The organism is Nitrosospira multiformis, from assembly GCF_900111585.1.
Lineage (GTDB): Bacteria > Pseudomonadota > Gammaproteobacteria > Burkholderiales > Nitrosomonadaceae > Nitrosospira > Nitrosospira multiformis_B.
In genome coordinates this window covers 57,672-115,342 of sequence record NZ_FOHI01000007.1, presented here as the reverse complement: position 1 = coordinate 115,342, position 57,671 = coordinate 57,672, and the positions used below count along the sequence as shown (strand labels likewise).

48 protein-coding genes and 1 pseudogene are annotated in these 57,671 nt (G+C 52.8%); 36 read left to right on the top strand and 13 right to left on the bottom strand.

Annotated elements, in window-relative coordinates; translation table 11 throughout:
• Positions 1-320: 320 nt before the first annotated feature.
• From ybaL to BMW46_RS11440, 6 genes are all read left to right on the top strand, one after another.
• A complete protein-coding gene (gene ybaL, locus BMW46_RS11465) occupies positions 321-2,081 on the top strand; it encodes a cation:proton antiporter domain-containing protein (RefSeq protein WP_074708672.1) in 1,761 nt (586 codons plus the stop codon).
• An 82-nt stretch (positions 2,082-2,163) separates the two neighbouring features.
• Positions 2,164-2,529 (top strand): arsenate reductase family protein, encoded by a 366-nt coding sequence (locus BMW46_RS11460; RefSeq protein WP_074708670.1) that lies wholly within the window; start codon positions 2,164-2,166, stop codon positions 2,527-2,529.
• 127 nt (positions 2,530-2,656) lie between these two features.
• On the top strand, positions 2,657-3,070 hold the full coding sequence (locus BMW46_RS11455) for a hypothetical protein (RefSeq protein ID WP_074708668.1): 414 nt from the start codon (positions 2,657-2,659) through the stop codon (positions 3,068-3,070).
• Positions 3,071-3,260: 190 nt separating this feature from the next.
• Positions 3,261-4,763 (top strand): sensor histidine kinase, encoded by a 1,503-nt coding sequence (locus BMW46_RS11450; protein WP_074708827.1) that lies wholly within the window; start codon positions 3,261-3,263, stop codon positions 4,761-4,763.
• A gap of 5 nt (positions 4,764-4,768) precedes the next feature.
• Positions 4,769-5,302 (top strand): dihydrolipoamide acyltransferase, encoded by a 534-nt coding sequence (locus tag BMW46_RS11445; protein ID WP_256377049.1) that lies wholly within the window; start codon positions 4,769-4,771, stop codon positions 5,300-5,302.
• 14 nt (positions 5,303-5,316) lie between these two features.
• The gene (locus BMW46_RS11440; protein ID WP_074708664.1) at positions 5,317-6,678 is read left to right on the top strand and encodes a sigma 54-interacting transcriptional regulator; all 1,362 of its coding nucleotides are present in this window, start codon (positions 5,317-5,319) and stop codon (positions 6,676-6,678) included.
• A gap of 69 nt (positions 6,679-6,747) precedes the next feature.
• Here the strand turns inward: BMW46_RS11440 and BMW46_RS11435 are convergent, their stop codons facing one another.
• Entirely contained in the window at positions 6,748-8,304 is a 1,557-nt protein-coding gene (locus tag BMW46_RS11435; protein WP_074708662.1) for a LodA/GoxA family CTQ-dependent oxidase, read from the bottom strand.
• 275 nt (positions 8,305-8,579) lie between these two features.
• On the opposite strand from BMW46_RS11435, the gene BMW46_RS11430 reads away from it, so the two are divergent.
• From BMW46_RS11430 to BMW46_RS11355, 15 genes are all read left to right on the top strand, one after another.
• Complete coding sequence (locus BMW46_RS11430) at positions 8,580-9,245, top strand: dienelactone hydrolase family protein (protein WP_074708660.1); 666 nt, start codon at positions 8,580-8,582, stop codon at positions 9,243-9,245.
• 15 nt (positions 9,246-9,260) lie between these two features.
• Positions 9,261-9,950 carry a phosphoribosyltransferase gene (locus tag BMW46_RS11425; protein ID WP_074708658.1) on the top strand — a complete coding sequence of 230 codons (690 nt, stop codon included), beginning with the start codon at positions 9,261-9,263 and terminating at the stop codon, positions 9,948-9,950.
• Between the two features lie 80 nt (positions 9,951-10,030).
• A complete protein-coding gene (locus tag BMW46_RS11420; RefSeq protein WP_074708656.1) occupies positions 10,031-11,404 on the top strand; it encodes an erythromycin esterase family protein in 1,374 nt (457 codons plus the stop codon).
• A gap of 95 nt (positions 11,405-11,499) precedes the next feature.
• A complete protein-coding gene (locus tag BMW46_RS11415) occupies positions 11,500-12,570 on the top strand; it encodes a hypothetical protein (protein WP_074708654.1) in 1,071 nt (356 codons plus the stop codon).
• 799 nt (positions 12,571-13,369) lie between these two features.
• Positions 13,370-15,199: a beta strand repeat-containing protein gene (locus tag BMW46_RS11410; protein ID WP_074708652.1), complete on the top strand. Its 1,830-nt coding sequence runs from the start codon at positions 13,370-13,372 to the stop codon at positions 15,197-15,199.
• Between the two features lie 116 nt (positions 15,200-15,315).
• Entirely contained in the window at positions 15,316-16,107 is a 792-nt protein-coding gene (locus BMW46_RS11405) for a Kazal-type serine protease inhibitor family protein (RefSeq protein WP_074708825.1), read from the top strand.
• A gap of 249 nt (positions 16,108-16,356) precedes the next feature.
• The gene (locus tag BMW46_RS11400) at positions 16,357-16,638 is read left to right on the top strand and encodes a hypothetical protein (protein ID WP_074708650.1); all 282 of its coding nucleotides are present in this window, start codon (positions 16,357-16,359) and stop codon (positions 16,636-16,638) included.
• Between the two features lie 146 nt (positions 16,639-16,784).
• Positions 16,785-17,234, top strand: coding sequence for an Hsp20/alpha crystallin family protein (locus BMW46_RS11395; protein ID WP_074708648.1), 450 nt, complete (start codon positions 16,785-16,787; stop codon positions 17,232-17,234).
• 63 nt (positions 17,235-17,297) lie between these two features.
• Positions 17,298-17,798: a BCAM0308 family protein gene (locus BMW46_RS11390; protein ID WP_074708646.1), complete on the top strand. Its 501-nt coding sequence runs from the start codon at positions 17,298-17,300 to the stop codon at positions 17,796-17,798.
• 106 nt (positions 17,799-17,904) lie between these two features.
• A complete protein-coding gene (locus tag BMW46_RS11385; RefSeq protein WP_074708823.1) occupies positions 17,905-18,354 on the top strand; it encodes a CBS domain-containing protein in 450 nt (149 codons plus the stop codon).
• A gap of 98 nt (positions 18,355-18,452) precedes the next feature.
• Positions 18,453-18,965 carry an Hsp20/alpha crystallin family protein gene (locus BMW46_RS11380; RefSeq protein WP_074708644.1) on the top strand — a complete coding sequence of 171 codons (513 nt, stop codon included), beginning with the start codon at positions 18,453-18,455 and terminating at the stop codon, positions 18,963-18,965.
• Positions 18,966-19,135: 170 nt separating this feature from the next.
• Positions 19,136-19,609 carry a YbhB/YbcL family Raf kinase inhibitor-like protein gene (locus BMW46_RS11375; RefSeq protein ID WP_074708821.1) on the top strand — a complete coding sequence of 158 codons (474 nt, stop codon included), beginning with the start codon at positions 19,136-19,138 and terminating at the stop codon, positions 19,607-19,609.
• 84 nt (positions 19,610-19,693) lie between these two features.
• Positions 19,694-19,879, top strand: a complete 186-nt coding sequence (locus BMW46_RS11370; RefSeq protein WP_074708642.1) for a hypothetical protein — start codon at positions 19,694-19,696, stop codon at positions 19,877-19,879.
• Positions 19,876-20,853 carry a rhamnan synthesis F family protein gene (locus BMW46_RS11365; RefSeq protein WP_074708639.1) on the top strand — a complete coding sequence of 326 codons (978 nt, stop codon included), beginning with the start codon at positions 19,876-19,878 and terminating at the stop codon, positions 20,851-20,853. The genes BMW46_RS11370 and BMW46_RS11365 overlap by 4 nt, the downstream gene beginning before the upstream one ends.
• A 265-nt stretch (positions 20,854-21,118) precedes the next feature.
• Positions 21,119-21,886, top strand: coding sequence for an FkbM family methyltransferase (locus BMW46_RS11355; RefSeq protein ID WP_074708634.1), 768 nt, complete (start codon positions 21,119-21,121; stop codon positions 21,884-21,886).
• 153 nt (positions 21,887-22,039) lie between these two features.
• Here the strand turns inward: BMW46_RS11355 and BMW46_RS11350 are convergent, their stop codons facing one another.
• Entirely contained in the window at positions 22,040-23,803 is a 1,764-nt protein-coding gene (locus BMW46_RS11350; protein WP_074708632.1) for an ABC transporter ATP-binding protein, read from the bottom strand.
• Positions 23,804-23,974: 171 nt separating this feature from the next.
• On the bottom strand, positions 23,975-24,202 hold the full coding sequence (locus tag BMW46_RS11345; RefSeq protein ID WP_074708629.1) for a hypothetical protein: 228 nt from the start codon (positions 24,200-24,202) through the stop codon (positions 23,975-23,977).
• 351 nt (positions 24,203-24,553) lie between these two features.
• Here BMW46_RS11345 and ku point away from each other — a divergent pair, with 351 nt between their 5' ends.
• Together ku and ligD are read left to right on the top strand one after the other, a co-directional pair.
• A complete protein-coding gene (ku, locus tag BMW46_RS11340) occupies positions 24,554-25,468 on the top strand; it encodes a non-homologous end joining protein Ku (RefSeq protein ID WP_074708627.1) in 915 nt (304 codons plus the stop codon).
• A 15-nt stretch (positions 25,469-25,483) separates the two neighbouring features.
• Positions 25,484-28,036, top strand: coding sequence for a DNA ligase D (ligD, locus tag BMW46_RS11335; protein WP_074708624.1), 2,553 nt, complete (start codon positions 25,484-25,486; stop codon positions 28,034-28,036).
• Positions 28,037-28,057: 21 nt separating this feature from the next.
• Here the strand turns inward: ligD and BMW46_RS11330 are convergent, their stop codons facing one another.
• The 5 genes from BMW46_RS11330 to BMW46_RS11310 all read right to left on the bottom strand — a co-directional run bounded on the left by BMW46_RS11330 (position 28,058) and on the right by BMW46_RS11310 (position 34,082).
• A complete protein-coding gene (locus tag BMW46_RS11330) occupies positions 28,058-29,092 on the bottom strand; it encodes a methyltransferase (RefSeq protein WP_074708621.1) in 1,035 nt (344 codons plus the stop codon).
• 68 nt (positions 29,093-29,160) lie between these two features.
• On the bottom strand, positions 29,161-29,655 hold the full coding sequence (locus BMW46_RS11325; RefSeq protein WP_074708619.1) for an SRPBCC family protein: 495 nt from the start codon (positions 29,653-29,655) through the stop codon (positions 29,161-29,163).
• Between the two features lie 111 nt (positions 29,656-29,766).
• Entirely contained in the window at positions 29,767-30,687 is a 921-nt protein-coding gene (locus BMW46_RS11320; RefSeq protein WP_256377048.1) for an SDR family oxidoreductase, read from the bottom strand.
• Positions 30,688-30,933: 246 nt separating this feature from the next.
• Positions 30,934-32,925 (bottom strand): AsmA family protein, encoded by a 1,992-nt coding sequence (locus BMW46_RS11315; protein ID WP_074708819.1) that lies wholly within the window; start codon positions 32,923-32,925, stop codon positions 30,934-30,936.
• 437 nt (positions 32,926-33,362) lie between these two features.
• Positions 33,363-34,082, bottom strand: coding sequence for a Crp/Fnr family transcriptional regulator (locus BMW46_RS11310; RefSeq protein ID WP_074708614.1), 720 nt, complete (start codon positions 34,080-34,082; stop codon positions 33,363-33,365).
• A 699-nt stretch (positions 34,083-34,781) separates the two neighbouring features.
• Between BMW46_RS11310 and BMW46_RS11305 the strand changes: the two genes are divergently transcribed.
• Positions 34,782-43,484 carry a glycoside hydrolase family 94 protein gene (locus BMW46_RS11305; RefSeq protein ID WP_074708611.1) on the top strand — a complete coding sequence of 2,901 codons (8,703 nt, stop codon included), beginning with the start codon at positions 34,782-34,784 and terminating at the stop codon, positions 43,482-43,484.
• Positions 43,485-43,638: 154 nt separating this feature from the next.
• On the opposite strand, the gene BMW46_RS11300 is transcribed toward BMW46_RS11305, so the two are convergent.
• Positions 43,639-44,151, bottom strand: coding sequence for a cyclic nucleotide-binding domain-containing protein (locus BMW46_RS11300; RefSeq protein ID WP_256377047.1), 513 nt, complete (start codon positions 44,149-44,151; stop codon positions 43,639-43,641).
• A gap of 283 nt (positions 44,152-44,434) precedes the next feature.
• Between BMW46_RS11300 and BMW46_RS11295 the strand changes: the two genes are divergently transcribed.
• From BMW46_RS11295 to BMW46_RS11275, 4 genes are all read left to right on the top strand, one after another.
• Positions 44,435-44,749, top strand: a complete 315-nt coding sequence (locus BMW46_RS11295) for an ElaB/YgaM/YqjD family protein (RefSeq protein ID WP_074708606.1) — start codon at positions 44,435-44,437, stop codon at positions 44,747-44,749.
• A 136-nt stretch (positions 44,750-44,885) separates the two neighbouring features.
• The gene (locus BMW46_RS11290; RefSeq protein ID WP_081355780.1) at positions 44,886-45,917 is read left to right on the top strand and encodes an SGNH/GDSL hydrolase family protein; all 1,032 of its coding nucleotides are present in this window, start codon (positions 44,886-44,888) and stop codon (positions 45,915-45,917) included.
• A gap of 51 nt (positions 45,918-45,968) precedes the next feature.
• On the top strand, positions 45,969-46,283 hold the full coding sequence (locus BMW46_RS11285; RefSeq protein WP_074708604.1) for a DUF1840 domain-containing protein: 315 nt from the start codon (positions 45,969-45,971) through the stop codon (positions 46,281-46,283).
• A gap of 308 nt (positions 46,284-46,591) precedes the next feature.
• Positions 46,592-46,798: a YqaE/Pmp3 family membrane protein gene (locus tag BMW46_RS11275; RefSeq protein WP_074708599.1), complete on the top strand. Its 207-nt coding sequence runs from the start codon at positions 46,592-46,594 to the stop codon at positions 46,796-46,798.
• A 226-nt stretch (positions 46,799-47,024) separates the two neighbouring features.
• On the opposite strand, the pseudogene BMW46_RS14900 reads toward BMW46_RS11275, so the two are convergent.
• The 3 genes and pseudogenes from BMW46_RS14900 to BMW46_RS11255 all read right to left on the bottom strand — a co-directional run bounded on the left by BMW46_RS14900 (position 47,025) and on the right by BMW46_RS11255 (position 51,123).
• Positions 47,025-47,768, bottom strand: a pseudogene (locus BMW46_RS14900) (IS5 family transposase).
• 194 nt (positions 47,769-47,962) lie between these two features.
• Entirely contained in the window at positions 47,963-48,661 is a 699-nt protein-coding gene (locus BMW46_RS11260; protein WP_256377046.1) for a PEP-CTERM sorting domain-containing protein, read from the bottom strand.
• 368 nt (positions 48,662-49,029) lie between these two features.
• A complete protein-coding gene (locus BMW46_RS11255; RefSeq protein ID WP_074708593.1) occupies positions 49,030-51,123 on the bottom strand; it encodes an ATP-binding response regulator in 2,094 nt (697 codons plus the stop codon).
• 250 nt (positions 51,124-51,373) lie between these two features.
• On the opposite strand from BMW46_RS11255, the gene BMW46_RS11250 reads away from it, so the two are divergent.
• The 8 genes from BMW46_RS11250 (at position 51,374) to BMW46_RS11220 (ending at position 56,006) form a co-directional block, all read left to right on the top strand.
• Positions 51,374-52,390 (top strand): sulfate ABC transporter substrate-binding protein, encoded by a 1,017-nt coding sequence (locus tag BMW46_RS11250; RefSeq protein WP_074708591.1) that lies wholly within the window; start codon positions 51,374-51,376, stop codon positions 52,388-52,390.
• Positions 52,391-52,866: 476 nt separating this feature from the next.
• Positions 52,867-53,466 carry a BON domain-containing protein gene (locus BMW46_RS11245; RefSeq protein ID WP_074708588.1) on the top strand — a complete coding sequence of 200 codons (600 nt, stop codon included), beginning with the start codon at positions 52,867-52,869 and terminating at the stop codon, positions 53,464-53,466.
• 77 nt (positions 53,467-53,543) lie between these two features.
• Positions 53,544-53,762, top strand: coding sequence for a CsbD family protein (locus BMW46_RS11240; protein ID WP_074708585.1), 219 nt, complete (start codon positions 53,544-53,546; stop codon positions 53,760-53,762).
• Positions 53,763-53,834: 72 nt separating this feature from the next.
• Positions 53,835-54,413: a BON domain-containing protein gene (locus BMW46_RS11235; RefSeq protein ID WP_074708583.1), complete on the top strand. Its 579-nt coding sequence runs from the start codon at positions 53,835-53,837 to the stop codon at positions 54,411-54,413.
• Positions 54,414-54,515: 102 nt separating this feature from the next.
• Positions 54,516-54,734: a CsbD family protein gene (locus BMW46_RS11230; protein ID WP_074708580.1), complete on the top strand. Its 219-nt coding sequence runs from the start codon at positions 54,516-54,518 to the stop codon at positions 54,732-54,734.
• 72 nt (positions 54,735-54,806) lie between these two features.
• Entirely contained in the window at positions 54,807-55,223 is a 417-nt protein-coding gene (locus BMW46_RS11225; RefSeq protein ID WP_074708815.1) for a hypothetical protein, read from the top strand.
• 167 nt (positions 55,224-55,390) lie between these two features.
• Positions 55,391-55,540 (top strand): lmo0937 family membrane protein, encoded by a 150-nt coding sequence (locus tag BMW46_RS15155; protein ID WP_107761494.1) that lies wholly within the window; start codon positions 55,391-55,393, stop codon positions 55,538-55,540.
• A 46-nt stretch (positions 55,541-55,586) separates the two neighbouring features.
• The gene (locus tag BMW46_RS11220) at positions 55,587-56,006 is read left to right on the top strand and encodes a CBS domain-containing protein (protein WP_074708578.1); all 420 of its coding nucleotides are present in this window, start codon (positions 55,587-55,589) and stop codon (positions 56,004-56,006) included.
• Positions 56,007-56,045: 39 nt separating this feature from the next.
• Here BMW46_RS11220 and guaA read toward each other — a convergent pair whose 3' ends face one another.
• Positions 56,046-57,608: a glutamine-hydrolyzing GMP synthase gene (gene guaA / locus BMW46_RS11215; protein WP_074708575.1), complete on the bottom strand. Its 1,563-nt coding sequence runs from the start codon at positions 57,606-57,608 to the stop codon at positions 56,046-56,048.
• Between the last annotated feature and the right edge of the window lie 63 nt (positions 57,609-57,671).

Genomic DNA, 57,671 nt, shown 5'->3' with positions numbered 1-57,671 from the left:
TGGGAAGGTTCTCCGATACCGGAGATGGAGATCTTGGCCATGATGCTTGCCGGGTTGGGACTCCTAGCCGGTCAAGCGCGGTCCGCCGCAGAGGCTAAGGTCAGCCGAGCCCCTGACAGACTTCACTACTCGGGGTCTGGCATTTTCACGCGCTCACAATAATAATAAAACAAAAAGTCGTTTTCCATGTCGGCGCACGCCGCATTCATACCACTGATCGCGTTCCTGTATCAGTTTTGGACCCTGTCCAGGCAAATTCCCGATAAACCCATCAGAAAAAGGGGTTTATCATGGTTTCCTTACTATCTCCGGCAAATCCAATGCCTCACAGTTTTACCCTGATTACTACCATTGCTGTCAGCTTCGGCCTTGCCCTGCTGATGGGAGTGATCGCCAACCGGCTGAAGTTGCCCGTCCTGGTGGGCTATCTGACCGCAGGCGTCATCATGAGCGCCAACACACCAGGGTTCGTCGCCGATATGGAGCTTTCAGGTCAACTGGCGGAAATCGGTGTCATTTTACTGATGTTCGGAGTGGGATTGCATTTCTCGCTCAAGGATCTGTTGGCAGTGCGTCGTATCGCTTTGCCTGGTGCTCTCGTTCAGATTAGTGTCGCTACGGCCTTCGGTGCCGCTGTTGCTCTTTCTTGGGGCTGGAATCCGGCCATCAGTATCGTATATGGTGTGTCGCTTTCGACCGCGAGCACTGTTGTATTGCTGAGAGCGCTGGAGCAGCGGGGTTTGCTCAAATCAGTCAATGGTTCGATTGCAGTGGGATGGCTGATCGTTGAAGATGTGGCGATGGTTCTTGTTCTTGTATTGCTGCCCCCGCTTGCGGACTGGTTGCACAGCGACGGGAGTGGTGCCACGACGGACGTATCGAGCCTGAGCTTGCTGATCTCGGTGCTGTTTACTTTTGGCAAGGTGGCTATTTTCATTGCGCTGATGCTTGTGGTGGGAAGGCGCGTTTTTCCCAGATTGCTTTGGTATGTTGCGAGCACCAACTCCAACGAACTCTTCATCCTGAGCGTGATCGCTGTTGCGATAGGCATTGCCTATGGCTCGGCCATGCTCTTCGGCGTTTCGTTCGCGCTGGGCGCGTTCTTTGCCGGCATGGTCATGAGGGAATCGGATCTCAGTCATCGTGCCGCTCATGAATCGCTGCCGCTTCGGGACGCGTTCTCGGTTTTGTTTTTTGTCTCCGTGGGAATGCTGTTCGATCCCAATGTACTGATAGAGCAGCCTCTTCACCTTGTCGCCACACTCGCCATCATCATCATTGTCAAGTCGCTCGCTGCCTTCCTGCTGGTACTCGCCTTCCGTTACCCCTTGAATACTGCGCTTACTGTATCAGCCAGCCTCGCGCAGATCGGGGAATTCTCATTTATCCTTGCCGGTCTGGGAGTGTCGCTCGGACTCCTGCCGGTTGAAGCGCAGAGTCTCATACTCGCCGCAGCCTTCATCTCGATCACATTGAATCCGCTGATATTCAAGCTGGTTGAACCGGCGCAGGCATGGATACGTTCCCGTTCCGGCGTGGCGCGCATCCTTGAACGTTCGGACGATCCCCTGGCGGAGTTGCCGACCACTGTTACATCGAGTTATGTTACGAACCATGTCGTGCTGGTGGGATATGGGCGCGTAGGCGGACACATTGGTGAAACGCTCACGAAAGAGGGCGTTCCCCTGGTTGTGGCCGAGCAGAATCGGGAGACCGTCGAAGGGTTGCGCAAACGCGGCATTCACGCCGTCGCTGGAGACGCGGCGGAGCCCGCAGTGCTTATCCAGGCGCACATCGCGCGGGCTGCGATGCTGGTGATCGCGGTTCCCGATACACTGCGCGCTCGCCGAATGATCGAAACTGCACGTATACTTAACCCATCAGTCGGGATTATTGTGCGTACGCATAACGAAGAAGAGGCAGCGCTACTGAGAAAGGAAAGCGGAGGAATGGTGTTTCTCGGGGAACACGAACTTGCGTTCAGCATGGTCCGGCATGTGCTGGCGAACTTCCCCCAAACCGATAGGAATGCCGAGCATCCGGCACACGAACAGATAAAGCGGCCTCAAGGTTCGACTTAGGTTTGACCTGAATGCATTTTCATCGTTTCGCAGGGCGAATTACATCCCGGTCGAGGTTCCGGGAGATAGGAAGGAGAATTCAATGACCGACAAGATCACCATTTATCAGAAACCGACATGCAGCAAATGCCGGGCTACGCTCGCTCTGCTGAAAGAAAGCGGGGAAGAGTTCGATGCAGTCAACTATTATGACGCACGGCTGACCGTTGAACGGCTGCGCGAACTGATTGACAAGCTTGGTATTCCGATAATGGATGTATTGCGTCGCGAGGAATCGCTCGCACACGACCTCAAGCTTGTCGAGCGGCACCAGGCAGGGCAGTTATCCGATGAGGAATTGATGAAAATCATGGTGGAGAACCCGGATCTGATTCAGCGTCCCATCGTTGTAAGAGGCAATCAGGCGGTGCTGTGCCGTCCGCCGGAGAATGTAACGAAGTTGTTGTAACATATCCTCTTCAAAGTCGGCATCCGTTGATGCGGTTTGCGCGCATGAAAGGGATGCGCCCTGGAGCTGGAGCCGGGGAAACTCGCGAATCAATTTGTGATATCCTAACCATGTACGGAAAGCGATAATGAATTTCAGGTTAATCAACGCGTTAAGGATAATTGCCTGCCTTATTCCCGCTGCCTTGGCAGGAACCACCGCCGCCATTGCTGCGGAAGCCGAATGTTCCGGATGCCTTTGCCCTGGAAATCCCTGCCGGTTGTGTCCGTTACCACCTTCAAAAAATGCTCCTGCGATGCAGGACGAACCGGATGCCTGTCGCAAGATCAGGGAAAAAGTGCCGCTGGTTTCTGCAAATACCGACCCGGACGAGCATTACGCGAGCCTGGATAAATCGATCATGGAATGTGTAAGAAATGGTGGTGACGTTGTCATGAATTCACGGCGGAACAAGGAGTTTCCTTCCAAGCATTATTGCAAGCCTTATCTTGCTCCCGGCGCCTCCAGTGCCACAGCGAATTCGTCCCGGACGAAAAAATAGAAATCAGAAAAGGCCGAATGCCCCGACGTACTGGATAGAACCAGTAAGCATCCTGCATCAGCGCTTGCCGAATCCCGGCACTTCCGATCGTTTGAACTACCACAAGGGGTTTCCAAGCCTGAGTGGCAGGATCAGTATGAGGCATGCCAACAAAATTGCTTCGATTCCTCAAAGGAACCAAAGAAGAGAAATGATTGCCCCCGTGGAAGCCGGAAGACAGGATAGCGTAAGCGGTTCATGGGTAAGACTGCGGCGTAAGCCCAAATCCTTTGTCAAACTCATTCTGCTGGGTTTTGCTCTGGTCGGCTTGCCACTGATCGTGGCGCTCATCAATAGCGCTTTTTCCATTGACCGGTTGGCAAATCAGAGCCGGAAAGCTGTATATCAGGCGGCGGAGATTGCGCACAGCAGCCGCGCTCTTGCGGATGAAATCGCGAATATGGAGCGGGCGGTGCGCCAGACTCACATTCTGGGTGATACTGCCCTGCTAGAGGGTTATTTCCGCGGGCATGCCGGATTCGAGAAAATCGCTGCAGGCCTTGACGAGCTCTCTCTCAGCGACGAGCAGAGACGATTGCTGGGACAGCTGAAATCAGAGGAAGCTGCTATTTTCGAGGAAATTTCAGCCGTTAAGGAATCACCGGAAGAGTTGCGTAAACTGATCGGCAACTTCGGTCATCTGCGGGATTCCGCACGCTTCTTTTTCTCGCTCGGGTACGCCCTCATAGAGCGCGAGGTGGACGAAATGCAGGATATGGCGGGATCCGCGCGCTTTACCGTTGGCTGGCAACTGCTTGCACTGATTCCATTTGCCATATTGCTCGCCTTCTTTTTTTCCTTCCGGATCGCCCGCCCGATCCGCCAGATTGAAGAGGCCATTCGCAGCATGGGGCAGGGGAAGCTGCATAAGGCGATTCGGGTGGATGGCCCTCAGGACCTGGTTTATTTTGGTGAAAGACTGGACTGGATGAGGCAGCGCCTGCTAAAGCTTGAAGAACAGAAGACGCGGTTTCTGCAGCATGTTTCTCACGAACTTAAGACTCCGCTGACAGCCATGCGGGAAGGGGCGGATTTGCTTGTGGAAGGGGTGGCTGGCAAGCTGACGGAAGAGCAGCAGCGCGTTGCCAGCATTCTTCACAGCAATAGCCTCCAGTTACAGCGGCGCATCGAGGACTTGCTGAGCTATAGCGCCCTTCAGACCGAGAAAGCCGCACTGGTGAAACAGGAGGTGAGTTTGAAGAAGATTCTGGACGCGGTATTGCACGATCAGAATCTCATCATTATTAACAAAGGCCTGCGAATGGATTTGTCTTGTCCGGAAGTGATGCTGGAGTGTGAACCGCAAAAAGTCAAAGTGATTGTGGACAATCTTTTATCGAACGCCGTGAAATTCTCACCCAGGGGAGGATGCATCCGCATCTGGACAAGTGAGACAGCAGGGATTGCACAACTGGATATAGTGGACGCTGGACCCGGAGTGGATGATGCCGATCGGGAGAAAGTATTCGAACCGTTCTATCAGGGGCGGAGAGTGCTCGACAGCCACGTGAGGGGAACGGGTCTGGGATTGTCGATCGCTCGGGAGTACGCGCTTGCGCATGGCGGGAACATCGAGCTTGTACCGCTGGCTGACCGCGGCGCCCACTTCCGGCTCACTCTCCCCGTTCACGATGTGCCTGAGGGATCGGCATGAGGAGCATGCTGCGCATACGAGAATGGCTGGTTCCGTCGGTAGCGGCGTTGATGTTTCTGACCGCGTGCGTAGCCATTGAAAGCGTTGAAAGCCCGCGGGCTGTCGAGTCACCGCCGACCGAACTGGTTGTGACGGGGCAGATGGATGATATGATGGAGTTTTATGATTCCATCCGCAAGCAGTCGCCGGCGGAGGTGAGCCGGGTATACGACAAGGCGAAACAGAGCTTCATGCGGAACAAAAGCGATACCAACCGCGCCCGTCTGGTATTGCTTCTCATCCTGCCGAATACGTCCTTTCGAGACGTTACCTCTGCAATGCATCTGCTCAACGAATGGCCGAAGGACTCGAAATCGGCAAATAATTTGCAGAGTTTCAAAAACCTGCTGGCCGGCTTGCTTGCGGAGCAACAACGGCTGAGTCACAGCATCGAGGAACTTTCGCAGAAACTGAAAGATGAGCAGAAGCGTGTAGAAACCCTGCAGAGTCAGATCGATGCCATAAAAAGCATGGAAAAGAATCTGCTTAAGGAATTGTAAAGAAACGTAAAATCATGTCCGATGCAAAACCCAAAATTCTGATCGTTGACGACGATACTGATCTGCTTGAGCTCCTGACCATGCGCCTTACTGCGGCGGGGTACAAGGTGGACGCAGTCCCAAGCGCAGAGGCGGCTCTGAACTATCTGGATGTGTCCCGTCCGCAACTGGTCATCAGCGATATGCAGATGAGCGGCATGGACGGCATGGCATTATTTGAACAAATCCATCGCTCCTTGCCAACCTTGCCGGTAATCATACTCACGGCGCACGGGACGATTCCCGATGCTGTCACGGCTGTCCAGCGAGGGGTATTCGGCTATCTTGCCAAACCTTTTGACAGCAAGACGTTGCTGGCCAATATCAGTCAGGCGCTCAAGTTCGTTCCGGGCGCTGGATCGCAGAAAGAACTGTCGCAGGCACCGTGGCGCAAGAATATCATCACCCAGAGCGCTGTCATGGAGGATCTTCTTACCCGGGCGGGACTGGTTGCGGAAGGTGACGCCAGCGTGCTGATCTATGGAGAAAGCGGGGTGGGCAAGGAGCTGTTCGCCCACGCCATACATGATGCATCCAAACGCTCCGACCATCCGTTTGTCGCCATCAATTGCGCGGCCATTCCGGAACAGTTGCTGGAATCCGAGTTGTTTGGGCATGTCAAAGGGGCATTCACCGGGGCTGTCAGGGATCATAAGGGTTTATTCCAGCTGGCTGAGGGGGGCACTCTCTTCCTCGACGAAATCGGCGATATGCCGGTCTTGCTTCAGGTCAAGCTGTTGCGTGTACTGCAGGAAAGGCAGGTGCGCCCGGTTGGGTCGGCGCAATCTATCCCGGTGGATGTGCGTATTATTTCGGCCACCCACCGCGATCTGAAAACAGAAATCGCTGCTGGAACATTCCGGGAAGATCTGTATTACAGGCTGGACGTGGTGTCACTTACCATCCCGATTCTGGCGCAGAGGCGCGAAGATATTCCTTTACTGATAAATTACTTCCTCAGCACGTTTTCAGAGAAATACCAGAAAAATATCAACGGTTTTTCTCCCGAGGCAATGGAAACACTGGTGGCCGCATCCTGGCCCGGCAATGTGCGCCAACTCATGAACGTCGTCGAGAGATGCGTTGCATTGAGTACTGCACCCCTTATTTCACCAGTGCTGGTCTACGATGCGATGCACCGGGAAGAAGAGCAACTCGTGTCTTTCGAGGATGCGCGCAGAAGTTTTGAACGGGATTATCTGGTGCGCGTACTTAAAATCACGGGAGGAAACGTTACCCAGGCAGCACGCCTCGCCAAGCGCAATCGCACGGAGTTCTACAAGCTGCTGCAACGATACCAGCTCGATCCATCTGTCTTCAAGCAAGCGCAGGTTTGAGAAAAGGAAGGACTGGACTAAGCGGTACAGATTCTACTGGCGGTCCTCCTTTTTCCCTTCCTGGCCGGATCAGGTCTGACCCGCGATGGGTCTGCGCTCATCCTCGACATATTGGTCGCCTTTCTTCACTATAAAGCCCAGTTCGGTCCACCACCGGACCATGTCAACATAGTCCTCTATGCCCCGGGAAAATGGTCGCAGCCCGGAGGCGGTGATGACATCCACAGGGCGTTGAGCCGGCCACCACAGCTCTCCGCAAGCCAGAAAATCCGCCTGCCAGGGTAACGCCATGCGTTCCGTCAGAAAACCCGGAGGAAGAGTCTGCCTGATTCGAAAAGGCGCCTGGTAAGTTCCTGCTTGCGCGATCACGTACGTGACTTCGATCCCGGGAAAGAACGGCGCCCCGATGCATCCTTCCAGGGCAGCGCGGGTTAAAGTGTCCGGCTGCTGATTCAATGGCAATTCGTCGAAAGCAACCGGTGTCGGTTCGCCCGTCCAGTCCGCTTCGAAATCACCTTGCGCCCATTTTTCCATGAGCGCATACTGATATTCCGTGAGCGCGGTATATTCTCCTCGCTCCGGGTTATCCGGATCCAATCCGCTGTTCACTTTAGGCATGCTGGGTGGCGTCTGGCGCGGCGGGGTATTGGGATCAACATGCGTGTTGGGTTTCGTCAGCCAGTTTAAGACCGTCTCGCGCGCCGACCTTCCATTCTCGGTCTTGTCCGCGAGTTTGCTCAATCGAGCCGGATTCAGAAAATTGCCGGCATCCCCGTGATGTCGATTTCTCTCCTCGACTACCCAGTGAATCATGACCACGCGCTTCAGTATCGGGTAGATATGGCGGGTGAACGACGGTACATTTTTTATCAGGAGAGGAGAGAAGTTTCTGGAGGCAACATTGACCGCCTGATCGTACCAGGTGGTTACGTTTTCGATGCCTGGCGCGTAGGAAGGCGGAGCGACGACAATCCAGGCGCCTTCTTCGGCAGTGAGGGGCGCTTCTCCCTCGACCTCCACCACGGCATTCACCGGCCCGTCGGAAACGCCATCGTACCAGCCATCGTTGTTGGCAAAACTGTTCAATCCCCTGCCCAGGGGAGAGCCTGACTTGCCTGGGCCGCCGATGACAATCAGCCGTCCGTTCTCATCGGTGAGCAGCTGCCCGAGATCGATTTTTGCACTGCCTTCGACGCTGCCATTCCTTATGAAATCTATTTCTCCGTTCAACGGGGCAGGGGATTTGCTCTTTCCCGATATCGATCGCAACGTGGCATCCACGACCAGTCCCGCTCGATCATATCCTGGATTCCGCGCCGAACCTCCGGGACCGCCCGGAGGAAAATTTCCTCCGGCTGCTTTGCGATTAACGAGGTGTACACTCCATGTAATCGTTGTTTTTTCATTCGCAACGATCTCGCTGTCGATGGTTTCCTTGCCGAAATCATCCCGGATGAATTTATAAATCCGGAATCGGGCTGCCTGCGGCTTTATTTTTCCGGAATTGTCGCGATAGGGTCCAGGGGGAACGATTTCGGGAGATTCGGGACCAAAAAAATATGCGCTCTCGCTGTTTCCTATACGCGCAATTCCTACTGCCGGATAAATCCGATAGACCGTTTTCATTCGAGTCGCTTCCCTTTCTGTCGATTGTGCGGCGAATATCGGTTACTCCAAATCATAGCTGCTGCCACAAATATTTCCGTACTTTCTTTGTTGCTATCGCTTTCTATAATTCTCAGCTGGTTTGGTGAAATATCTGGGGACTCGCTATGTTCGGCAACGAACGGAAAAGGAAGCCAACGTCGTAAATACTATTTGGATAACCAGATCGTTTTGTCGCATTGCTCCTTTTGCTTTTGTTAATGGGTATCTGCGTTTAATCACTAGGGATGTGCGCTATGAACTCCTTGTATGATGACGTTTCTGAAGCCCGGGCTGTTCGCATCCCGGCAAGCGGAGTCGTGCTGAATGCTGATCTGACGATGCCGCCCCACGCGCGGGCCATTATTGTCTTCGCTCATGGCAGCGGCAGCAGCCGGCACAGCATTCGCAATCGCTATGTAGCGGAAATGTTGAACGCATATAACTTCGCCACTCTCCTTGCCGATCTCCTGACTGAAGAGGAGGAAGTCACTGACATGCGCACGCGGCATTTGCGGTTCGATATTCCAATGCTCGCGGACAGGTTGATCGATATCGCTGCCTGGCTTCAGCAGGAGTCGCAGACGACAGATTTGAAAATAGGCTGGTTTGGCGCAAGCACCGGCGCTGGGGCAGCGCTGATTGCAGCGGCGCAGCGTCCGGAAAATATCATGGCCGTGGTTTCACGAGGCGGACGTCCCGATCTCGCGGGTGCTTATTTACCGGAGGTCGTAGCCCCTGTACTTCTCATCGTGGGGGAAAACGACCCGCAGGTTCTGGAGCTGAACAAGGAAGCGCTTGCCCGCCTCAATACCGAATCGAAACTGGAAATCGTGCCGAACGCCACTCACCTGTTTGAAGAACCGGGAACGCTGGAAACAGTCGCCGGTCTTGCCGCCGAATGGTTTCAGAACCATTGCTAGATCGGCAATAAAGCCATGCCGGGCGCCGTATATCATTTCGCAGACAGAGCCGAAGCAGGGAGGATGCTGGGGGAAGTGTTGTCGGTCTATGCGGGAAGAACCGACGTCCTTGTTCTGGCGCTTCCACGCGGCGGGGTACCTGTTGCCTACGAGATTGCGCGGACGCTGGCCGTACCGCTGGATATATGGCTTGTACGGAAACTGGGTGTGCCGGGCCAGGAGGAACTGGCGATGGGAGCGATGGCAGGGGCAGATACTCTTGTACTCAACAAGGAAATCATCAAGCTTCTGAATATCGATGAGGCTTCCATCGATGCTGTCATAGCCAGGGAGCGGATTGAGCTGGAGCGACGCAACAAGCTTTATCGCAGAGGCATGCCTGCCCCGGACATTCAGGGGAAAACAATCATTCTCGTCGATGACGGTCTGGCTACAGGTGCGACCGTGCGCGCTGCCATTGTTTCTTTACGCGACGCCGGCGCTGCAAGAATTGTTGTGGCTGTACCCGTCGGCACAACATCGGCATGTCGAAAAATCCGCCAGGAGGCGGACGATCTCGTGTGCCTGTATACACCCGAACCTTTTTTCGGGGTAGGGCAATGGTATGACAATTTCATGCAAACTCCGGATGAGGAGGTACTGGCGCTCCTGGAGCAGGAAACAACCCCTCGGCGAACAACCGAAACTCTAAAGAGAGCGACTTAAGGGGAGACTCAAGGAGGAACTTAAGGGAGACTGAGGGAATTACAGGATTCCGTCGCCTGAGGATCAAGGAGGATTTCATTATGGCTAATATCGATTTTGATTACCATTTGATCGATGTGCTGGAGCAGGACGCGCATACTGTTGCGGAATACAGTGCTGGGCATGAGTTGATACGCGCGGTACGCGAGCATGTGCAGGGAAAAAAGTTTGTCCTGATCGGTGAAGCGAGCCACGGTACAGCCGAATTTTATCGCCTGCGTGCTGAAATTACTCAACACCTCATTGTCGAGGACGGATTCGACGCTGTTGCGGTCGAGGCGGATTGGCCGGATGCCTATCGGGTTAACCGTTTTGTTGCCGACCGATCGGAAGACAAGGATGCGGATGCAGCCTTATCCAATTTCGAACGGTTTCCCACGTGGATGTGGAGGAATACCGAAGTATTCGCTTTCATCACATGGTTGCGCAACTATAACCAGGAGACGGGGAGACAAAAGCGCGAGCAACAGGAACCGGTGGGGTTTTATGGACTCGATTTATACAGTATGACAACCTCGATGCGGGCAGTGCTGGCATATCTGGATAAGGTCGATCCGGAAGAAGCTAGCGCCGCCCGGGCGCGCTACGGTTGCTTTGGCCAATTCATCGAAAATCCGCAGGCGTATGGTTATGCCATTGCGTCCGGGCGGTGGGATTCGTGCGAGCAGGAAGTGATCGCACAGCTCATGCAGCTTCAGCGAAAAGGACGGCTTTACGTTGAAAAGGATGGCGTTTTTGCCGGAAATGAATATTTTTCGGTGCAGCAGAATGCTGAGCTGGTAAAAAATGCGGAGGAGTATTATCGCGCTATGTTCAGGGGAAGGCCCAATACATGGAACCTGAGAGACCGGCACATGTTCGAGACGCTCGAAAAGCTCGCCAGCCATTTGGAAGACCAACTGAAGCGGGAAGCGCGCATCATTGTCTGGGCCCACAATTCTCATCTGGGCAATGCGGCGGCCACCGAGATGGGACGGCGCGGCGAATTCAACATCGGCCAGCTCGTTACCGAGAAATATCGGGATAAGTCATTCCGCATCGGATTTTCGACGAGCCGAGGCAGCGTGACTGCGGCAACTGATTGGGACGGACCCGCCGAAACGAAAACCGTTCGCGAACCGCTTGCAGGCAGTTACGAAGAAATTTTTTCGCAACTCTCCAGGAAACGTTTCTTTTTCGATCTCACCACCGACGGCGAAGCCATGGAGTTCCTGCGGGAGGAGCGGCTGCAACGGGCTATCGGGGTGATCTACCGCCCTGAAACCGAGAGGATGAGTCATTACTTCTATGCCTGTCTCCCGCGGCAATTCGATTTTATGATTCATATCGACAAGACGGAAGCGCTACAACCGTTGCCCGCATTCGTCCATCGCCGGGCTGGTGAAATGGATGAGACTTATCCTTCAGGCTTGTAGGAGACCGCGTTTCTCGATTCTCAAGGTGGCGATGCAGGAAGCGAAGCGCACCGCCGTCTGGATATGCCACATATCTACTGAACGGAGATTCGAAAATGAAAAATGAAATGGGAAAAGTTTCTCCCCTTGAAAAAGATATATTGGATGCAGCTATCAAGGCGGTAAATACAGCACATTCCCGTCCATCAGTTATCGAAAAAAACAGACAGCATGAGCAATCCTCAGCTGTCAGTGCTGATTGTCAGAATCTTCTTGGACAAATGCTCGCAGTAGCCGGAATCGACCAAATTGAAATAGAGCAATGTAGTGAGCGCAATGCCAATGAAATGCGAGCAATCTTTAACAAAAAGAAGCAGTCGTTCATCGATCAATCTAACACTATCGCCCAGCAATATGATCAGCTCAATCGCCAAAGCCAAGGAATACTCTCCCATTTAGGAATTTTTGCTAAAGCTCAGCTCCTAATTACATTAGATGTAGCAGACGCTATTGTCTTAAATCCCCCCGTCAGCCAAAGATCTGATGATTTTGAGATTGATATAAAGAGTGATCCACCTGCTAATAATCATAATTTTATAAAAGCTTATATGTACAGTGATACACCATTCCATCTCGGACCCCGATTCTGCATTCCTGGTTATGCTGAATTTACTGCGGATTTCTATTTCCACTGGACCGCTAACGTAGATGTTTACGTAAATGTGGTCACATTTGTGCAACCAAATGGGACGTGTTTTGTATACTCGGGATGGGATCCCTTTCATTCTAATAAGGAATGCGTCACCTATTCCTCAAGCCTCAGGTATTTCATTCCGCCGCCTAATTTCGATCTGCATCAAAATTCAGAAGGCTATCTTATCAGTAACCTTGCTAATACAGTCAGCCAGACTTCTGATCAATATGATCATTGCGCAGAAACTGGCCCGTTCGATTTTTTAGGGGCTGCCAATCATGGATATCTAAATGATCAGTCTACACTGTTTGATAATGGTCAATTCTATCTTCCCGCTGGCTATACCCTCATTTTCGTGGTCGGGGTAAAAGGCTCGTTTCTCCAAATGGGATGCCAACCTAGCCTTCAAGAGATAGATTTCTACAAGGGTGATTTTGGAATTAATGTCCCTGGCGTGTTCTTAGGGGTATTTCCTGTATCTCCGATTCCCTAGTGTCCTGCGTTAGAAATTCGGATACAAAATCGTTCTAGTTCAGCTCGGCCGTAAACTTTGACGTTATCTATAACGAGCACGACGTCACACTACAGGTAACTGCCGTACCTGAGGCGCACCAGTACCTCATGTTTTTTGCGGGATTGGGCTGAGGGGGACTATTACCCCGGCAGGAGGAGTTGATTCAGGAGTTGATTCAGGTATTCCCCACTGGGATACCTGATTTCTTCTCACTGCTAACATTCGTTCCTCTCGCTCAACGTTTGTGAGAAGGCAGGGGAAGATTGAAGCATGGCGTTCTGCTCGAACGAGCCTTTCGGCTACAAAACGCCAGACGCAACTTTCCACCGCAGAAGATATAGTCCTATTGGTCCAAATGGGAAGGACTTGGGGCTTATTGGAGGATTGGTGAGATGCACCCTTTCCTTCCCGGAATCATATTCCCAATCACGCTTTCCTCCTTATACCTGCTGCCTCAACCCGTCCTTTCTCTACAATCCATCACCGAAATTCCGCCTGAGAAACACGGGAAGGGGTCAATACGTGAGTAGGACCGGCTTTGCCTTGAATTCTGGCATGTTCATCCTGTCGGCGAATAGTTGGCGATGTTCCTATCTGACCGAACGCTCTGATTCCAGCTACCTGAAATCCGCCTCCGCTATCTTCCGTATGAATTAATACTCAATGCCTCGATTTTCTTGCTTTTTGAAAAATGCGGTCTATTTTAAAAATGTTGCCCTTGTAGATAAAAAGAAGCCGTGAACAGACAAAAATCAAATGAACTCGGAGGAGGCATAAAATGAAAAATACGAAGAATAATCATCAGGGTATAAAAATTGAGTCCGTGAGTCGCAACGTTTTTCAGATACTGCCGATCATAGCAGCAATGGCTGCATCCGGCGTTATTCAGCCCGCTTTTGCTGTTGATCGCACATGGTTTGGTGGCACGGGAGAGTTTGGAGTCGATACGAACTGGTCGCCCACGGGTGTGCCGGGCAGCGGTGATAAGGCAATTATCGACAGCGGGAACTCTACTTTGTCGTTCAACACGTCGATAACGAGTCTTGATTTATCAGGAGGCGCCCTTGGAGGTACAGGTAATCTTACGCTCAGCGGTTTGAGTACCTGGACGGGGGGTTCCATTACGGGTGGGGCGACCACGACCTTTAACAGCACACTGGAGTTAAGCGGCAACGGCGCCAAGGTTATTTCAGGTGGACGCACGGTGAATGCTGGCACCACTACCTGGAGCGGCAATACGGGCAACGGGGCCAACGATCTCTTCTTCAACAACGGCACCTTCAACAACACCGGGACCTATACGGACACCAACGCCTTTAATGATCAGATGACGGGCACTGGGACGTTCAACAACAGCGGGACTTACAACAAGCAGACCAATACCGTTACCAACATTGGCGGGGGTGTGGGGTTCAATAACACGGGAATGGTGAATGTCAATGCGGGGACTCTGCACCTGCAAGGGAGTGGTACTCACAGCGGCAGTTTTGCCATTGCTAATGGTGCAACCCTTGATCTCAACTTCGGTACCCATAATCTGAACAGTGTAACAACCAGCGGTAGTGGTACCTTTGAGATAAGTGGAGGCACGGCTAACCTCAATGGAGGCAGCCACACTTCGAAATTTCTGCTTTCAGGCGGAGCATTGGCGGGTACCAGCACACCCATTGGCGGTGCTGCTACCTGGACGGGGGGTTCCATTACGGGTGGGGCGACCACGACCTTTAACAGCACACTGGAGCTAAGCGGCAACGGCGCCAAGGTTATTTCGGGCGGGCGGACAGTGAATGCTGGCACCACTACCTGGAGCGGCAATACGGGCAACGGGGCCAACGATCTCTTCTTCAACAACGGCACCTTCAACAACACCGGGACCTATACGGACACCAACGCCTTTAATGATCAGATGACGGGCACTGGGACGTTCAACAACAGCGGGACTTACAACAAGCAGACCAATACCGTTACCAACATTGGCGGAGGCGTGGGATTCAATAACACGGGCACGGTGAATGTGCAGGGGGGTGTGTTCAATGTAGCCCACGCCATGAATAACGCTGGCACGGTAAATATCAGCGCCGGTGCAACCTTTCAGTCCTCCTGTGGAGGGGCGGATTGTTTCGTTAACGCGGGGATTATACAAGGCAACGGTACAGTTATCACACCCACGCTGGGTTTATCCAATAGCGGTGCAATCAATCCTGGGGGCGGTATCGGTCATCTTACTATAGACGGTGATCTGCATCAGGCAGCAAGCGGAGTAGTCAACTTTGAACTCGCCAGCTTGAGCAGCTTCGACCAGCTGACGGTTACCGATGATGTGACATTGGGTGGCGATATCGGGGTGTGGAATCTCGGGTATGCGCCCGTCGTCGGCGATACCTTCGTAGTGGCTACTTTCGATGAGCGACTGGCAAATTCAACGTTCGCGGATGTTACCACGCATGGGTTCGGTGCCGGCGTGAACTTCAACGTCATTTACCACGAGCATGACGTCACGCTACAAGTCACCGCAGTTCCCGAACCGGAGCAATATGCTTTGTTTCTTGCCGGACTGGGTTTGATGGGTGTGATGGCGCGCCGACGGAGGAATCATATCCGGGGATGAGACTATCGCGCTCTTATCGAGTTGACCGTGATCTGGATAAAAAATACAAAACGTAGACATCATCAAAAGGGAAAGGGCAAATGATGTAACCACACTACCTGTTGATGGAGGAAGCGATGAAGAAATTGAGCTATGTTGCGTTTCTGGTCGGAGCAGCCCTATTTGGCACAACCCCGGTTTTTGCGCAGCAGAGTGAAGATAGGGGAGCCGGTGGAGATGCTGCAAACCGTGCCGTGAACATCAACCTCGGCAGTACCGGAGGGGCGCTGGACAGCGGCGCGCTGAAATCCGTACGAAAGACGGTGGGGAAGGCTATCAGCGAAGAGACGGTGGACACTTTCGCTGTTTATAGTCCAAGAGCAGGGGGGCCTATTCCGATAGAGGGGGGATTGAACGCCTGCGCGGAAGCAGGTTTCAGCTCGAAGCCGGGAGAGTTCAAAGCATTCGTCAAGCGTCTGCGTGATATTCGTCCCAGGGCGGGAACATTCCTCAATGTGGAGCTCACCGATCAGTGCAAACCTATTGAAGGCGGAGGAGGCGGAGCTGTTTGCGGGGGTATCGCTGGAACACGTTGCCCCGATGCAAACCAGTATTGCGACTTTGGGGCCAAATGCAAGATGCCGGACGCGCAAGGTCAATGCAAGACCAAGCCCACCATTTGTCCGCAAATCTTCAAGCCTGTTTGCGGATGTGACGGCAAGACTTACAGCAACTCATGCACGGCAGCAGCTGCCGGTGTTTCCGTCGAACATGAGGGGGAGTGCAAGAAGTCTGAGTCGCAAGCCTGCGGCGGGATAGCCGGGATACCCTGTCCTGAAGGCCAGGCCTGCGTGGATGATCCCAGGGATGATTGCGATCCCACACGGGGCGGCGCGGACTGTCCGGGAATCTGCAAGGGTAAAAGATAGCAGCAACGGGAATACAGGTTATTCTTTAGAAGCCTTATGACTACTCTGGATAAGCAGGTCTTGTTACTCGTGGCGGACAGCTTATCCAGAGTTTGTCACCCGAATGTTAGACAACGTACAGAGCGATTCCTCGATCAGGTGTTAAAAATCGGAAGGTCCGGCCGTTAGAAGAGCTAAGCCGCTTAATCACAGTGGCACAGTCACAGCGGTGCAGTGGCGCAACCGATCAACAGTTCCAGAGGGAAAATCTTGAGCACATCATCTGACAGAGGCAACGCAAGGATCAACGAGAGCGGGATCGAAAATCCGATCGAGAATACAGAAAAAGAGATTACCGACAGCCCGGCAGCAACCGGGTCTTATGGACCATACAGGCAGGAACGGAGGAAAGGTCATCAAGTGATTTCTACCGCCACTTATTACCAGGTCGAGCGGCGCGGCGGCACCGGCTATGGCTATGGGGAAACACAGGACTGGTCGGACCCGGATCCGGAATCGGATGGAACGCCTTATTCGGGCAGAAATTTTTGACAGCAGGAGATGCAGAGATTCAGGCAAAGGATTCAAGGCATGTAATGCGTAATGCTGGCAGGGTCGAGTGAGACAGAAATGAGGCAACAAGGGTAGAAAAGGTCGTTCATTTAATTCGCATTCATTTGATTCGAAAGGAGAAAACCATGGCAAATATTGCTCGTCGTTCGCCTCTTATGGGCGACATCATGCGCTATGACCCGTTTTACAATCTGGATGACTGGTTCAAGAATTGGGGAATGCGTCCATTCTCAATGGATATGGAAACCACCCCTCAGATCAGGATCGATCTTACCGAAAATGACAACGCCTATACGGTTCGTGCAGACATACCTGGAGTAAAAAAGGAGGATGTCAAGGTTCAGGTAGAGGGCAACCGCGTTTCCATCAGCTGCGAGACAAAGCAGGAAAAAGAGGAAAAAGAAGGCGAGAGGGTAATTTGCCGGGAATGCCATCAGGGATCGAGCTACAGGAGTTTCACCCTGGGAAGCGAAGTGGATGAGGCCAAGGCCGAGGCAAAATATGAAAACGGCACATTGGTACTGACGTTGCCGAAGAAGGAGGGAAAAACCGCCAAACGTATCGAGGTGAAATAATCCGAGCAGCGCTCTTCGGGTCATCAGACTGATCGTTCTGCTCCACATAACCGGAGCTCCACTATGACACACTCTCCATTTGTCGGTTTTCGCCAGATTTCCCGACATGACAAGCTCTTCAAGGAGCGTATTCACGATCCTTACAGAGCACGGCACAAACTGTCTGAACCCACTGTCTGTCCCAGTTGCGGGGCTGTATTCCATGAGGGACGCTGGCAATGGGGCGAAGCGCCCGCAGGCGCCCATCAGGAAATGTGTGCGGCCTGTCAGCGTATCCGGGATGATTTCCCCGCCGGCTTCATTACCCTGAGCGGCGAGTTCTATATCGCTCATCGCAATGAAATCATGCACATCGTGCACAATGTGGAAAAGCGTGAAAAGGTCGAGCATCCCTTCAATCGCATTATGGCCGTTGAAGAAAAAGATGGGGGAACCTTGGTGACGACCACTGATATCCACCTGGCGAGAGGCATCGGCGAAGCCGTACACGATGCGTATCAGGGCGATCTGGAATTTCACTATAACCCGGAAGAGTATTTGTTGCGCGTGCACTGGGCGCGTTAGAAAAAACTTTGGGGGTAGCGTTTTGGGACAAACCCCGATACGTGTTCCCAATTGCAACATACCTCATCGTCCCTACAATGAGAGTGTGATCAAAGTGGAGGGCAGGATGCCTGTAGGTGAAATTTGTAACCGTGATACTGTATTCGTGAAGCGGGATGAGACGATTGGGGAGGCAGCCAAACTCATGCGTCAGCACCATGTGGGCGACGTGGTCGTTATCGAAGAGCGGGACGGCCTCAATATTCCCGTTGGAATTGTCACCGATCGCGACCTCGTGGTGGAAGTCATGGCAACCGAGTTGGATGCTGCTGTCATCACCGTGGGCGACATCATGGAGCAGGAACTCGTCACCGTGAAAGAAAGCGTGGGGGTATTCGAGGCAATTCAATACATGCGCAGCAAGACGGTACGGCGCTTGCCGGTAGTGGGCGAGAATGGCGCCCTGGTGGGTATTCTTACGCTCGATGACTTGCTGGAACTGCTATCGGAAGAACTGCTGGCGACTTCCCGGCTGACAAGTTATCAACGGCAGAGGGAAGCAAGACAACGGCATTAAAGGACCAACGGGATCAAGGGGTGACTGGAAATACGCGAACGGAGTTTTCGACCAGCCGGTCATTACCGGCTTTTCCCATAATCGGAAGGAGCACGATCATGATGGATTCCGTGAAGAATGCAAGTGAAAATATCAGCCGAAGACTCAGTCGGACATGGGATCACATTTCAGATGGCTGGCGTGAACTCGTCCACCATGGTAGCGATGCCCTTACGCACTTTGTACACCGCAAGGGTGAGGAAGACAAAGGGCAAGCGTCCGCTGCCAGCACGCCAGCTTTTCCTCACTGGAGTATTCTGGCAGGGGATATGGAAGAAACGGACAGGGAAATCGTGGTACGGATAGAAGTGCCTGGCATGGAAAAAAAAGACTTTGAGATCAGCATAGAGGGCAAGACGCTTTCTCTGAGAGGGGAAAAACGCTTTGAGCGCGATACAAATGATAGCAAGTATCATGTCATGGAACGTGCTTACGGCGTTTTTCAACGAACCTTGCCGTTACCGGTCGAGGTGAATGAAGACAAAGCGGAAGCGGACTACAAGAACGGCGTGCTGACCGTGCGTCTCCCCAAGCTGAATGTTGAAAAGAGAAGATTCATTTCCATATCATGATAAGGTGGCATTTTCCTTTTCAGCGCCGACGCGCCCTACCGAAAATTATGCTTATCCGCCTGCTCGCAGGCGTAATGACGACTATGCTGGCAGCTTCGATCTCCGTAGCGACTGAGCCGGACATTCTCTTGAGCCAGAAGGAAAGAAAACCAAAGAAGGAGGCGTCTCGCATGTCTATGACAATAACATCCTCATCCTTTGCGAATCACGGAGAGATTCCTATTCGTCATACCTGTCAGGGACATGATAATTCACCCGAGCTGTTCTGGGACAACATACCGGAAAATGCGAAAAGCCTGGTTTTGATTGTGGACGATCCGGATGCGCCCGATCCTGCCGCTCCCAAGCTGACCTGGGTACACTGGGTGCTATATAACATTCCTCCTGCGGCTCAAGGTTTACCTGAGGGAGTGGCGGAAGCCGATCTTCCCATTGGAACGCTTGGCGGGCTCAATGACTGGCAGCGCACAGGGTATGGCGGACCCTGCCCCCCTATCGGTAAGCATCGATACTTTCATAAACTCTACGCACTGGATATCATGCTTCCGGATCTGAAACATCCCACCAAGGCAATCCTCGAGCAGGAGATGAAGGGACATGTCATCGCGCAATCGGAACTCGTGGGGCTGTATCAGAAGCAATAGGCTGCTATTGCTTTTTTTCTTTTTTAGATTCCGGTTCATCCAGCGCGGTTCTGTACACTCAAGGGGATAAATGCGCAATATGGCATGGGTCGCATCAAGAACCTGGTGTCTGGTGGAAATCGAAGATCGATCCGTATACCATCGACACGGCATGAAGCAGGTGTTGCGCTGCGCTTTCCCCGTATGCTGCAGATTCTTGATGACAAAAAAACGAGCGAAGCTGATATCCTGAATACGTTGACTGTCATGCTGGGGCACAGGTGGTCATGAAAATCCCGCCTGAGGACCTGTCTGAATTGCGCCGCAAACCCAACCGCGCTTTACCCATAAAATGGGCGGCGAAGGGCGTAGTCAAAGACTTGAAGTATGCCCGTGATTTATCCTTCTACCTGCTTAAACGAGAGAAGGCAAATGAAAGGCCGCTGGTGAGGTTGTATGAAAAGGCCATCTCTCCCCGTTATGATCGTCCCGTTTGCCTTTTTTGCAGCTTCGACAAAGATAGCATTGTCAGGGAGAACGTGTATTACTACCTCAATGCTCTGATGCTGGCCGGCTTCGATATCGTATTCATCAGTTCAAGCAGCATGATTTCTGGAAGCGATCTGGAAAAACTGTCTCGATGCTGTATCGCAATAATAAACCGTGAGAACAAAGGATACGATTTCTATGGGTGGAAAACGGCTCTGGAAAAATATCCCGAATATCGCGAGCACAGCGGTCTTCTGTTAGCCAACGACAGCGTTCTCGGTCCGCTTTTCAGCATCGATAATATCATCGCCAGACTCGAAGGCAGCGAGGCTGAAATCGTGGGAATGACGGATTCTTTTCGTTTTTATCCCCACCTTCAGTCCTATTTCCTCTACTGCAAGAAAAAAGCCGTGTCCTCCGATGAATTTCTTCGCTTCTTCGCGGAAATCGAGGTGCTGGAATTCAAGCCGGCCATCGTTCGCAGATATGAAGTTGGTTTTTCCCGCTTCCTCAGCCGGCGCTTTCGTCTTGCAGCGCTCTACAGTCTGGGACAGGTTCTTGCTCCAACTGATTACCATCAAAGGCCGCTGCAATGGGTCGAATCGACCTTTCACCTGTGGAAGCCGCTTATTACCGAGTTTGGATTCCCGTTCCTCAAAAAAAGCGTGCTGACAAGAAGAGGTGTGAGCCTGGGGGAAGTTTCAGCGGGCCTCGCGGAGGCGGGCTCTTCCTACGAGACAGAAATTCTCAACGACTGGATGTCCCCTCGCGGATAAGACACGATTCTGCTCGACAACGATTTCCCTTCGTCATTCCCTTGAAAGCCTCGAAAGAAGGAATCCAGAACCCTCGCATATGGATTTTCCGCTTCCGCTGGTGTGACGATTGAGCAAACTGTAGGCGAGGCCGCTCACCCTGTTGATGATCCGCACCCGGAATTGCAGCAAAAATATCTGGGCTGCGGGACCATAAACCGGATATCCTTCGCCCTTCCACTGTTTTCTGTTTTCACCTCTACTCATAAAGTTACGGTCAGCATAGATGTCTTCATTTTTCATGGATGTATTATCCGGATGCGCTGTAGCGCTTTACGGATTGAAGGGTGGTTACACTAAAGTCAATGTCAAAGGTCAATCCATACGCATCGCGGTGGACAATTTTCGGACGCTCCAGCGGGCAAAAACGTATTCAATAAAAGAACCCGATACCTTGGACTGGCTTGACGGTTTTGAACCGGATTCCTGCTTCTTCGATCTGGGAGCGAATATCGGCCAGTATTCCCTGTATCCAGCAAAGAAATACGGGAAGGACATCCATATATATTCGTTCGAGCCCCAGTGCGCCAATTATTATTTATTGAATAAAAACATTTACCTCAACAAGCTCGAGAAAAATATTACCTCCTATTGCGTGGCTGTTTCCGGAGAGGAAGGCTTTTCGAAACTTTATATTCCCAAATTCATAGGCGGTGGAAATCGCTCCCAGTTCGGAAAAGAAGATTTGAAGAATATGAAAAAACCCGCCGCGCATATTCAGGGCATGTTCGGCGTGACACTCGACGACTTATGCTCAAAATGGGGATTTCCCTATCCCAACTACATCAAGATCGATGTGGATGGCATCGAAATGGCTATCATCCGGGGTGCGGGGAATGTGCTCAGGAATCCGGCACTGAGATCCGTCATCGTCGAGCTGGGGACAATCGAGGAGCAGCAGGAAGCGGTAGCGCTGATGGAGCAGGCGGGTTTGAAAGTCAGATTCAAAACCACCAGGAATTGGGGTGAAACCTGCTTCGTGTTCGCGAAATAGGATTGATCATCTCCTCTTTGCCGAATCGCCGATACACCTGTCCTGAGACTGCCGGAGGAGCTTATCCTGAGTACTGCTCGCGCCTTCGATCCTTCGACGATTCGGGATCAGGGAGAGCGGAGACGAAAGCTCAGGCAGGCACTCGTTGACCGCTTAACGGGAAACGAAAACCGCTTCCCTGTGAGACAAGGAGGAAGTATCCCGCTCCGCGGGTGCGTAACGAGCTGCCTCCGCCGGCTGCACCCGTTCCGCTTTTCCTTTGGAAAGCGCAAAAATCACATCCGCTGCGCTGATCAGCGCTGGTTGGTGGGAGACGGCAACAACCGTGAGTTCCTGTGTGAGGTTTCGCAGGGTTTCACAGACAAGTCGTTCACTTTCCGGATCGAGCGCACTCGTCGGTTCATCCAGTACCAGAAAGAGCGGGCGGTGAGCCAGTGCCCGGGCAATGGCAATACGTTGGCGCTGTCCCCCGGATAACAGGCCGCCACGCTCGCCGACAATGGTATAGAGACCATCCGGCAATCCACTGACGAACTCCCAAGCGCCAGCCTGGCGCAGTGCTCTTTCCGCATCCGCTTCAGTCAGTTCAGGTGCGCCGACGAGAATATTATTGAGAATACTGTCGTGTAGCAGGACGTTCTCCTGGGCGACATATCCGATCATGCGGCGCCAGGCACGTGGATTGATGTCGCGCATGGGCACGCCATCCACGAGGATTTCGCCTGACTTGGGGTCTGCCAGGCCGCACAGGAGATCCAGCATGGTGCTTTTGCCGACCCCCGACGGGCCGGCTATGGTGGTGAACGACCTGACCTGGATTTCGAGATTCAGGTCCTGAAAAATCGGCCTGGTGTCGTAATCGAAATTGACGTGACGCAGGCTGATGCCCTTTTCAAGCGTCGGTTCGCGCGTGCCTGATGTTCTTTCCGCTGCGGCACGCGCTTCTGCGACAGCGGTACGCAAGGCCCAGTAGGCGCTTTCCTGCGCCATCAGATTCTGGTATTTCCTCTGCGTCTTGTTGAGCAAACTGAGGAGCCGGGTCAGAAGAAAAACCATCACCATCACCGAGGGCAACGAGAGTCCCCATATTTCCAGAGCCAGATAAAGGCCGATTGCCATCAATGTGGCGAGGATAGGCTCCTGCAGCGCCATCAGGGCTTCGCGCGCGATGATTTCCCGCCGGGTGGCCTTTTCCAGTTGCTGGGTCTGGTCGTGCAGGATCGCTTCGGCTACATTGTCTCTCGCCATGGCCTTGAGCGATTTTACCGAAACGAGCACATCCGAAAGATACGTCAGCAGGTTTCGCAGCAGATGGGTCTGCCTGGTTCCCGCCTTGCGTGTCGCACGAATCAACTGGTGCAGCACCTGCATCATGATGATGCCCACCAGAATGGAAGTAAGGGTAGCCTCCCATGAAACAAACATGGCTACGGTTCCGTAGACAACAACCTGTACGGCCAGTGCGAGTACAGTGACGCTGTGCTCAAAGCCATTGGCTGCCCGGTATGCTTCAGTGGCGACGGAATTGGCAAGCGAACCCATCGGCTGGCGCAGGTAATACTGCCAGCGGCTGGCAAGCAGCGCATCGATCAGTTCGAGGCGGAGGACGGTGGCCACATGCGCGACCGCATAACCGACCTGCCTGTTCGCCATCAATAATATGAGGCTTTTGAGGATCATTCCTCCCACGATGATCAGCAGCATGGCGCCTATGGTGGGAGAAATCCCGATGTTCTGGAGAACTTCGGCGATGTGCCGACCCATGTCCGAACTGGCGGAATCGCCGACAGCGATCGAAAGGAGTGGAAGGAGGGCAGTGAGGCTTAAGCCTTCTGCAATGCCTGCCGCTAGAAGTGCAACCAGGACGTACGCAGTACGCCTCGGGGAAAGCATGCAATAGGCAAAGAGAGTTCGCATAAGTTGGGTCTGCAGACTACGGAGTTATCATAACCTAAATTACGGACACGGTCTTGAAAAAACCCTTCCATTAACGAGGAATTCCATGGGGAAAAGTGGGTTACGTATTCTGAAGCAACGAATCGGGCGGAATTGCGAACAGGATGAGCCTGTGCGCTTGTTCCGGATTATTCAGTCGGTCTTTCGAGCTCCGCGGATATTGATTGTTGCCAGGGCCAACTGGAGACCGAGAACCGCGAATGCTTCGACGTGCCATCCCCAGATTACCCATAACACATTGCTGAGGAGGGAAAACAGAAAACCGGTGTGACGCATCCGCTTGGCCTGGTAGGTCAGAAGCCAGACCGAAAGAATATTGATCACCATGGCAGGCCACTGTAGTAAATTGAAGTAATCCATATCCCTCCGTTCTCCTGAAAACAAGCTGTGCTCCAGCCGATATATGTAGATTATGTGTTATGTTAAATTCAATGCATAAAAAGCGTTAAAGGCATGCATGGCCTCGCGTAGGCTGCCCGACACCTCTTTTTCGCCCCCGCGATCAAGGCTCCGCGTCCAGTTTCACTTTGAACCGATCATCTCATCCATAGACCTGCAGTTCCGTTCGAAAGAACACAAATCAGAGTGGCAGAGTGGAAAAGGCTTGTATCTTCCAGGGTGCGCAATCGCACATACAAGCGGAGGAGGGAAGAGCATGATTTGTATTTCGATATTTACTCCTGAAAAGGAATTCACTTCTCCGAATCAATCATGGTTGCATCTGCTTCAACCCGGGCTTTATGGAAGGGCGCCATCAGTTTTGGGCTGGTGCATATTCCCGTGGCCCTTCATACCGCAACGACGGAGCAGGGTTTGAATTTCGACTGGCTGGACAAGCGCAGTATGGATCCTGTCGGCTATAAACGTATCAACAAGAGGACCGGGAAAGAGATCGATAAGGAAGATATCGTCAAGGGAATCGAGTACGAGGATGGTCATTACGTGATTTTGAGCCAGGAGGAGATTGCCGCCGCTTATCCCAAGGCCACGCAGACGATCGCGATCGAAATGTTCGTGCCGGCAACTGATATTCCCTTCATCTATCTGGAGCGTCCCTACTATGTCACACCCGCCAATAAAGGCGAAAAAGTTTATGCGCTTTTGCGCGAGACCCTGTCCAGGACCGAGCGCGTCGGCATTGCCCGAGTGATTATTCAAACAAAGCAGCATCTTGCTGCTCTTATTCCGTCCGGCCGCGCATTGGTTCTTAATCTATTGCGCTGGGGGGATGAAATCCGCGCCTCGGAAAATCTGAGTTTTCCGGCCGAGGGGGCCAAGGAGGCCGGCATTACCGATAAAGAATTGAAAATGGCTGAGCAGTTGGTGATGGACATGAGCGGCAAATGGGACCCGGATGAATTTCATGATTCGTTTAAGGACGAAATCATGAAACTCGTGAACGAGAAAGTTGAAACGGGTGATATACAAACCGTGGCACAGCCGGAAGAAGTCGAGTTACAGCGTGGGGGTGCGCAAATACTCGATCTCACTGAATTGCTCCAGCGAAGCCTGAAGAAACGCACAGACAACGAAGACCGTGACCGCAGACCTGTCAGAAAGCCCGCCAAATCGACGACTGCCTCATCTGCACCTGCCCGCGGTGCGCACAAGCGCCGGGCGGTATAAGGCAGATTCCATAGAATGAGAAATGATGACTCGCTTAAAACTTATCGTGCCAAACGTGATTTCTCGATAACACCTGAGCCGAGCGGCGCTGCCAGCGGCAAGGCAGCCCTCAAGAGCACTGCTAAGGCTTTGTCGTTTGTTGTCCAGAAGCACTGGGCAACGCGTCTGCACTACGACTTCAGACTGGAACTGGAAGGAACGATGAAGAGCTGGGCTGTCCCCAAAGGCCCCAGTTTCGACCCTAACGACAAACGCATGGCGGTCCACGTCGAAGCCCATCCCATTTCCTATAACAGTTTTGAGGGCGAGATACCCTCAGCTCAGTATGGCGCTGGTAAAGTCATTATTTGGGATAAGGGAACCTGGCTTCCTCTCGAAGATCCGCACAAGGGGTATCGTGACGGCAAGCTGAAATTCGAGCTGCGCGGGCTCAAGCTGAAAGGGCACTGGACTCTGGTGCGCATGAGAAAGGAGGAAAACAAAAAGCAGGAACCCTGGCTGCTGATAAAAGAAAAGGATGAATATGTGCGTTCATCGCGGGAGTATAGCGTGGTGGACGAAATGCCGGACAGTGTGGCCGAACTCGACCTGCCAGAGCCTTCCAAGGCTTCCGCAACATTGGGAAGCGGATCACCCAAAAGCAGTTCGATATCGCGAAAGGGAACGAAAACGGCCTTGCCGGACAATGCGCGCAAGGCCGATCTTCCGCACACATTGACGCCGGAGCTCGCCACACTTGTGGACGAACCCCCTTTGGATCCGGAAGAGTGGATTTACGAAATCAAGTTTGACGGGTATCGGATGTTGAGCAGAATAGAGGGAGGAGAAGTTCGCCTCATAACGCGAAACGGAAATGACTGGTCCCGTAAGCTCCCGCATCTGGTAAAAGCAATAGGGAAGATGAGATTGAAGTCGGGGTGGCTCGATGGGGAAATTGCGGTGCTGGATGCACATGGCATTCCCGATTTCCAGTCGTTGCAGAATGCCTTCGATAGCGCGCGTACCGAGCGCATCATTTATTATCTCTTCGATGTGCCCTTCTATGATGGGTATGATTTGCGGGACGCTTCCCTTGTCGAACGCCGCGCGTTACTGCAAAAACTGGTTGAGGCACACTCCCCCGATGAAATACGCTTCAGCGACGTTTTCGAGGCCTCTCCAGCAAAAATTCTCGATTCCGCCTGCCGACTTGGACTGGAAGGGGTGATCGGCAAACGTAAAACCTCTGTTTATGTCTCGCGCCGATCTCAGGACTGGATAAAACTTAAATGTAAAAACCGCCAGGAATTCGTTATCGGCGGATATACAGATCCCAAAGGTACGCGAAAGGGTATCGGATCTTTGCTGCTCGGCTTTTATGATGAAGACCGAAAACTCAGATATGCGGGAAATGTGGGCGCGGGATTCAGCGATAAGACGCTGCAGGACCTCAGGGCAAAGTTGGACAGAATTGCTTCGACGGATAACCCTTTTGTGAAAGCGAGTGGCATCGATAAAAACGCGCATTGGGTCGAACCCCGGCTTATCGCAGAAGTCTCCTTCGGTGAATGGACGCAAGGGGGTCACATTCGCCACTCGGTATTCCACGGTTTGAGATCGGACAAAAAGGCGAATGTCATTGTTCGCGAGAAGCCCGTGCATCCTGCCGCGGAGTCGGCGCCTGCAAGCGCCATTCCAAAAACCCTGAAAGTGACGAACCCGGACCGGGTGATTGACCCCTCCACCGGGTTTACAAAGATCGATCTCATACGCTACTACTCGCTGGTAGCGCCTTTGATGCTGCCCCATCTCGCGCAGCGGCCGGTCTCGCTCGTGCGCGCTCCCGAGGGGGTATCGGGCGAACTCTTTTTTCAGAAGCATTGGGAGAAAGAGAACATGCCGGGGGTTGAGCAGCTTGATCCCTCGCTCGACCCTGACCACCCTCCGTTGCTCGAAGTTTCAACCGCTGAAGGCCTTCTTTCCGCAGCGCAGATGAACGTGATCGAGTTCCATACGTGGAACGCCACCAAGAATGTCATTGGCAAGCCTGACAGAATCACGTTCGACCTGGACCCCGGCAGCGGAGTCGAATGGGCCCTCATCCAGGAGTCGGCGCAGCTCGTCAATGTCTTTCTCAGGGAACTGGGGTTGAAATCTTTCCTGAAAACGAGTGGGGGCAAAGGTTTGCATATCATCGTGCCGATCAGGAGGCTGCGCGATTGGGATACGGTGAAAGGTTTCTCTCAGGGCATCGTACAGCATCTGGCTAAAACCATTCCGACACGTTTCACCGCAAAAAGCGGGCCGCGCAACCGGGTGGGAAAGATCTTCATCGATTACCTGCGCAATGGGTTCGGAGCCACCACCGTATCCGCCTGGTCAGTACGCGCACGGCCTGGATTGGGTGTTTCTGTACCGTTGGCGTGGGAAGAACTATCCTCGTTGAAAAGCAGTACTCGCTGGTCTGCCTCCAATATTCATGAACGCCTGGATAAGGGTAATGACCCCTGGGCCGACTACGCAGAGACGAATCAATCGATAGTTCCTGCCATGAAAAAGCTGGGATTCAGCCCTTCGCCTAAGGCATGAAAGGCGCTATCAGAACAAATCTCAGGACTTCACTCCTGTAACCAGGCTATAGTAACCGAAGGCCCGATGCACTTCGATGTCCTGAAATCCCGCTTCCGCCAGCATTGTTGAAAGCTCCCTGCCAGAATATGATCTGCCTTCCGTCCATCCCATCATCAGCATGCTGAAGGCAGCGGCCGCAAACGGTCCAGTTTTTTCATCGTTGTAAAGCATACCATGGATGATGATGCGGCCCCCGGAAGGAAGACTGTTGAAGCTTTTAGCAGTAAGGAAATTACATTTTTCGGGAGGCCAGTCGTTGTAGACCGTGGAATAAAAGTGCAAATCTGCGGCAGGCAGGGTGTCGCTCCACATGTTTCCTTCCTGTGTTCGAATACGGTCCTGCAGACCATGGCGGGCAATGAATTCCTGGGCGATCTCGCAGACGAGTGGAAAATCGAAAACGATGGCCTGCAACTCCGACCATTTTGATACGGCTCCAATCGAATGAGCGCCTGAACTGCCTCCGATATCGAGCATTGTCCGGTAGTTGGACAGATCAAGGATACCCGGCCAATAGAATGCCGAGGTAATACTGAAACTGTACATGCCACGGGTAAACTTCCGCACTTGCTCAGCCTGTTCCTCAGGAGATTGATATATACCTGCTCCTCCGTAGACCTGGGGACTGTCCGAGAGGATTGCTTTTTTCAGGCTGGCAAATGAGTGTACTTGATCGTCGTCTATCATCAGATCCCACAAATAGCCGAAATAGTTCGGGCTCGTCTCCAGCAGATAGTGCTCTGCAATTGGTGTGAGGGAGTAGCGCCCGTCCTGAAAGGATAAGAAACCAGCCGCGGTTGCAGTGGTTAAAATGGCTTCCGTGGGTCGTGCCTTGATATTCAACTTGCCGCATATAGCGGTGAGCGACAAAGGCTTATCGGCAAGCAGGGGAAAGATTTTCAGCTTGTGCGCCAGCAGTAATGCAGGGTAGCCATAGACTCCAAGCACGACATCCCAGAGGGGTCGGTCGTCTTCTATCTGCTTCGTGGGTGTGTTCATGGAATCTTGGGTCATTGCAGGTTCCTCGGGACTGGGGATCATTTACCGGGATCGTTGAACGGGAATGATGGAGACACGTTAGCTCATGCGCTTGGTTCACTTTCCACCAGGTGCTTTATATTTTGTACCGTTCTTTCCGCGCCATCCTGCACCGCGGTCCTGATCATTGGCTCGAATGGCCGCATTATCATCTGGATCTCGAGCAATTCGAACTTAAAAAAAAGCCTGGTTGAGCCTGCATGATGCTCTTCCTGCAACTCGTAGATGCAGCGAAAGGGGTCGGAGATACCCGCGAATGCCAGACGGCAATCGGGCTCATAAATCGTAATCCTGAACTTTGATTCCGAACGATGTCCCTGATCAACACGCACCTGCCGTGCGATAGTTCCGAGGCAGACCGGACCATTGGTGATTTGCTCGAGTTCCTTAACCTCTGGCGACCATCTGGGGTAGTTCAAAAAGAGATTTTCACCGATAAATTTGAACGCCTGTCTGGCCGGACATTCAAGAAGAATACTCGCCTTGCCCACTACTGGCTCGGAGGGGCCCAGGTTGAACATCGACCCTAAATTGAACATCTTGGCTCCTCCCTTCCATCTCGAGACGGAATTTATATATCCTGTTGAGTAGTACTATTCCTGCGACGCCTATCATATCAGGAGAAACTTCCCACGTTTCGGCGTTATTTTCTAGCCGCTTACAATATTGCCGCCATTGGGATGCAGCACCTGTCCGGACATGTAGGAGCAGTCCTGAGAGGCCAGAAAGACATAACAAGGAGCAACTTCATTAGGCTGTCCAGGGCGTTTCATTGGGACGTTCTTTCCAAAATCGCCGACTTTATCCGGAGGAAAAGTGGCAGGTATCAGCGGAGTCCATATTGGACCGGGAGCAACCGCATTTACGTGTATTCCCTGCTCGATTAGCTGGAGAGACAGGGATCGGGTAAACGCGACAATTGCGCCTTTGGTTGCAGAGTAATCAACCAGGTGAGGATTTCCCTTGTAGGCGGTGACAGAGGTGGTGTTGATGATGCGCCCTCCTTTTTTCAGATGCGGGAGCACCGCTTTTACCATATGGAACATTGAAAATATGTTCGTGCGGAAGGTTTTTTCAAGCTGCGCGCTATCGATATCGAGAATACTTTCCTGAACATGCTGCTCGGCCGAGTTATTCACAAGTATTTCGACATGATGAAATGTGGAAATCGTTTTTTCCACTACCTCGGCGCAGAATTTTTCGTCTCCCACGTCGCCCGCTATTAAAAGGCATTTTCTTCCACATTTCTCGACTTCTTCTTTGGTGCGTTGAGCATCTTCATGCTCGTCGAGATATACGATTGTAATATCCGCCCCTTCCTTTGCGAAAGCAATGGCGATAGATCGTCCAATGCCACTATCTCCCCCGGTAATGATCGCAATTTTTGACTCCAGTTTGCCGCTGCCGCGGTATTCTTCCATTGTCGAATCGGGTTGAGGGTGCATTTCAGTTTGCAGCCCGGGTTGGCGTGGTTGCTGCTGCTTTGGAATGTCATTGCCTTTTTTCTCGTATTTCTCCGTCTCATTGGTCATGGCTCTCTCGCTGATCTGGTTAAGCCCGTATCCAGGCATGTTGTCTACCCCGATTGTTGGGCGATTTGTGGTTCTTTTCGATAATCTGGTTGATGAGTAACAGACAAGACCAGGTTATTGAAGCATTTTCTTACCATTGCTTGTCATTTCGCAGAAAACAGTCAATTTTCTGCAGTTGTGATTTTTACTCCGTTCGCTTGCACACCAAGACCTGAAAGTGCGCTCCTGAGTGGGAAGTGAGTAAGATAAGCAGGGGAGGCAGCCATCTCAGAATATTCCTTCGTATTACTTTGATCTGGAAGCCTTGGGATGATCCTCGCCTTTCTTCTCTTTGGTCCCAGCTGCGCGCTTCACCGCCGTTTCCACTGAAGCAATCAACGCCCTGCAATTGGCATCCTCGGCCAGTCCGGTTTCAATGGTTGGGATGAGTGCTGCTAAAGGTGTCGCAAGAACTCCCAGCACGACGGCTGCTCCTGCGCGTATGGCCAGCATCTTGTCGGGGAGGATTGTGGGATCCTTGAAAGTACCCCCTATATGCACAGGAGTGCGAAGGGTCAGGATACTGACATCCTTGGGCTGGGGTGACACTTTCATGTGGATGGTTTCTTCCACCAAGCTTATCTGACCTTCACCGACAATTTTGGTATCGGTTGTGTCAATGACAAAAGCTTTGCTGCTCATGATGCCTTTCTTGATGCCGAAATCGATAACGCCGCATCGTACCGGCACGTTTTTGTCTCCCGCAAACAAAAATTTGATGATCTCGCCCGCATCAAGTCCGATCACCTCCAGCAATAGGTTGCTGATCTGGCCGCCCGACATGATCAGCCCAAAGTCGCCGTTGGCCGAAGCCAGCAACGCACCGACGGACTTGCCGTGACTTTTAATGTCCATTGCGCCGCCGATCAGACCTGCGCTACTCTTTGTGATTTCCATCTTGGGAAAGAGCTTCGGCAGTTGCAGGCGTTTGACTGCAATTTTGATTTCTCCCTTGGGCACCTCCGGGCGCGTATTGATAGTGATATTCGAAATGATATTCCCACCTGCTACCGCAAAATTGACTGGGTCGAGGGTCAGAAGCCCGTTGTCTATTTTCAAGTGGCTTACGAGATGCTTCACCGGCAGTTCCTTGTTGCGGATCGATTCTCCAGTGAACTTTACGTCGGCGTCCATCGCCTGAAGACCTTCTACTCCAAACTCTTTATCCGGCAGAATTCGACCTTTCTGGGCCTTCGCCGAAGCTTTCTTTTTCTGTTTTTCCGCTGGGGTGTCCTGTGGTTGCGGACCGCGCCGCGCCCCGATAAAACCTTTTAAATCACTGAGGTCGAGAACTTTCGATACCAGGTCGCCTCGAAGAAGGGGACGTTCGCCACCCGTTTCGAACAGGATGTCGCCGCCAAGATCGCTGTTGCCCACCTTTCCAGAAAGTCCCTTCATGGACCACTCGGTATCGTGGTGCAATACCCTTCCGGAAATGTGGTACGGGGGGGAGGGGAAAATAACGATGCCGGTTACGGGGTAGAGTGCAGATAAATCCTCCCCGTGTAAGTCCAGCTTCAGGTCCACTTCCGCCATCTCGGCCAGCCCTTTGATGGTTCCGTCCGCACTTGCGCGCGTTGTTCCGACCTCGGCACTCGCTTTGATCGGATAGGGAACACCCTTATCCGCAAGCGACATTATCTTGCCGCCTTGCGCTCGCGCTGTGAATTTCAGATCGGTAAATTTACCTTCCGCTGCCACATGAAGGGGCAATTCTCTGGCATCCACCGCTGGATCCGTGAATATATCGGCTGCTATATCTGTCTTGGTCTTCGGATCGCGGAAGAGGACTTTTCCCTGATCCAAGGTGAATTGGCCAATTCGAGGCAGTTCCATCTTTTTTTCTTCTTTTTTCAGATCCCAATTTCGCTTTCCATCCATGCTTTTTTCCAGGAGTACCCGGGGCCGCGTGATGGATAGCTCGGGCAACACGATGTCGCCGGACAGGAGGTCCCATAGACTGATTCGCACAGCAACCTTATCCACGGCAACCATGGGTTGTTCGGTCCCCCACTCGGCATTCGCAAGCGAAAGTCCTTCAACGCTGACGAGGGGATTGAGCGAAAGGTTTACATCGAGATCGCCGCGAATTGTAAATTCACGGCCCGTCTTCTCCGTAACCTGCCGTTCAATATATGGTTTTAGCATATTCCAGTCGAACCATAGGACGAATGCTATGACAAGCAGCAGCAATGCAACGCCGGAGATCGATAATATTTGCTTGGTACGCACTCTCATGGCCAAGACGGGTTTCTGACCCCAAAGCAGAAGAAGATGATCATGATACTTCTGCCCATACAACGGTTCGGTACGTCAGCGCACACTGGGTGAGCGCAGAAGGAGTGCGCGGTATTGAGAGGGGGTTGGCTAGCCGCTTGGAGACGAGAGGAATCCGGTAGATCGGCTCTGCCCGACAATATCATTCACCGGGCAGAGAAACTCCATTCGAACCTTCTTCCCATCCTATTTATGAAAAATAACTTAAAGGTCGGGTTGAAACGGAACAGAATCGACGTCTGTCCGTAGACTTTTGACAGCTCTATTCTGAGCACCGTTCGCGCCTTCGATACGCTCAGCGCGAACGGAAAGAACGAGTTGGGGGGTGAAGGGAGACGAAGGGCTCAGGGCGAACGGGAAGTGAACACTCAGGGGACCGGGCAGGAAGCACTTGTCTGCTATTTTCGTACGTCGCGAAACAGGCGATCAAACTCCTTCTTGACGACGTCATAGCACTCGCAGACGTGTTCCTGCAGCCCCGCGCGGTTGAGGACGGTAATATGTCCTCGGCGGTAGCGAATGATTTCGGCTTGCTGCAACTTCCCGGCAGCCTCGGTAATGCCCTCACGGCGCACCCCAAGCATACTGGCGATGAGTTCCTGAGTCATGACCAGTTCCTGGGAGTTCAATCGATCGAGTGTCAGGAGCAACCACCGGCACAACTGCTGCTCGATCGTGTGATGCCTATTGCATACCGCGGTTTGTGATATCTGTGTTATGAGCGCCTGGGTATAGCGCAGCAATACGCGCTGCAGCGGGCCTCCCTGATTGAACTCCTGCAGCAGGAGAGGACCCTTCAGACGGTAACAGTAGCCAGCCGTCTGAACCGTTGCCCAGGTAGGCGTGTTCTCGCCGCCCATGAACAACGAAATGCCCAGCATACCCTCATTCCCTACCCCAGCAACTTCTGACGATGAACCATTTTCCAGAATATAGTGTAGGGAAATGATGGCTGACGTAGGAAAATAGACGTAGGAAAGGCGTCCCCCGGATTCGCACAGCACGTCGCCAAGCGGCATATGAACCAGTTCCAGATGGGATTTCAGACGTTCAAGCTCTGCCGGGGGTAGAGCGGCTAGAAGGTGGTTTTGGTTGAACTGTGGCGGGTGATTTTGCATCCACTAGTAGAGTAGAAGAGAGAAAGTCTCATGAAGTCGAGTGTGGCCTCGGCATGCTGAAAGAAATGCAAATACATTAAAGGATTTCACAGGCGAATTTCACAGGTTTGCGGCTGCAAGGTATCCGTTCAGAACTATGATAGCATTTCTTTCCAGGAGACCCTGATGCGCGCGGTGAGGTTTTGCAGTATTCCATCTTACCGGCTGCCATATTGTGCGCTAGCGTACATACTACGGATGAGTTATCCGTTTATCATTTTCCTGCCTGAAAAATGCCTGCAAAGACGGCTGTGATCTGCGTCGAAAGACGTTTGCATCGTTCAAGCCGGTTTCTTTATACATCGACCCGATATCCGGAGAGAATTGCAAGACAAGAGGACGTGGGACTGGAAAATTGTAACGATGTTCCCTGAAATTCCGGTAAAAATTTCATGCGGGACCGCTCCAGCCGGGTAACAGGCTCTAGTGAAGGCGCCCTGCAAAGCAGGTGTCAGACAATATTTCCAGAATCGCTCTTTCGCTTTTCTTTTAACCGTGCGGGTTCCGGAAAGAGCTGTCAACTCCAGGAGGTCTGGGGCATGAACTTCCGGTATCCAAAGAAAGGACGGGAGCAGAATGTCATGTGCGCAGCCTTTCTATTCGAAGGGGAGGCGATTTTAATTTCGCTGCTGACCGGACACAGCCTGGAGAACATCCGAATTGAACGCTAAAGGCACCCCTGTTTCTGAGCTTTTGAGGCCGGTTACCGCGCGGCTTCGCAATATCGGAAAGCCGCGTATTCCACTGAGTGAAGAACTTCCCCTGCGGTCCGAACTGTTTGGTGCGGATCAGATGGAGCTTTACGGTGGCATACTGGCGGCTTCACACGAGTTATCGTCAGCGCGCGGCACCGATCAGTTATTGGCCAGGCTGGATGAGAATGAGGCAACGTTATTCAATATCTGCCGTGTGCTGACCGAGGCAGTCATGGCGGATAAGTTGCTCACTCCGGCGGGGGAGTGGCTCTACGACAACTTTTACCTCATAGAGGAACAGATTCGCCTTGCCAAACGTCACCTTCCCAAAAGCTATAGCCGCGAATTACCCCTCCTTGCCAAGGGCACATCCGCCAATCTCCCCCGCGTATACGATATAGCATTGCAGGCCATATCGCACGGGGACGGCAGGGTGGATACAGAGAGCCTCAGGCGCTTCGTAACCGCGTACCAGTCGGTCGTCAATCTGCAACTGGGCGAACTATGGGCGATACCGATCATGCTGCGGCTATCGCTGATCGAAAATCTCCGCCGTGTCGGCGTGCATGTGGCAGCGGGCCGAGCAGACCGCAATCTCGCCGATACGTGGGCCGATGAAATCATCCGGGTGGCGGCAAAAGATCCGAAAAGTCTCGTTCTCGTCATTGCAGATATGGCGCGATCGAATCCCCCCATGACAACCCCGTTCATTTCGGAACTGGTGCGCCGATTGCAGGGGCAGGGACCGGCCCTGGTGCTCCCGTTGACCTGGATCGAGCAGCGACTGGCAGAATCAAACCAGACGATCGACCAACTGGTGCAACTGGGAAATCAGCAGCAAGCTGCCGATCAGGTTTCCATCTCAAACAGTATCAACAGCTTGCGGAGTCTGGGCGCCATAGACTGGCGCGAATTCGTCGAAACTACCAGCGTTGTGGAACAGACTCTCCGGGAAGACCCAAGTGGAATCTATCCGGAGATGGATTTCGCCAGCCGCGACCACTACCGGCATGTGGTGGAGCGATTGGCCAAGGCAAGCCCTCTGTCGGAAGTGGATGTGGCCCGGGCAGCGCTTCGCTTGGCGCGTAAGCCAGCGACAAGTACTGCCGAGGAGAACGTTAAGGAGCATGTCGGATTTTACCTGACAGGCGATGGTCTCGCTGATCTTGAGGAAGCGATAAAGGCCCGCTGGTCGCTGCATGAGCAATTCTGGCGTGCCACCCGCAAATACCCGCTTTTCTGGTATCTCAGTAGCATCGCATTAGTCACGCTGGGTCTGACGAGTGCCCTGCTGGTCGAAGCGCTCGAGGATGGTGCAAGTGGATGGCTGTTAGGTTTTGTTGGCATGCTCGCGCTGTTTGCGATGAGTCAGTTGGCTGTCGCCCTGGTCAACTGGGCAAGTCCTTTTCTGGTGAAACCTCATCTGCTGCCGCGCATGGATTTCTCCAACGGCATTCCCTCCACATTTCAAACGCTGGTCGTGGTTCCAACCATGCTGTCGCGGGAATCGGAAGTCGCGGCCTTGGTGGAGGCGCTTGAAGTCCGGTTTTTGGCAAATCAGGACGAGAATGTCTATTTCGGCTTGCTCACCGACTTCATGGATGCGAATCAGGAAACGCTTCCCGAAGATGATTCCTTATTGAGAACCGCCCGCACGGGGATCGAGGATCTCAATCGAAAGTATGCGGGCCATATTGCAGGTAACATGAGCGGTGGCATGAATGGCGCTCCGGAAGCGTCAGCGCAGAAACAGGAAACACGGTTTTTTTTGTTCCACCGCCCTCGCCGCTGGAACCCGCAAGAAGGGGTGTGGATGGGTCATGAGCGCAAGCGCGGAAAACTGGCGGACTTGAATACGCTCCTGCGTGGCGAGGGGAGGGAGGCATTTTCCGTGGTAATGGGCAATACGGATTTGCTTGTCAGTATCAAGTACGTCATCACCCTCGATACCGATACCCAATTGCCGCGGGAGATCGTCCATCAGTTTGTCGGAGCGATGGCCCACCCCCTGAATCGGCCACGTCTCAAGAGGACCAGCAGGAACGCTGTGGTAACGGAAGGCTATGGCATTCTGCAGCCCCGGGTGGCGGTGACATTATCGAGCACCAACCGATCCCGGTATGCATGGCTATTTGGCGGTGAAGCAGGCATCGATCCCTATACCCGGGTCGTTTCGGACGTATACCAGGATTTATTCTACGAAGGCTCTTTTATCGGAAAAGGGATCTACGACGTGGATGCGTTCGAGCAATCGGTCTGCCGACGTTTTCCCGACAACAGGATTTTAAGCCATGACCTCCTGGAAGGCTGCTACGCTCGCGCCGGCCTGTTGAGCGACGTACAGTTGTATGAGCAATTTCCATCCCGTTACAGCGCGGACGTAGGCCGTCGCCACCGCTGGATACGGGGGGATTGGCAACTGGCGAGCTGGTTGCTCGCCCGGGTTCCGGGTCCCGGCGGAAGTAATCAGCCAAACCCGTTGTCCATCTTGTCGAGATGGAAGCTGATGGATAACCTCCGGCGCAGTCTTGTGCCGGTAGCCCTGCTGCTGCTTCTGCTGGTGGGTTGGCTGGCGCTCGACAACGCGTGGTTCTGGACACTGGTTGTAATCGGCACGGTCATTATTCCGAGCGCCATTACCATGACCTCCGATCTGCTGAAAAGACAGGCCGACGCGCCTCTGCGCTCTCATATCGTCACTACGCTGCGCACTGGCGGACGGCATTTCGCACAAAACCTGTTTGGGCTGGTCTGTCTCCCGTACGAGGCTTATGTCAGCCTCGATGCGATACTGCGCACTCATGTGCGACTCCTCCTCACGCACCGCCGGCTTCTTGAATGGACTCCTTCCCATCTTGCGGAACGCGAATATGATTCGACGAATAGATGGGGCGGCCTCGGCACTTCCTTCAGGTCGATGTGGATAGCGCCAGCGACCGCGGTAGCAGCAGGCGCGGGAATGATAGTCGCTTCTCCCGTGGCGCTGATTCCGGCCTTGCCCATACTGCTTTTGTGGGCGGTAGCGCCCTTTATTGCCTGGTGGATAAGTCAGCCTCTTCCGCTGCGCAGCACTGAGTTAAGCAAGGGACAAATCCACTTTTTACGACAGACTTCGCGCCGTACGTGGTATTTCTTCGAAACTTTCGTCGGTCCTGAGAGTAACTGGCTGCCCCCTGATAATTTTCAGGAGCACCCCGTACCGACTGTCGCACACAGAACATCGCCAACCAACATGGGATTGGCGCTGCTTGCAAATGTGACTGCCTATGACTTCGGCTATATTGGCCCGTTGCAACTCATCGAGAGGACCAGAAATACGCTCGAATCGATGGAAACCCTGGAACGCCATGCCGGCCATTTTTACAATTGGTACGATACGCAGACAAAAACTCCCTTGACACGTTACGTATCGAGCGTGGACAGCGGTAATCTTGCAGGCCATCTATTGACATTGCGTGTCGCGTTAATGGCAATAGCGGATATGCCGGTCGTCCATGAAGAGTTATTTCCGGCGCTTGCCGATACTCTGCAGATTCTCGAGAGAACTCCTGGTTCTGAGGCTGCCAGTGCTCCTTTATCACAATTCGGCAAGGCGCTGATGCTCGTAAGGGAAAACTCTCCGCACGCACCTTTCAGCCTGCATGCCGAACTTGATCGACTGGTTGCACTTTCCAGGGAAATCGTGCAAGAGATCGAGAAAGCACGACGTGCTTCAACCGGACAGGAAGCGCTTGAGTGGGCGAGGGCATTAAATCGGCAATGTGAGCTCGCCCTAACTGAACTTGCCGGTCTCATACCGTCTGCCGCCCAGGAGGACCCCGATACGCCCGCCGAGATCTCCTCTTTGCGACAACTTGCAAACCAGGGTGGCGAGGCAGCGCGTGAACATCTGGCTGTTCTCGAACGCCTGGTCTTTCAGGCGGGAGAAATGGCGAAAATGGAGTACGGCTTCCTGTTCAACCCCGCGCAGCGGCAGCTTGCGATCGGGTACAACGTGGGTGAGCAGCGACGGGACGCCAGCTACTATGACCTGCTGGCCTCGGAGGCGCGATTTACCAATTTTGTCGCGATTGCACAGGGCCAGTTGCCGCAGGAAAGCTGGTTTGCGCTGGGACGAATGCTTACAGCCCATGATGGGGAGACTGCTCTGCTCTCCTGGAGCGGTTCGATGTTCGAATACCTCATGCCGTTGCTGGTAATGCCCACCTTTGAGAACACGCTTCTTGACCAGACCTGCAAGGCGGCTGTCAACAGACAGATTGCCTATGGACGGGAGCGGGGCGTGCCTTGGGGTATTTCGGAATCCGGTTACAACGCTGTAGACGTTCAGTTCAATTATCAGTATCGGGCATTCGGGGTGCCTGGCCTGGGCCTCAAACGCGGCTTGGGAGAAGACCTGGTCATTGCACCTTATGCATCCGCTCTGGCATTGATAGTTGCACCGGAAGCTGCCTGCCGTAATCTGGAGGAGCTGACCGCTCTGGGTATGATGGGAAAATTCGGCTTTTACGAAGCGCTGGATTACACGCCTTCGCGACTGCGCCGGGGCGAGACGTCCGCGATCGTGCGCTCATTCATGGCTCACCATCAGGGAATGAGTTTTCTTTCGCTTGCATACCTGCTGCTTGACCGGCCCATGCAGCGGCGGTTCGATTCCGAGCCCATATTCCAGGCAACCATGCTCCTGCTGCAGGAGAGAATTCCCAAAGCCACTATCATACGTTCTCCCATCGCTGAGCTCCCCGATGTGCGGGTTATCAAGGAACTTCCGGAAATGCCGATCCGGCTGCTTTCAACCGCCAACACGCCCATTCCGGAGGTGCAGCTTCTCTCCAATGGCCGGTATCATGTCATGGTGACCAACAGCGGAGCGGGAAGCAGCCGCTGGAAGGATATGGCCATTACGCGTTGGCGGGAAGATGGAACCTGCGACTACTGGGGGAATTTCTGTTATTTGCGCGACGTTGCAAGCGGTGAGTTCTGGTCGAGTACCTATCAGCCCGTGCTGAAAGAGCCAAAGCGTTACGGAGTGGTTTTTTCTGAAGGAAGGGTCGAGTTCCGCCGGCGGGATCTGGATTTCGATACCCATACCGAGATTACCGTATCGCCCGAGGATGATATCGAACTGCGGCGGATTCGCATCACCAATCGCGCATGGACGCGGCGGGAAATCGAGGTCACGTCTTATGCCGAGGTCGTGCTGGCGCCCGCGATTGCCGATGCTCAGGCGCCAGCCTTCGGCAATCTCTTCGTGCAAACGGAAATATTGGCGGACCGCCACGCCATTTTATGCAGCAGGCGTCCTCGTTCCCAAAGCGACCCGGTACCATGGATGTTCCACTTGATGACGGTGGATGGGATCACTTCTGAAGCGGCTTCTTATGAGACCAATCGCATGGCATTCATCGGACGGGGAAGCGATGTGTCTGCGCCGGCGGCAATGATGGAAGGGGGACCGCTGTCCGGCAGTTCGGGTTCAGTGCTCGACCCCGTCGTTGCCATCCGCAAGCGGATGATGCTCGAGCCGGGGGAGTCGGCAATCGTGGATATTGTCACGGGTGCGGGAGATTCACGTCACGCGGTCATGCATCTGGTAGAAAAATACCAGGACCAGCATCTGAAAAATCGAGTTTTCGATCTCGCCTGGACTCATAGCCTCGTTGTCCTGCGCCAACTCAATGCGACTGAAACCGATGCACAGCTGTTCGGGCGAATGGCGGGTTCCATTCTGTATGCAAGTCCTTATCTGCGTGCCGACGAGGCGCTGCTGAGCAAGAATCGGCAGGGGCAATCGGGTTTATGGGGTTATGCCATTTCCGGCGACCTCCCTATTGTGTTGCTGCAAATCACCGATATGGCCAATATCGACCTGGTACGCCAGCTGGTGCAGGCTCATGCTTACTGGCGCGTGAAAGGGATGGCGGTCGATCTGGTCATCTGGAACGAGGATCACTCAAGTTATCGCCAGCAACTGCATGATCACATCATGGGGCTTCTGGCCGGCAGTGCGGAAGCCCATGTGCTCGATCGGCCAGGCGGTATTTTCATCCGACGTGGGGAGCAAATTGCTCCGGAAGACCGGATCCTGATGCAGGCGGTGGCGCGCGTGATTATTCTCGATACGAATGGGAAACTGGTCGAACAGTTGACGAGCCGTCTTCCGGCCGATCTTCCGCTGCGGCCACATCCCCTGAAACCCGCGCGGCGCTCCAACTCCGAAGAAACCGGGGTATTACCGCAACGGAATCTATTGTTTGATAATGGTTTTGGTGGTTTTGCTTCCGACGCGCGCGAATACGTCATCACTGTCGGGCAGGATCGGAGAACGCCGGTTCCCTGGTCAAATATTCTGGCGAATTCGCAATTCGGTACGGTTATCTCCGAAAGCGGAAACGTTTATACCTGGTGTGAGAATGCCCATGAATACCGGCTGACTCCGTGGCATAACGACCCGGTCTGCGATTCCAGTGGAGAGGCCTACTATCTGCGGGACGAAGAAAGCGGGGATTTCTGGTCGCCTGCTCCCCTTCCGAGTCCTGGAGCCGCTTCCTACGTTACCCGCCACGGATTCGGCTACAGCGTATTCGAACATGCAGGAAAGGGTGTTTTTTCCGAACTCTGGATTTATGTTGCTCGTGACGTTCCGGTCAAGTTCGTTGTATTGCGGATTCGCAATGATTCCGGACGACCCCGGAGACTTTCCGCAACAGGGTACGTGGAGTGGGTGTTGGGGGACCTTCCCGAGAAGACGCGAATGCATGTGGTCACGGAGATCGATCCGGCAAGCGGGGTGCTGCTTGCGCGCAATCCCTACAATAACGAGTTTTCAAGCCGGGTAGCGTTTTTCGATGTCGATGACAGAACGCAAAGTATGACGGGCGACCGGACGGAATTTATCGGCCGCAATGGAAGAATGCGAAATCCCGCAGGTATGGTTGCTCAGGATCTTTCGGGTCGGGTAGGAGCAGGACTGGATCCCTGCGGCGCTATCCGTGTTCCTTTTGATTTGCCTGCGGGCGCGACGCGCGAGGTTGTTTTTCGCCTGGGTGCGGGACTTCACCGTGAAGATGCGCTGGAAACCGTCCAAAGGATGCGCGGACTACAAGTGGCACATGATGAACTTGAAAAGGTGCGCCGCTACTGGGATCGAACGCTCGGGGGTGTGCAGGTGGAAACCTCTGATCCATCCGTCAACGTGATGGTCAATGGCTGGCTGCTGTATCAGGTAATTGCCTGCCGTCTGTGGGGGCGCAGCGGATATTACCAATCCGGAGGTGCTTTTGGATTCCGCGATCAATTGCAGGATGTGATGGCGCTGGTTCACGTCGAACCCGCTCTGGTACGCGAGCACTTGTTGCGAGCTGCGGCTCGCCAGTTTATCGAAGGGGATGTTCAGCACTGGTGGCATCCTCCGGTGGGACGCGGTATCAGAAGCCGCTGCTCGGATGATTACCTCTGGCTGCCGCTGGTTGCTTGTCACTATGTCGTTGCGACCGGGGATACCGGAGTACTGAATGAGACAGTGTCCTTTCTTGAAGGCCGCCCTGTCGCTTCAGACGAGGAATCATACTACGATTTGCCTGCTCATTCCGCGCAGGTATCCAGTCTGTATGACCATTGCGTTCGCGCCATCATGCATGGGTTGCGGTTTGGGGAACATGGCCTTCCTTTGATGGGCACAGGGGACTGGAACGATGGGATGAATCTCGTCGGTTTTCATGGCCGGGGCGAAAGCATCTGGCTCGGATTTTTCCTGTATGACATTCTCATTCAATTTTCCAGCCTCGCTGCCGGGCACGGTGACGCGGCCTTTGCCGAACGATGCAAGAAGGAAGCAGACAAGCTGGGCAAGAATATCGAACAGCATGGCTGGGATGGAAAGTGGTATCTCCGCGCCTATTTCGACGATGGGTCTCCACTGGGTTCTTCCAGCAATACCGAATGCCGCATCGACTCGATTGCGCAAAGCTGGTCGGTTTTATCCCGCGGAGGCTCTCCCGAGCGGCAGCGGAAGGCGATGCAAGCGGTAGATGAACAACTTGTCCGGAGGGATGCTCGCCTGATTCAGCTTCTCGATCCTCCTTTCGATCACTCCGACCTCGATCCGGGTTATATCAAGGGTTATGTGCCGGGCGTGCGGGAGAACGGGGGGCAATATACGCACGCAGCGATATGGGCAACAATGGCCTTTGCAGTCCTGCGGGATCATAAGCGGGCATGGGAACTGCTTTCCATGATCAATCCAGTAAATCACGGGCGATCCTCACAGGCTGTATCGGTCTACAAGACCGAGCCCTATGTCGTCTCAGCCGATGTTTATGCGGTGCTTCCTCATACGGGCCGGGGTGGATGGTCGTGGTACACAGGTTCCGCCGGCTGGTTGTACCGCCTGATGCTGGAAACAATGCTGGGTCTTACAAGGGAAGGGGCGAAACTTCATTTCAATCCCTGCCTCCCGGAAGACTGGGCCAGTTTTACGGTGAAATACCGCTATGGAGAAACCGTCTATCCGATCATTGTTAATCAGGCAGCGATCGATCCGGATAAGGAGGTCGTTATCGTAGACGGTGCCGAGCAGCGCGAGCTGACTCTCAGCCTTGTCGATGACAGGGCGCCTCACAATGTAGAAGTGCGGGTGAGCCGCTCTCGCGATACGCTCAAACAATGAGCCCGGAGCAGTTGAATATGTACTAAGTCGCCTCTGGATTATCGATTTATGCCACGCTTTACTCCTTGCATAGTAGTAAGTAGTAAGGTGGTAGATCTGGTTGAGCGAGGTCGAGCTCCCTTTCCAGGGGAGCCCAATCTTGCTCAAGCCCAGGTTATAGGGAATGACCAGGAGCGTGAGCGGAACGAGACGGAAGCCGACAAGGGGGCTCGTCAGGAGGGGAATGTGTAAATATGCGTGGGGAAACCCCGGCAGCCGGAGTAGAGGGCGCTTTCGTTGGCGTGACTCGTCTTGTTGACGGATGAGCCCCAGGCATGGGGGAGTGGATAAACCCGCTTGTCAGGGCGTGAGTATAGCGCTGGAGTAGATAACGCAGAGGGCTTCCCAACTCAAACTCGCTTCTCAGGCTCGCGGCACTGAGACGATAGGCGTAGCCCGCGGTTGCCACCAGAGCTTGAGTCGGCGCGATCTTTCTCCCCATCAGCATGGAAATACCGAATACTCCTTCCTTGCCGATAGCGGCAATTTTTACCGTCTCTCCTTTATCGGAAACAGTAAGCAGGGAGATGACGCTGCTGGTAGGGAAATACACCAGGTCCAGTTCGCCCCCGTTTTCATAGACCGACCAGCCTTGTGATAGTGCGACAAGTTCAAGGGAAGGTTGCAAACGCTCATAATCCTTTTGGGGGAGAGCCGCTAATAAAAGATTTTGCCTGTGAGAAAGGTTTTGCGTGGGAGTAAGAATATGTGACATGTGTTCCTCACTATTCGCCGGTCCGATAAAATTTTTCCTTTATTCTTTGGAAGAGATTACCTGTCCATTTACACAGGCGTATGTGCGGTGCCAGACAGACATTTGCTTTGAAAAAAGAAAAAATTAGTTATGCTCGTGCACGAGATAAGGAATGTTCGATTTGATTTATTCTATTCATAGCTCATAGGAGGTTGTAATGGTTAGAGCCGGTAGGGGAAGCAAAGAAAAACTCATCAAAGATTTCCGTTCGGTTATTGCTGATACAGAAGAATTAATGAAGCTTGTAAGCAACGAGGGGGAAGGAAAGGCGCAAATGGTGCGGGACAAGCTTAACCAGAACCTGAGTGTAGCCAAGGAATATTTACGTAATTTTGAGGATGTGGTGGTGGATAAATCAAGAGTCGCCGCACGTGCTACTGATGAATACGTACATGAGAATGCATGGCAGACGGTCGGGCTGGCGATTGCGGTGGGTATCCTTGTGGGGTATTTGATAAGCCCGCGCGATTAGCCCGGGACTATGATGGAGAAGCGGGGGCAAGGGAAAAGGATCGATGATATTCGCAAAGAGAAGCCGGTCCTGAAAACCATCCCGCTGTCTAGGTGCTCCCTTAAAAAAACGATTTCTGAGCCAAGGAGGACTGACAATGAAAATATCAACAACAGTTGTCGCGCTTGTCGTGTTGCTCTCTGGCGGAAGCGCCAATGCTGCCTCCCCTCTCAGCAGTCTTATCGTATTCGGGGACAGCCTGTCCGATGTGGGAGACAATTCTTCCGCCGTCACCAGTCTTTACAAAGAGCTCGGCGGTAATTGCGATCCTTTGCATCCCTGCCTGCCATCACAACTTGGGCCGTCATATGATGGAGGCCGCTTCTCCAATGGACCCGTCGCCTCGGAGTATCTGGCGAAAAACCTCTTTCCCGCCGGAGTAAATACCGCTAATTTTCAGGGGTATGCCGTCGCTGGTGCTACTTCAGGTAACCACAACATCGGTAATGATGCTGATCCAACAGGCATATTGAACTTGCCGGGTATGCAACAGGAGGTGAATCTCTACCTGAGTAACTCAGGGGGAGCAGCAGATCCAAATGCCTTGTACTTCGTATGGGGCGGGAGCAATGATTATCTTATCCACGACTCTCCCGTTCAGGCCGCCCGAAACATAGGAAGTTACGTGAATGTGCTTGCAGCGGCGGGAGCGCGGAATTTTCTTGTGCCAAACCTGCCTGATCTCGGTCTTACCCCTTCCGCCAGGATGGATGGCGAAGTGTCGCTGGCGCACGACTATTCCGTAGTGTTCAATACGGAATTGGCGAGCCAACTTGGAAGTCTCGACGGAACTTTTCCAGGGGTAAACATCCACCGCTTCGACACCTTCGCGTTATTGAATGATGTCGTGCAGAATCCGGTCAATTATGGACTCACCGATGTGACCAATCCGTGTTTCACTCTGCTGGGGATTACATGCGACAATCCCGAGGTACGTCTCTTCTGGGATGATTTTCATCCCACCACTAACGCCGATGCGATTCTCGGTGCAGCTTTCGCCGCTGCAGTGCCGGAACCAGCAGCGATCTTTATGTTCATGCTTGGCCTGCTGGTGCTTGCCTCCACAGCAAGCAGGAGACAAAAAACCATGCCAGCGCGGCGGCAGGTACAAGTGCAAGTGTCGAAGTGATATAGAGGTGATGATATTGCCTGAAACGGTTTCCATGATATTTCCATCCCTATGCTGGTAACATTCAAGACTTCTGCCCATGCTGACATCATCATGTTCGGTGACATTGCAAAACAGTTGCTGAAGATGATGGGGCATAGCGGGACCGTACCCAGTGCGATGGTAGCGGATGAAGTGCCTGCAGCGCTTGATCGCCTGAAGCATGCCGTCGAGGCGAAAAGAGCGGACGAGGAACAGAAGCCGCGAGACAATACCGACCAGGCTGACGACCAGAGTGTCAGCCTGAAGTATCGGGCATTACCACTGATTGAATTGCTCTCCGCAGCAGCCCGGAAGCACTGCGACGTGATGTGGGATAAGACCTAGGAAGGACTGAACAAATCCCTCGCAGAAGATAATCAGGAGGCGCGCGACGCGGCGGATTAGGCGTATCCAGGATGATTGGGCTTATCCAGGATAAGAAAGGTACCCTTGCAAATTGCATTTCTCCTCTACCCCGGAGTGACTGCCTTGGACATGGTTGGCCCGTGGGGGTATTGTCTCGCATCCCACGATACCGAGAAACGGTTTGTCGGCAACCGTAATCAACCATTTATCCATGCAAGCGCCCGGTCAATTTATCTTTTGGCAGGATGGGCAATAATAGTCATTAACAACCCCCTGAAAGGCTGCGTATGCGTTTGATTATTGCTTTGTTCCTCCCTTGGCTAACCTTCTTTACAATCGGTCGGCCCATTACGGGCGTTATCTGTTTGCTTCTGCAAATAACGCTTATCGGTTGGATTCCTGCGACGATTTGGGCAGTGTACGCATTGAGCCAGTATAAGACGGATCAAAAAATCGAAAAGGCTCTCAATCAAAGACGTGCAGAACCCCCGTAAGAGGTGATAACACGATTAGCGTTTTACCAAGCGTCAATTGCAAGGGGGTAAAACGCGGGAAGTAATCAGGTCAGACAAGGAAGTTCAGCTAATGTTACGTGACCTTGGCGCGAAGATGAGACAGCACTCTCTCGTAAATGTAAGGTCGCAATCATGCTGAGAATGATTGATGGTGGGTGATTTTAACGCCCCTCATCCTTTCATATTCACCTAGGTTCAGGACTCATTAATTGAGATAGAAGATGACGGTTGCGGCAATGCAGATGGCAGAGAAGAAGGTATGGGCGCAGCGGTCGTAACGCATGGCGCTCCTGCGCCAGTCCTTGAGCCGCCTGAACATGTTCTCGATCCTGTGCCTTTGCCTGTAGAGGGTCTTGTCGTACTTGATCTGGATTTTGCGATTCCTTTTTGCCGGTATGCAGGGCGTTATGCCTTTGGCCCACAACGCTGTCCGGAACCAGCCGGCGTCATAGCCGCGGTCTGCAATCAGGGTTTTGGCTTTGGGCAATGACGGCAGCAGCACGCGTGCCCCCTTGTAAATCGCTCATCTGCCCTTCGGACAGAAACATGGCCACAGGCTTGCCCTGAGCGTTGCAGACCACATGAAGCTTTGAGTTCAGGCCGCCCTTCGGGCGACCGATACGGCGGGGAACATCCCCTTTTTTAGCAGGCTGGCTGCCGTACGGTGGGCCTTCAGATGCGTGGCGTCGATCATCAGCTGCTCGGCCTTCTCCTCTTTACCGGCCAGTTCCGCAAAGATGCGGTTGAACACGCCCAGTCGGCTCCAACGCACGAAACGGTTATACAGTGTCTGGTGCGGGGCATTCTTCCGTTGCAGACCATTGCGGATCACGTACATGATCCCGCTGATCACTCGCAGATCGTTAATACGGAGAACTCCATGGGACAAGGGAAAATAAGGTTTTATACGGTTGAACTGTGTTTCCGACAGGTAAAACAAATCCCACATGGCAGCACCTCCGCCATAAGTGAATCACATTTGATCCTATTCGTGAATCATGAAATTAATTAGTCCTGAGCCTAAAAAAGAAAGGATCTCATAAGGTACCTGAAAAACTAAGAGCTTATTGAGGCTTACTTCAATCAGGCATGATTAACCTTCCTCCTCAAGCTAATATCCGTGTTTTCCCAGCAAGAACTCACTTAAGATAATTTTGTTGAGAGGTCGGGGTTGCTGGCTTCCTGGGCAAAATAGTCCGTGCCACCGACGAACACGGAGTAGTCGCCGGGCTTGAGATTCATGAATGTGTGCGAAACCCTGCCGTCGGGCGTACCATCGGAGCCGAAGCCGGTACCATCATAGGCATGACCGATATACTTGAAGAAGCTCAGGCTCGCCGGGATGGAAGTTCCGTTCAAATCGCCCGGGTCGTTACCGATCGACCAATCCGCCAAAGCTTTGAATGATCCCTCTGTACCGGGGTCACGGTTGGCAATCGATATTTCGGCAGAATCATAATCTGCCTTCACCGGGGCCAGGTGCGCCAAGCCTTCATAGAGAGAGAAACCAGGTTTCAGGCCCAACCGGGACGTCGAGATATTCCCCAAATGGTCAGTCACCTGGGAAGTTGCCTGTTCAAACGTGAGTGTAATGTTCGTTTCCTCAGCAAGGGTAAAACGGTATGGGCGCAGTTTGTGGCTATCGCCATTATCGGAGTCAGTTCCATCGATCCAGCCGTAATTACCTGTAACCGCCTGATCGGACAATGTTGTCGTGCTATAGGTATTATCGAAAGTGCCGAAATTGCGATCCGTATAACCCACATGAGCCATAGCGGGCAGCGAGATGATGGCGGTGACAGTGGCGGTGACAGCGGGCAGATACCTGAATGCTATTTTCATATTAATCCCTCGTTGATTGTCTATTGAAGGTATGTGTTTTTCCGTATTTTTAACATATCGGCATATTTATACTTAAATACCGATATTAAGGAGTATTTATTATTCATACCGACAAATCAATGTGGCATATTGTCGCATGCGGCAATATGTCGCAGTTTCCTGATCGAATGGTTGAACGGGGAGCACGGATTGGACCGTAAGAAGCAATGCTATGAGGAGATATGACGTGAATAAATATAAATATGGAAAGGGTGCCGGAAACCTGGCAACCTAAGATGCGCAGCGGGGGAGAATACGTTCGTGGAGGGAAATCTTGAGACGCTGGGATGACAAAGTGATATTGTTGCGGCACCTGAAGATACGGTTGGTCAGGTAGCGTTAGTGCTTGTATGGGTCAGCTTTTTTGAGCCGATCAGGTTATTGATGGCTGTAATCAATGCAATGGAATCGACAGGTTTGGGCAGGTGTTTCTGGTAGCCTGCGCTCATCATTTTGGCCCTGTCCTCCGGATGGGCGAATGCCGTGAGGGCGATAGCCGGGATTGTTCCCCCATTTTCTGCCGAAAGACTTCTCACCTCGGCGATGAACTGATACCCGTTTTTTTCGGGCATGCTGATATCGCTGATAACGATATCCGGCTTCTCGGTCTTTAAGAGTTCCAGACCATCTGCCGCACGTGCAGCCGTAATCACGCTTGCTTCCTGTTGCGTCAGAATCCGCCTGATAAGTTCGCGCGCATCCAGTTCATCATCGACAACCAGCACTTTCAATCCCTTGAACAATGACTGCGGTTCGATGCATTCCTGTGACGGGAGTGGTTCGCTTTTTGTCTCGGGAGCAGGAGGAGCGATCGGCAGGTTGACGATAAAGGATGACCCTTGTCCCTCACCCGGACTTTCTGCACGCACCGTTCCACCGTGAAGCTCCACCAGTTGCTTCACAATGGCGAGACCAAGACCGAGTCCGCCGTACTGCCGCGTAAGCGAAGCGTCTCCCTGCCGGAAACGGTCAAAGACATAGGGCATGAATTCGGAAGTGATTCCCAACCCGGAGTCGCTTATCCTGATTTCGAGGAACAAGTTCCGCTGTTCTACTGTAACTTCTATTTTCCCGCCTTTGGGCGTAAATTTTATCGAATTGGAGAGCAGATTCCAGAGTATCTGCTGGAGCCGGTTGGAATCTCCCATGATGGAATCAACTTTTTTGCCCAGCGTTTTTTGCAGAATGACTCCTTTGGCCTGCGCTGTCGGCTTTACTGATTCGACCGCTGTCTCGACCAAGTTGGCGATATCCTGCCGACGCATATCCAGTCTGACTTTTCCGGAGATGATGCTGCTCATATCGAGGAGATCTTCAATCAGCTTGTTCTGGACACGCGCATTTCGCTCGATCGTTTCCAGTCCTCTGTGGATATCCTCTTTTTTAAGGTTTCCACTCAGGACGAGTTGGGACCATCCCAGGATTGCGTTTAACGGGGTTCTCAATTCATGAGAAAGGGTTGCCAGAAACTCGTCCTTGAGACGGCTTGCGTGCTCAGCTTCATTTCGGGCGATTCGTTCATTCTCGAGAAGCTGTCGTTTTTCCGCATCTACCAGGGCTAATGCTTCGCCGAGCTTGGCAACCTCATTACTCGTCGCTTTCCCATAGCGGCTGGGAAGAATGCCCCGGGTGACTCCCGTGACCTGACGGCCGAGATCGGCCAACGGCCGTAGTATGTTGAACCGGGTATAAAAAATGATGCCCATGGTGGCCACAAGGGCAACGAAGATAAGCGCCATCTCGAAGATGATCTGGCGCTCGAGTCGCGCCAGCCCGAGATTTGATTGGGTTTGCATGCGTTCACCGAATAAGTCCATGAATGCCTGAATCGGCTCCATGATGGCGGCTTTTTCCGCAATATAGTGTTCGCTGAACAGGAGCCTTATCGCCAGATCACGATCAGGTTTGCCGCGCACGGTAAAATTGCCTTCGCCGTCGTCGTATAAGCCTTCCATTGCGGCAAAGGCGCGTTGCTCAAGTTTGACCAGCCTGTTGGAGCGTTCCAGCGATTCTTGCAGCAAGCCATATTCCTCATTGTTCAGGCCTTCTTGCTGGAACCTCTCCAGCAAAGGAACGGCACGCCCTTGCCTGACGACGGGAGTCTTTCCCGCCATCATCAGGTCCCAGTATGTCGGGGAATAATTCAACGGGCGTGGATGTAGTCCGTTGCGAATATCCAGTATCTCGTTGAAATACCGCTTGTAGACCGGGTCGCCGGTGACGACATAGGTACGTGCCATACGTGTGAGGTCGTTGGAGGTATGAAGCAGCTCATCCCCGAGCAGCAGCGCCTGGAATCGGTGCCGTTCCGCGATGTTGATCTCCTCGCGGATACCCATCGAATGAAAGACGAGCGCACCGATCGCCGCAAGCAGGAGTGCGAGGGTGACATTGGAAAAACTGATAAAGTTTCTGATGTTCATGAATCCATCCCGCTGCAATTGCCCGCCAATTACCTATTGCATCAATCGCCTGTTTTAATTTTATACGCCTGGACTCCCTAGCGCGATTTATTTACAGACCCCTGTACCGAGCCGAGGGGGATATAGCAAGCGGCTTCCCTCCCGCTTTTCTAAAAGAACGGCAACCCGCCCTATTTCTTCATTTCCATGCAATGCTGTTGAAATAAACCGATGGTAGATTTCCCGGTATCAATACCCAGGAGGAAAAAAGATGCGTTCATATCACTTCCGGCTGGTTTTTGCGATTCTGGCAATTCTGCTCAGCTTCAGTGCAGCAATTGCCGCCCTGCATAGCATGTCCACGGACTACAGTTCCGATGCAAGTCACAAAATGTTTGATGATTTCAACAAGGCGTTTATCAAGCACTGGAAAACGCGAACCGATGTGGAGGTTACGATCCGGCATGCGGAAAGCAAGCCAGGTATACCTCTCGGGGCGAATATAGATGGACTTGATGTCATGTCACTGGCTCTGTCCTATGATCCGGAGATACTGCAAAAAGCCAGTAAATTTTCGTTACCTGACTGGCAAAAATCCTTACCACAAAAGCCACCATATACCTCAACCATTGTCTTTCTGGTGCGCAATGGCAATCCGAAGAAGGTGCGGGATTGGAATGATCTTGCGAACCCGGGTATCGAGATTGTAACTTCCAATCCAAAGACTTCGGGGGATGCGCGCTGGAGTTACTTGGCTGCCTGGGGGTATGCGCTCAGGCAGGGTGGAGGAAGTGACGTAACAGCGATTGAATTCATAAAAAAAATATTTGGCAACGTAAAGACTCTGGAAACCGGAACGCATGGTTCAGTAACGACTTTCGTCGAACGCGGCAGAGGGGATGTGCTCCCGATTTGGGAGAATGAAGCCCACCTGATCGTCAAAGAGCATGGGGGAGACAAATTTGAGATCGTTACCCCCTCCCTCTCCATCCTGGCCGAACCTGCTGTGAGTATAGTAAGTGATGTTGCTTCGCGGAATGGAACGCGTGAAGTGACCAAGGCTTACATCGATTATCTCTACACACTGAAAGCACAGGAAATAGCAGCCAGACACTATTATCGCCCGCGTGATGAGAGGATAGCCGCCAAGTATTCGATGCAATTTCCATCCCTCGAATTGTTTACCGTCGATGACATGTTTGGTGGCTGGAAGGAGGCTCGAAACATCCATTTTGCGGACGGCGGCATTTTTGACCGAATTCAAACGCATTCAAGCGTGTTTCACTGAAATTGCACCCTGTCAGGGTGGCAGTGTTTCCAGAAAACTGACATTCATGCCTACCACAATCTTCTACAAATAATTCCTGCTATCTTTCCGACTGCAATTCCCCCCTCTTTCAAATCCGTGGCTTCATCGAAATAAAAATTCTTCCCGGGTTCTCACCTTTTTTCTTTGCTGCTGACTGCTTTTTGCTTCAGCCACCTTCAGCTCCTCAGCTTCCTTGAGCGGGAAGGCGGCTGTGAGCAAGAGCAGGTTTTTGCACAACTATACGTTTTGCACCAGCGACTTATAGTATTCGTCGAAATACGGCTAATTGCCTTTTTCCAATTTATGTGCGCCAGCGCACTGAGCAATAAGCGATAGCGCGGGATGATTGAATCGCAGGATCAGAAACTAAGCCGGTGTGGAGCAGGGCATGAATTGGCCTTTAGCTGCGAGTCATTGGCGACCCTTAATTCAAATCTAGTCGGGAGAAAAACAGCATGAGTATTCAAAATAAATCGCTTGTTCTGACCATTGCGCTCATCAGTGCACTTGCCCTCGCGGGTTGCGGAAAGAAAGAGGAGAAAGCCCCTGCCCCTGGGGAGCCGAAGTCGGAGGCTCAAACAGCTCCAACGACGATTGGCACCGAGATCGACGATACCGCGATTACCACTAAAGTAAAAACCGCGCTTCTGGCGGACGATTACGTCAAGGGCCTGGATATCAAGGTGGAGACTCGCAAAGGGGAAGTTCAACTCAGCGGGTACGTGGATAGCCAGGAGCAGATTGATAAGGCGGTTGCAATTGCGAAGGGTATTGAAGGCGTCAAAAACGTCGACAATGAAATGATGGTAAAAGGAGGCGAAGCCTCGGTTGGCGAAAAGATCGATGACACTATCATCACTACCAAGGTCAAGGCTGCGTTGGCAGGGGATGACAGTATCAAGAACAGTACTGACATCGCGGTAGAAACTCAGGAGGGGGAGGTTCAGCTTAGCGGTCATGCGAACGATCAAGCCCAGATGGATCGTGCCGTCGCAGTGGCACGAGGGGTCGAAGGTGTCAAGAGCGTCGTCAATAAAATGGAGATCAAGGAATAGGAATCAGAAGCATCTGCGCTGCGGTCGCTAATTTCAGGATTTCTAACTCAATCAAACCAGAAAGAAAGGAGCTAAAAATGAACTGGGATCAAGTAGAAGGCAACTGGAAGCAATTCAAGGGTAAGGTGAAAGAGCAGTGGGGCAAGCTCACCGACGATCATATCGACCAGATCGCTGGACGGAAAGATCAACTCTCCGGTCAGATCCAGGAAACATACGGGATCACGAAGGAAGAAGCCGAGAAACAGATCAATGAATGGGAAAAACAGCAGGACACGCATCATCGCTCCTATTAAAGAGAAAAATGGACCGATAGGGGCCTTATTTGCCGGCCTAGATACAAAAAAAACCATCAAAACGAGGGAATCATGCGTAAATCAAATGTCATTCTTGTCGCACTTGGCTTTTCAGTCAGCTCTGCCCTGATGGCGCAGCAACATGCCTCGGGAGAACCTAAGTCGGAGGCTCAAACAGCTCCAATGACGATAGGCACCGAAATCGACGATACCGCGATTACCACTAAGGTAAAAACCGCGCTTCTGGCGGACGATTACGTCAAGGGACTGGACATCAAGGTGGAGACACGCAAAGGGGTGGTCCAGCTCAGTGGCTATGTGGATAGCAAGGAGCAGATTGACAAGGCCGTTGCGATTACAAAGGGTATCAAGGGGGTAAAACACGTTGACAACAAAATGATGGTAAAGGGGGATGAGGCCTCGGTCGGCGAGAAGATAGATGACAGTATTATCAGCACTAAGGTCAAGGCCGCACTGGCGGGTGATGACAGCATCAAGAACAGTACTGACATCGCGGTGGAAACGCACGAAGGGAAGGTTCAACTCAGCGGGTATGCAAACGATAAAGCGCAGATGAATCGCGCCGTCAAGGTTGCGCGTGGCGTTGAAGGTGTCAAGAACGTCGTCAATAAAATAAGCATCAAGCGATAGGAATTGATAGGAATTCCAGATTATCGACAGTAGATCGGTATCAATGCGCACGGATGCTCAAGAGTTTTTCAAACTGAATCAGACTTAAAGGAGGAGCCAAAAATGAACTGGGATCAAGTAGAAGGCAACTGGAAGCAATTCAAGGGTAAGGTGAAAGAGCAGTGGGGCAAGCTCACCGATGATCATATCGATCAGATCGCTGGACGGAAGGACCAACTCTCCGGGCAGATCCAGGAATCATACGGGATCACGAAGGAAGAAGCCGAGAAGCAGATCGATGAATGGGAAAAACGGCAGGACCCACATCATCGTTCCTATTGAAGGGAAAAGCGGGGAATGAAGGACTGTTTCTCTGTCCGAACCATAAAGTCAAACCATCAAAGCGAGGGAATCATGCGTAAATCAAATGTCATTCTTGTCGCGCTCGGCTTCTCGGTCAGCTTAGCCGCGATAGCGCAGCAACAGCGGCTGCCGGCCGACGTCTATGAGGTATATATGGCCGACAAGGAGCGCATCGAGCGTGAATACAAGGCGGAGAAGCAGCGCTGTGATTCCTTCGATGGCAATGCCGAGGATATATGTGAGGCGGAAGCCAAAGGTCGGGAAGAAGTTGCAAAGGCCGAGCTGGAAGATAAGTACAGGCCATCGAAAGAAAGCCAGTACGAAGTGCGGGCGGCAAGAGCGAAAGCTGACTATCGGGTGGCGAAAGAGCGATGTGATGATTTATCAGGCAATGTGAAGGATGTGTGTCTAGAAGAAGCAAAAGCTGCGCAAGCGGCTGCGATAGCGGATGCCAAGAGGGAAGATTAGGAATCTCTGAACAGGTTCCTCTTGCGAGAGGTTTTCCATCAGCACAATACTCAGAAGAGCGGGCTTGAGGAATACCCTTGGCAAGTAAAGCAAGCGTCATATAGTCCAGGCAAGATCCAAGGGCGGCGCTTGCTGGATAACTTCATGATAACGAAAAGGAGGCTATCATGCTTTACACAATCGCTGTTGTTTTGATCATCCTGTGGCTATTGGGATTAGTCAGTTCCTATACGATGGGCGGCTTCATACACCTTCTTCTGGTAATAGCCATCGTGGTGATTCTGCTTCGCGTAATCAGCGGCCGCAAACCACTTTAATTATTTGCGTCCGTGACGCCGCAGGCGAGTCGATGAGGAGAATGACATGCAAAAGATAAGCGAAGTGATGAGTTCGGATGTGCAGACCATCAGCCCGGATGCAACCATTGAGGAGGCAGCCCAGGAAATGCGCGACGGCGACTTCGGGCTTTTACCCGTGGGAGATGAAGAGCAGTTGCTGGGCGTCATCACTGATCGCGATATCGCCATCAGAGCGGTGGCGGAGGGCAGGGGACCAAGCACTCCAGTCAGTGAAATCATGTCCGAAGGTGTGATCTGGGTTCATGAGGATGATTCGATAGAGGAAGCAGCTGAGATCATGAGTGATAACCAGATCCGCCGCCTGCCGGTCGTGAACGCCGAACAACGACTGGTGGGAATCGTCTCTCTCGGAGATTTTGCAGTGGATGCCTCCGATATCGGACCGGTTGCGGATGCGCTTACCGAAATTTCCAATCCGCCCTGAGTTTATTCAGCATAAGCAACCGAGCTTCTCCAGGTCTTTTCACTCCCACTCTATGGTGGCCGGCGGCTTCCCGGAGATATCGTAAACCACGCGGTTTATTCCACGTACTTCGTTCACGATGCGGTTGGATATTCTCGCGAGCAGGGCGTAAGGCAGTTCGGCCCAGCGCGCCGTCATGAAGTCTTCTGTCTGAACGGCGCGCAGGGCTACGACAAAATCATAGGTGCGCCCATCGCCCATCACCCCCACCGATTTCACCGGTAGAAAGACCGCAAACGCCTGCGAAGTCTTTTCATACCAGCCCGCATTGCGTAATTCCTCGATGAAGATTGCATCGGCCCGCCGCAATAGCTCGGCGTACTCGCGCTTGACTTCACCGAGAATGCGCACTCCAAGCCCCGGTCCGGGAAAAGGGTGACGAAAGACCATATCGTGCGACAGCCCCAGGACCAGTCCAAGCTCGCGTACTTCATCCTTGAACAATTCCCGCAATGGCTCCAGAAGCTTCAGATGCAATGTTTCCGGCAGGCCGCCGACATTGTGGTGGGATTTGATCGTGTTTGCCTTTTTTGTTTTGGCGCCGGCGGATTCGATGACGTCCGGATAAATCGTGCCTTGGGCAAGCCAGCGCGCATTCGCGATTTTTGCTGCCTCCCGCTGGAATACCTCGACGAATTCGCGTCCGATAATGCGACGCTTCGCTTCCGGATCCGTGGTGCCTTGCAAATGTCCTAGAAATTCTTCGCTGGCATCGACATGAATGACTTTTACGCCGAGATTTCGGCTGAAGGTGTCCATTACCTGTTCGGCCTCATTCAGGCGCAACAGGCCGTTGTCCACGAAAACACAGGTAAGCTGCTTGCCAATAGCACGATGAATGAGGGCTGCTGCAACGGAGGAATCCACACCCCCGGACAACCCCAGAATAACTTCATCCGATCCCACTTCAGAACGGATTCTGCCAACCATTTCCTCCAGATAGTCGGGCATGTTCCAGTCATAAGCGAGCCCACAAATTTCATGGACAAACCTGTCTATTATGGCTTTGCCCTGCGGGGTATGAGTGACCTCCGGATGGAACTGCATCCCGTAGAACCTGCGCGCTCCATCCGCTATGGCAGCCAGGGGGGTGGCAGGGTTGCTTGCCATGACCTGGAAACCGGGAGGAAGAATGTTCACGCTGTCGCCATGACTCATCCACACATCCAGAAGCTTTTGGCCCGATGCATCAGTACGATCATGGATATCCTGAAGCAGGCCGGCAAGGTCTTTTACCTGCAATTCGGCGTAACCGAATTCCCGCACCTTCGAGTTTTCAACTGAACCACCCAACTGCGCCGCCATGGTTTGCATGCCATAGCAGATGCCCATTACCGGGACTCCCAGTTCAAAGACGATCTGGGGAGCACGCGGTGTTTCATCCTCGGGGACAGAGGCCGGGCCACCGGAAAGGATAATGCCTGCCGGAGCGAAGTTCCCGATGAATTCCGGACTTATGTCAAAAGGATGAATTTCGCAGTAGACATTGCTTTCCCGCACGCGGCGGGCAATCAACTGCGTATATTGGGAACCAAAGTCAAGGATGAGTATTTTTTGATGCATGACCAAAGCTCTCGAACTCGATCATCCGAGCATTCAGAGAGCGGAAATCCGTCCTAAAATGAA

What these genes read in the sequence shown, in the direction of transcription:
- BMW46_RS11460 (WP_074708670.1), top strand. Translation starts at nt 2,164, where the DNA reads ATGACCGACAAGATCACCATTTATCAGAAACCGACATGCAGCAAATGC.
- BMW46_RS11325 (WP_074708619.1), bottom strand. Translation starts at nt 29,655, where the DNA reads ATGTTCAATTTAGGGTCGATGTTCAACCTGGGCCCCTCCGAGCCAGTA.
- BMW46_RS11345 (WP_074708629.1), bottom strand. Translation starts at nt 24,202, where the DNA reads ATGGATTACTTCAATTTACTACAGTGGCCTGCCATGGTGATCAATATT.
- BMW46_RS11380 (WP_074708644.1), top strand. Translation starts at nt 18,453, where the DNA reads ATGATGGATTCCGTGAAGAATGCAAGTGAAAATATCAGCCGAAGACTC.
- BMW46_RS11355 (WP_074708634.1), top strand. Translation starts at nt 21,119, where the DNA reads ATGTCTTCATTTTTCATGGATGTATTATCCGGATGCGCTGTAGCGCTT.
- BMW46_RS11455 (WP_074708668.1), top strand. Translation starts at nt 2,657, where the DNA reads ATGAATTTCAGGTTAATCAACGCGTTAAGGATAATTGCCTGCCTTATT.
- BMW46_RS11250 (WP_074708591.1), top strand. Translation starts at nt 51,374, where the DNA reads ATGCGTTCATATCACTTCCGGCTGGTTTTTGCGATTCTGGCAATTCTG.
- BMW46_RS11365 (WP_074708639.1), top strand. Translation starts at nt 19,876, where the DNA reads ATGAAAATCCCGCCTGAGGACCTGTCTGAATTGCGCCGCAAACCCAAC.
- BMW46_RS11425 (WP_074708658.1), top strand. Translation starts at nt 9,261, where the DNA reads ATGCCGGGCGCCGTATATCATTTCGCAGACAGAGCCGAAGCAGGGAGG.
- BMW46_RS11435 (WP_074708662.1), bottom strand. Translation starts at nt 8,304, where the DNA reads ATGAAAACGGTCTATCGGATTTATCCGGCAGTAGGAATTGCGCGTATA.
- BMW46_RS11430 (WP_074708660.1), top strand. Translation starts at nt 8,580, where the DNA reads ATGAACTCCTTGTATGATGACGTTTCTGAAGCCCGGGCTGTTCGCATC.
- BMW46_RS15155 (WP_107761494.1), top strand. Translation starts at nt 55,391, where the DNA reads ATGCTTTACACAATCGCTGTTGTTTTGATCATCCTGTGGCTATTGGGA.
- BMW46_RS11235 (WP_074708583.1), top strand. Translation starts at nt 53,835, where the DNA reads ATGCGTAAATCAAATGTCATTCTTGTCGCACTTGGCTTTTCAGTCAGC.
- BMW46_RS11225 (WP_074708815.1), top strand. Translation starts at nt 54,807, where the DNA reads ATGCGTAAATCAAATGTCATTCTTGTCGCGCTCGGCTTCTCGGTCAGC.
- BMW46_RS11390 (WP_074708646.1), top strand. Translation starts at nt 17,298, where the DNA reads ATGACACACTCTCCATTTGTCGGTTTTCGCCAGATTTCCCGACATGAC.
- BMW46_RS11415 (WP_074708654.1), top strand. Translation starts at nt 11,500, where the DNA reads ATGAAAAATGAAATGGGAAAAGTTTCTCCCCTTGAAAAAGATATATTG.
- BMW46_RS11260 (WP_256377046.1), bottom strand. Translation starts at nt 48,661, where the DNA reads ATGAAAATAGCATTCAGGTATCTGCCCGCTGTCACCGCCACTGTCACC.
- BMW46_RS11230 (WP_074708580.1), top strand. Translation starts at nt 54,516, where the DNA reads ATGAACTGGGATCAAGTAGAAGGCAACTGGAAGCAATTCAAGGGTAAG.
- BMW46_RS11315 (WP_074708819.1), bottom strand. Translation starts at nt 32,925, where the DNA reads ATGAGAGTGCGTACCAAGCAAATATTATCGATCTCCGGCGTTGCATTG.
- BMW46_RS11330 (WP_074708621.1), bottom strand. Translation starts at nt 29,092, where the DNA reads ATGACCCAAGATTCCATGAACACACCCACGAAGCAGATAGAAGACGAC.
- BMW46_RS11255 (WP_074708593.1), bottom strand. Translation starts at nt 51,123, where the DNA reads ATGAACATCAGAAACTTTATCAGTTTTTCCAATGTCACCCTCGCACTC.
- BMW46_RS11240 (WP_074708585.1), top strand. Translation starts at nt 53,544, where the DNA reads ATGAACTGGGATCAAGTAGAAGGCAACTGGAAGCAATTCAAGGGTAAG.
- BMW46_RS11385 (WP_074708823.1), top strand. Translation starts at nt 17,905, where the DNA reads ATGCCTGTAGGTGAAATTTGTAACCGTGATACTGTATTCGTGAAGCGG.
- ligD (WP_074708624.1), top strand. Translation starts at nt 25,484, where the DNA reads ATGAGAAATGATGACTCGCTTAAAACTTATCGTGCCAAACGTGATTTC.
- BMW46_RS11405 (WP_074708825.1), top strand. Translation starts at nt 15,316, where the DNA reads ATGAAGAAATTGAGCTATGTTGCGTTTCTGGTCGGAGCAGCCCTATTT.
- guaA (WP_074708575.1), bottom strand. Translation starts at nt 57,608, where the DNA reads ATGCATCAAAAAATACTCATCCTTGACTTTGGTTCCCAATATACGCAG.
- BMW46_RS11350 (WP_074708632.1), bottom strand. Translation starts at nt 23,803, where the DNA reads ATGCGAACTCTCTTTGCCTATTGCATGCTTTCCCCGAGGCGTACTGCG.
- ku (WP_074708627.1), top strand. Translation starts at nt 24,554, where the DNA reads ATGGTTGCATCTGCTTCAACCCGGGCTTTATGGAAGGGCGCCATCAGT.
- BMW46_RS11320 (WP_256377048.1), bottom strand. Translation starts at nt 30,687, where the DNA reads ATGCCTGGATACGGGCTTAACCAGATCAGCGAGAGAGCCATGACCAAT.
- BMW46_RS11375 (WP_074708821.1), top strand. Translation starts at nt 19,136, where the DNA reads ATGTCTATGACAATAACATCCTCATCCTTTGCGAATCACGGAGAGATT.
- BMW46_RS11285 (WP_074708604.1), top strand. Translation starts at nt 45,969, where the DNA reads ATGCTGGTAACATTCAAGACTTCTGCCCATGCTGACATCATCATGTTC.
- BMW46_RS11220 (WP_074708578.1), top strand. Translation starts at nt 55,587, where the DNA reads ATGCAAAAGATAAGCGAAGTGATGAGTTCGGATGTGCAGACCATCAGC.
- BMW46_RS11370 (WP_074708642.1), top strand. Translation starts at nt 19,694, where the DNA reads ATGGGTCGCATCAAGAACCTGGTGTCTGGTGGAAATCGAAGATCGATC.
- BMW46_RS11440 (WP_074708664.1), top strand. Translation starts at nt 5,317, where the DNA reads ATGTCCGATGCAAAACCCAAAATTCTGATCGTTGACGACGATACTGAT.
- BMW46_RS11275 (WP_074708599.1), top strand. Translation starts at nt 46,592, where the DNA reads ATGCGTTTGATTATTGCTTTGTTCCTCCCTTGGCTAACCTTCTTTACA.
- BMW46_RS11395 (WP_074708648.1), top strand. Translation starts at nt 16,785, where the DNA reads ATGGCAAATATTGCTCGTCGTTCGCCTCTTATGGGCGACATCATGCGC.
- BMW46_RS11245 (WP_074708588.1), top strand. Translation starts at nt 52,867, where the DNA reads ATGAGTATTCAAAATAAATCGCTTGTTCTGACCATTGCGCTCATCAGT.
- BMW46_RS11310 (WP_074708614.1), bottom strand. Translation starts at nt 34,082, where the DNA reads ATGCAAAATCACCCGCCACAGTTCAACCAAAACCACCTTCTAGCCGCT.
- BMW46_RS11445 (WP_256377049.1), top strand. Translation starts at nt 4,769, where the DNA reads ATGCTGCGCATACGAGAATGGCTGGTTCCGTCGGTAGCGGCGTTGATG.
- BMW46_RS11295 (WP_074708606.1), top strand. Translation starts at nt 44,435, where the DNA reads ATGGTTAGAGCCGGTAGGGGAAGCAAAGAAAAACTCATCAAAGATTTC.
- BMW46_RS11410 (WP_074708652.1), top strand. Translation starts at nt 13,370, where the DNA reads ATGAAAAATACGAAGAATAATCATCAGGGTATAAAAATTGAGTCCGTG.
- ybaL (WP_074708672.1), top strand. Translation starts at nt 321, where the DNA reads ATGCCTCACAGTTTTACCCTGATTACTACCATTGCTGTCAGCTTCGGC.
- BMW46_RS11290 (WP_081355780.1), top strand. Translation starts at nt 44,886, where the DNA reads ATGAAAATATCAACAACAGTTGTCGCGCTTGTCGTGTTGCTCTCTGGC.
- BMW46_RS11420 (WP_074708656.1), top strand. Translation starts at nt 10,031, where the DNA reads ATGGCTAATATCGATTTTGATTACCATTTGATCGATGTGCTGGAGCAG.
- BMW46_RS11450 (WP_074708827.1), top strand. Translation starts at nt 3,261, where the DNA reads ATGATTGCCCCCGTGGAAGCCGGAAGACAGGATAGCGTAAGCGGTTCA.